Annotated in this window: 53 protein-coding genes and 1 tRNA gene (2 of these 54 cut by a window edge); 26 read left to right on the top strand and 28 right to left on the bottom strand. The window is 68.2% G+C overall.

Annotated features, from left to right (window positions below; all coding sequences use genetic code 11):
- Positions 1-253, bottom strand: partial view of a hypothetical protein gene (locus Q8N19_RS15550; RefSeq protein WP_305592205.1) — the 5' portion only. It extends 308 nt beyond the left edge of the window; only the first 253 of its 561 coding nucleotides appear in the window; its start codon is at positions 251-253; its stop codon lies beyond the left edge, outside the window.
- Between the two features lie 212 nt (positions 254-465).
- Between Q8N19_RS15550 and Q8N19_RS15555 the strand changes: the two genes are divergently transcribed.
- Positions 466-870 (top strand): MAPEG family protein, encoded by a 405-nt coding sequence (locus Q8N19_RS15555; RefSeq protein WP_305592207.1) that lies wholly within the window; start codon positions 466-468, stop codon positions 868-870.
- Positions 871-934: 64 nt separating this feature from the next.
- Here Q8N19_RS15555 and Q8N19_RS15560 read toward each other — a convergent pair whose 3' ends face one another.
- Positions 935-1,705, bottom strand: coding sequence for a sulfite exporter TauE/SafE family protein (locus Q8N19_RS15560; RefSeq protein ID WP_305592209.1), 771 nt, complete (start codon positions 1,703-1,705; stop codon positions 935-937).
- Between the two features lie 318 nt (positions 1,706-2,023).
- Here Q8N19_RS15560 and Q8N19_RS15565 point away from each other — a divergent pair, with 318 nt between their 5' ends.
- A complete protein-coding gene (locus tag Q8N19_RS15565; RefSeq protein WP_305592211.1) occupies positions 2,024-2,599 on the top strand; it encodes a hypothetical protein in 576 nt (191 codons plus the stop codon).
- A 90-nt stretch (positions 2,600-2,689) separates the two neighbouring features.
- Here the strand turns inward: Q8N19_RS15565 and Q8N19_RS15570 are convergent, their stop codons facing one another.
- The 3 genes from Q8N19_RS15570 to Q8N19_RS15580 all read right to left on the bottom strand — a co-directional run bounded on the left by Q8N19_RS15570 (position 2,690) and on the right by Q8N19_RS15580 (position 3,960).
- Positions 2,690-2,887: a hypothetical protein gene (locus tag Q8N19_RS15570; RefSeq protein WP_305592213.1), complete on the bottom strand. Its 198-nt coding sequence runs from the start codon at positions 2,885-2,887 to the stop codon at positions 2,690-2,692.
- A gap of 172 nt (positions 2,888-3,059) precedes the next feature.
- Positions 3,060-3,134, bottom strand: a tRNA-Gly gene (locus Q8N19_RS15575).
- Positions 3,135-3,216: 82 nt separating this feature from the next.
- Positions 3,217-3,960 (bottom strand): DUF6065 family protein, encoded by a 744-nt coding sequence (locus Q8N19_RS15580; RefSeq protein WP_305592214.1) that lies wholly within the window; start codon positions 3,958-3,960, stop codon positions 3,217-3,219.
- A 113-nt stretch (positions 3,961-4,073) separates the two neighbouring features.
- Between Q8N19_RS15580 and Q8N19_RS15585 the strand changes: the two genes are divergently transcribed.
- The 4 genes from Q8N19_RS15585 to Q8N19_RS15600 all read left to right on the top strand — a co-directional run bounded on the left by Q8N19_RS15585 (position 4,074) and on the right by Q8N19_RS15600 (position 6,486).
- Positions 4,074-4,595: a prolyl-tRNA synthetase associated domain-containing protein gene (locus Q8N19_RS15585; protein WP_305592216.1), complete on the top strand. Its 522-nt coding sequence runs from the start codon at positions 4,074-4,076 to the stop codon at positions 4,593-4,595.
- Positions 4,596-4,668: 73 nt separating this feature from the next.
- Positions 4,669-5,568 carry a co-chaperone YbbN gene (locus tag Q8N19_RS15590; protein ID WP_305592217.1) on the top strand — a complete coding sequence of 300 codons (900 nt, stop codon included), beginning with the start codon at positions 4,669-4,671 and terminating at the stop codon, positions 5,566-5,568.
- Between the two features lie 20 nt (positions 5,569-5,588).
- Positions 5,589-6,248, top strand: a complete 660-nt coding sequence (locus tag Q8N19_RS15595) for an LON peptidase substrate-binding domain-containing protein (RefSeq protein ID WP_305592364.1) — start codon at positions 5,589-5,591, stop codon at positions 6,246-6,248.
- A 49-nt stretch (positions 6,249-6,297) separates the two neighbouring features.
- Positions 6,298-6,486: a Trm112 family protein gene (locus Q8N19_RS15600; protein ID WP_371133880.1), complete on the top strand. Its 189-nt coding sequence runs from the start codon at positions 6,298-6,300 to the stop codon at positions 6,484-6,486.
- Here the strand turns inward: Q8N19_RS15600 and Q8N19_RS15605 are convergent.
- Positions 6,483-7,733, bottom strand: coding sequence for a UbiH/UbiF/VisC/COQ6 family ubiquinone biosynthesis hydroxylase (locus Q8N19_RS15605; RefSeq protein WP_305592220.1), 1,251 nt, complete (start codon positions 7,731-7,733; stop codon positions 6,483-6,485). The two genes, Q8N19_RS15600 and Q8N19_RS15605, sit on opposite strands and share 4 nt — an antisense overlap.
- Positions 7,734-7,919: 186 nt before the next feature.
- Between Q8N19_RS15605 and Q8N19_RS15610 the strand changes: the two genes are divergently transcribed.
- The 3 genes from Q8N19_RS15610 to Q8N19_RS15620 are packed head-to-tail and all read left to right on the top strand — an operon-like array spanning position 7,920 to position 11,269.
- Entirely contained in the window at positions 7,920-9,023 is a 1,104-nt protein-coding gene (locus Q8N19_RS15610; RefSeq protein ID WP_305592222.1) for an HlyD family secretion protein, read from the top strand.
- 12 nt (positions 9,024-9,035) lie between these two features.
- Positions 9,036-10,658, top strand: coding sequence for a DHA2 family efflux MFS transporter permease subunit (locus Q8N19_RS15615; RefSeq protein ID WP_371133875.1), 1,623 nt, complete (start codon positions 9,036-9,038; stop codon positions 10,656-10,658).
- On the top strand, positions 10,658-11,269 hold the full coding sequence (locus Q8N19_RS15620) for a TetR/AcrR family transcriptional regulator (RefSeq protein ID WP_305592223.1): 612 nt from the start codon (positions 10,658-10,660) through the stop codon (positions 11,267-11,269). The genes Q8N19_RS15615 and Q8N19_RS15620 overlap by 1 nt, the downstream gene beginning before the upstream one ends.
- An 11-nt stretch (positions 11,270-11,280) precedes the next feature.
- On the opposite strand, the gene Q8N19_RS15625 is transcribed toward Q8N19_RS15620, so the two are convergent.
- The 4 genes from Q8N19_RS15625 to Q8N19_RS15640 all read right to left on the bottom strand — a co-directional run bounded on the left by Q8N19_RS15625 (position 11,281) and on the right by Q8N19_RS15640 (position 14,452).
- Entirely contained in the window at positions 11,281-12,093 is an 813-nt protein-coding gene (locus Q8N19_RS15625) for an enoyl-ACP reductase (protein WP_305592225.1), read from the bottom strand.
- A gap of 40 nt (positions 12,094-12,133) precedes the next feature.
- A complete protein-coding gene (fabB, locus tag Q8N19_RS15630) occupies positions 12,134-13,348 on the bottom strand; it encodes a beta-ketoacyl-ACP synthase I (RefSeq protein WP_305592226.1) in 1,215 nt (404 codons plus the stop codon).
- 28 nt (positions 13,349-13,376) lie between these two features.
- Positions 13,377-13,889 (bottom strand): 3-hydroxyacyl-[acyl-carrier-protein] dehydratase FabA, encoded by a 513-nt coding sequence (gene fabA / locus Q8N19_RS15635; protein WP_305592228.1) that lies wholly within the window; start codon positions 13,887-13,889, stop codon positions 13,377-13,379.
- 68 nt (positions 13,890-13,957) lie between these two features.
- Complete coding sequence (locus Q8N19_RS15640) at positions 13,958-14,452, bottom strand: SH3 domain-containing protein (protein ID WP_305592230.1); 495 nt, start codon at positions 14,450-14,452, stop codon at positions 13,958-13,960.
- Between the two features lie 139 nt (positions 14,453-14,591).
- Here Q8N19_RS15640 and Q8N19_RS15645 point away from each other — a divergent pair, with 139 nt between their 5' ends.
- Complete coding sequence (locus Q8N19_RS15645) at positions 14,592-15,578, top strand: D-glycerate dehydrogenase (protein WP_305592232.1); 987 nt, start codon at positions 14,592-14,594, stop codon at positions 15,576-15,578.
- Between the two features lie 137 nt (positions 15,579-15,715).
- Here the strand turns inward: Q8N19_RS15645 and Q8N19_RS15650 are convergent, their stop codons facing one another.
- A complete protein-coding gene (locus Q8N19_RS15650) occupies positions 15,716-16,411 on the bottom strand; it encodes an HAD family hydrolase (RefSeq protein WP_305592234.1) in 696 nt (231 codons plus the stop codon).
- A gap of 40 nt (positions 16,412-16,451) precedes the next feature.
- Positions 16,452-19,133 (bottom strand): DNA mismatch repair protein MutS, encoded by a 2,682-nt coding sequence (gene mutS, locus Q8N19_RS15655; RefSeq protein ID WP_305592237.1) that lies wholly within the window; start codon positions 19,131-19,133, stop codon positions 16,452-16,454.
- A gap of 196 nt (positions 19,134-19,329) precedes the next feature.
- Here mutS and Q8N19_RS15660 point away from each other — a divergent pair, with 196 nt between their 5' ends.
- Complete coding sequence (locus Q8N19_RS15660; protein WP_305592239.1) at positions 19,330-20,871, top strand: NAD(P)/FAD-dependent oxidoreductase; 1,542 nt, start codon at positions 19,330-19,332, stop codon at positions 20,869-20,871.
- 281 nt (positions 20,872-21,152) lie between these two features.
- On the opposite strand, the gene dnaJ is transcribed toward Q8N19_RS15660, so the two are convergent.
- The 3 genes from dnaJ to Q8N19_RS15675 form a co-directional block, all read right to left on the bottom strand.
- Positions 21,153-22,313, bottom strand: coding sequence for a molecular chaperone DnaJ (gene dnaJ / locus Q8N19_RS15665; protein WP_305592241.1), 1,161 nt, complete (start codon positions 22,311-22,313; stop codon positions 21,153-21,155).
- A 160-nt stretch (positions 22,314-22,473) separates the two neighbouring features.
- Positions 22,474-24,375, bottom strand: a complete 1,902-nt coding sequence (gene dnaK / locus Q8N19_RS15670) for a molecular chaperone DnaK (protein WP_305592243.1) — start codon at positions 24,373-24,375, stop codon at positions 22,474-22,476.
- Positions 24,376-24,551: 176 nt separating this feature from the next.
- Complete coding sequence (locus Q8N19_RS15675) at positions 24,552-25,052, bottom strand: hypothetical protein (RefSeq protein WP_305592245.1); 501 nt, start codon at positions 25,050-25,052, stop codon at positions 24,552-24,554.
- A gap of 20 nt (positions 25,053-25,072) precedes the next feature.
- Here Q8N19_RS15675 and Q8N19_RS15680 point away from each other — a divergent pair, with 20 nt between their 5' ends.
- From Q8N19_RS15680 to Q8N19_RS15690, 3 genes are all read left to right on the top strand, one after another.
- Positions 25,073-25,690, top strand: coding sequence for an alpha-ketoglutarate-dependent dioxygenase AlkB (locus tag Q8N19_RS15680; RefSeq protein ID WP_305592246.1), 618 nt, complete (start codon positions 25,073-25,075; stop codon positions 25,688-25,690).
- A 61-nt stretch (positions 25,691-25,751) separates the two neighbouring features.
- Positions 25,752-26,639, top strand: coding sequence for a dienelactone hydrolase family protein (locus Q8N19_RS15685; protein WP_305592248.1), 888 nt, complete (start codon positions 25,752-25,754; stop codon positions 26,637-26,639).
- 73 nt (positions 26,640-26,712) lie between these two features.
- Positions 26,713-27,414, top strand: a complete 702-nt coding sequence (locus tag Q8N19_RS15690; protein WP_305592250.1) for a DUF502 domain-containing protein — start codon at positions 26,713-26,715, stop codon at positions 27,412-27,414.
- Between the two features lie 10 nt (positions 27,415-27,424).
- Here Q8N19_RS15690 and Q8N19_RS15695 read toward each other — a convergent pair whose 3' ends face one another.
- Entirely contained in the window at positions 27,425-27,865 is a 441-nt protein-coding gene (locus Q8N19_RS15695; protein WP_305592252.1) for a hypothetical protein, read from the bottom strand.
- A gap of 217 nt (positions 27,866-28,082) precedes the next feature.
- Between Q8N19_RS15695 and Q8N19_RS15700 the strand changes: the two genes are divergently transcribed.
- The 3 genes from Q8N19_RS15700 (at position 28,083) to Q8N19_RS15710 (ending at position 33,042) form a co-directional block, all read left to right on the top strand.
- Positions 28,083-30,461 carry a DNA translocase FtsK 4TM domain-containing protein gene (locus Q8N19_RS15700; protein WP_305592254.1) on the top strand — a complete coding sequence of 793 codons (2,379 nt, stop codon included), beginning with the start codon at positions 28,083-28,085 and terminating at the stop codon, positions 30,459-30,461.
- Positions 30,462-30,763: 302 nt separating this feature from the next.
- Complete coding sequence (locus Q8N19_RS15705; RefSeq protein WP_305592256.1) at positions 30,764-31,480, top strand: SDR family NAD(P)-dependent oxidoreductase; 717 nt, start codon at positions 30,764-30,766, stop codon at positions 31,478-31,480.
- Positions 31,474-33,042 carry a cryptochrome/photolyase family protein gene (locus Q8N19_RS15710; RefSeq protein ID WP_305592257.1) on the top strand — a complete coding sequence of 523 codons (1,569 nt, stop codon included), beginning with the start codon at positions 31,474-31,476 and terminating at the stop codon, positions 33,040-33,042. Before Q8N19_RS15705 ends, Q8N19_RS15710 begins: the two co-directional genes overlap by 7 nt.
- Here Q8N19_RS15710 and Q8N19_RS15715 read toward each other — a convergent pair.
- Positions 33,015-33,440 (bottom strand): YbaN family protein, encoded by a 426-nt coding sequence (locus Q8N19_RS15715; RefSeq protein ID WP_305592259.1) that lies wholly within the window; start codon positions 33,438-33,440, stop codon positions 33,015-33,017. The two genes, Q8N19_RS15710 and Q8N19_RS15715, sit on opposite strands and share 28 nt — an antisense overlap.
- Positions 33,441-33,492: 52 nt before the next feature.
- The gene (locus tag Q8N19_RS15720) at positions 33,493-34,023 is read right to left on the bottom strand and encodes a MarR family winged helix-turn-helix transcriptional regulator (RefSeq protein ID WP_305592261.1); all 531 of its coding nucleotides are present in this window, start codon (positions 34,021-34,023) and stop codon (positions 33,493-33,495) included.
- 210 nt (positions 34,024-34,233) lie between these two features.
- On the opposite strand from Q8N19_RS15720, the gene Q8N19_RS15725 reads away from it, so the two are divergent.
- A complete protein-coding gene (locus tag Q8N19_RS15725) occupies positions 34,234-34,575 on the top strand; it encodes a hypothetical protein (protein ID WP_305592262.1) in 342 nt (113 codons plus the stop codon).
- 7 nt (positions 34,576-34,582) lie between these two features.
- Here the strand turns inward: Q8N19_RS15725 and Q8N19_RS15730 are convergent, their stop codons facing one another.
- From Q8N19_RS15730 to Q8N19_RS15745, 4 genes are all read right to left on the bottom strand, one after another.
- Positions 34,583-34,990: a response regulator gene (locus tag Q8N19_RS15730; RefSeq protein ID WP_305592264.1), complete on the bottom strand. Its 408-nt coding sequence runs from the start codon at positions 34,988-34,990 to the stop codon at positions 34,583-34,585.
- Between the two features lie 204 nt (positions 34,991-35,194).
- The gene (locus Q8N19_RS15735; protein ID WP_305592266.1) at positions 35,195-36,355 is read right to left on the bottom strand and encodes a tetratricopeptide repeat protein; all 1,161 of its coding nucleotides are present in this window, start codon (positions 36,353-36,355) and stop codon (positions 35,195-35,197) included.
- Positions 36,356-36,508: 153 nt separating this feature from the next.
- A complete protein-coding gene (locus Q8N19_RS15740; RefSeq protein WP_305592268.1) occupies positions 36,509-37,099 on the bottom strand; it encodes a helix-turn-helix domain-containing protein in 591 nt (196 codons plus the stop codon).
- A gap of 61 nt (positions 37,100-37,160) precedes the next feature.
- Entirely contained in the window at positions 37,161-38,141 is a 981-nt protein-coding gene (locus Q8N19_RS15745) for a YafY family protein (protein ID WP_305592270.1), read from the bottom strand.
- Positions 38,142-38,216: 75 nt separating this feature from the next.
- Here Q8N19_RS15745 and Q8N19_RS15750 point away from each other — a divergent pair, with 75 nt between their 5' ends.
- From Q8N19_RS15750 to Q8N19_RS15775, 6 genes are all read left to right on the top strand, one after another.
- Positions 38,217-38,633, top strand: a complete 417-nt coding sequence (locus tag Q8N19_RS15750) for a hypothetical protein (RefSeq protein ID WP_305592272.1) — start codon at positions 38,217-38,219, stop codon at positions 38,631-38,633.
- Positions 38,634-38,750: 117 nt separating this feature from the next.
- Positions 38,751-39,221: a Cys-tRNA(Pro) deacylase gene (ybaK, locus tag Q8N19_RS15755; protein ID WP_305592274.1), complete on the top strand. Its 471-nt coding sequence runs from the start codon at positions 38,751-38,753 to the stop codon at positions 39,219-39,221.
- An 85-nt stretch (positions 39,222-39,306) separates the two neighbouring features.
- The gene (locus tag Q8N19_RS15760; protein ID WP_305592276.1) at positions 39,307-39,921 is read left to right on the top strand and encodes a TetR/AcrR family transcriptional regulator; all 615 of its coding nucleotides are present in this window, start codon (positions 39,307-39,309) and stop codon (positions 39,919-39,921) included.
- Between the two features lie 135 nt (positions 39,922-40,056).
- A complete protein-coding gene (locus tag Q8N19_RS15765; RefSeq protein ID WP_305592278.1) occupies positions 40,057-42,597 on the top strand; it encodes a TonB-dependent receptor in 2,541 nt (846 codons plus the stop codon).
- Positions 42,598-42,795: 198 nt separating this feature from the next.
- On the top strand, positions 42,796-44,286 hold the full coding sequence (locus Q8N19_RS15770; RefSeq protein ID WP_305592280.1) for an autotransporter outer membrane beta-barrel domain-containing protein: 1,491 nt from the start codon (positions 42,796-42,798) through the stop codon (positions 44,284-44,286).
- Between the two features lie 6 nt (positions 44,287-44,292).
- Complete coding sequence (locus Q8N19_RS15775; RefSeq protein WP_305592282.1) at positions 44,293-45,081, top strand: alpha/beta fold hydrolase; 789 nt, start codon at positions 44,293-44,295, stop codon at positions 45,079-45,081.
- A 3-nt stretch (positions 45,082-45,084) separates the two neighbouring features.
- Here the strand turns inward: Q8N19_RS15775 and Q8N19_RS15780 are convergent, their stop codons facing one another.
- From Q8N19_RS15780 to Q8N19_RS15795, 4 genes are all read right to left on the bottom strand, one after another.
- The gene (locus Q8N19_RS15780) at positions 45,085-45,564 is read right to left on the bottom strand and encodes a Dps family protein (protein WP_305592284.1); all 480 of its coding nucleotides are present in this window, start codon (positions 45,562-45,564) and stop codon (positions 45,085-45,087) included.
- 28 nt (positions 45,565-45,592) lie between these two features.
- The gene (locus Q8N19_RS15785; RefSeq protein WP_305592286.1) at positions 45,593-45,832 is read right to left on the bottom strand and encodes a DUF2061 domain-containing protein; all 240 of its coding nucleotides are present in this window, start codon (positions 45,830-45,832) and stop codon (positions 45,593-45,595) included.
- Positions 45,833-46,012: 180 nt separating this feature from the next.
- A complete protein-coding gene (locus Q8N19_RS15790; RefSeq protein ID WP_305592288.1) occupies positions 46,013-47,215 on the bottom strand; it encodes an acetyl-CoA C-acyltransferase in 1,203 nt (400 codons plus the stop codon).
- 39 nt (positions 47,216-47,254) lie between these two features.
- On the bottom strand, positions 47,255-49,333 hold the full coding sequence (locus Q8N19_RS15795) for a 3-hydroxyacyl-CoA dehydrogenase NAD-binding domain-containing protein (protein ID WP_305592290.1): 2,079 nt from the start codon (positions 49,331-49,333) through the stop codon (positions 47,255-47,257).
- Positions 49,334-49,514: 181 nt separating this feature from the next.
- On the opposite strand from Q8N19_RS15795, the gene Q8N19_RS15800 reads away from it, so the two are divergent.
- Together Q8N19_RS15800 and Q8N19_RS15805 are read left to right on the top strand one after the other, a co-directional pair.
- Positions 49,515-50,303, top strand: coding sequence for an SDR family oxidoreductase (locus Q8N19_RS15800; RefSeq protein WP_293322402.1), 789 nt, complete (start codon positions 49,515-49,517; stop codon positions 50,301-50,303).
- Positions 50,304-50,425: 122 nt separating this feature from the next.
- On the top strand, positions 50,426-51,655 hold the full coding sequence (locus Q8N19_RS15805) for a TetR/AcrR family transcriptional regulator (RefSeq protein WP_305592293.1): 1,230 nt from the start codon (positions 50,426-50,428) through the stop codon (positions 51,653-51,655).
- A gap of 11 nt (positions 51,656-51,666) precedes the next feature.
- On the opposite strand, the gene Q8N19_RS15810 is transcribed toward Q8N19_RS15805, so the two are convergent.
- Entirely contained in the window at positions 51,667-53,133 is a 1,467-nt protein-coding gene (locus Q8N19_RS15810) for an MFS transporter (RefSeq protein ID WP_305592295.1), read from the bottom strand.
- A gap of 149 nt (positions 53,134-53,282) precedes the next feature.
- Positions 53,283-54,125, bottom strand: the 3' portion of a protein-coding gene (locus Q8N19_RS15815) for an MFS transporter (RefSeq protein WP_305592297.1). It continues 675 nt past the right edge of the window; only the last 843 of its 1,518 coding nucleotides appear in the window; its start codon lies beyond the right edge, outside the window; the stop codon is at positions 53,283-53,285.

The following is a 54,125-nucleotide window of genomic DNA, read 5'->3' on the forward strand; positions in this document are numbered from 1 at the left end:
GACCCCAGAGGCCAAGGCCGATGGCGTTCTGGCCAAGCATGAACGAGACCTGCGGGGAGAGGGCAGGCTTGGCGCGCACGCGGTCGGTGCTCAGGCGCATGCGGCCGCCGCCTGGCAGGGGGAGGGCGGTGCTGGGGGCTGTCTCACGGGGTGCGCCGGCCGCCCAGCTGCGGGCTTCTTTCAACGCGCCTGCGGCCTCGCCTGCGCGGCGGCGCCAAGGGGTGTCGGTTTCTGAGGTGTGGACTGAGGACACGGGCCGGCTCCTGTATCGGCTGACCCGCCTAAAACTCGCATCAGAGCGCCAATCGTTCCCCGCAGATCCTCAGTTTTTCAGTCAGGGGCCCGCGAGTTGACGGCTCCTGGCCCTCGCGGGCGACTGGCGAAGGTTCCGGTGGCGCTTGGCCCGTGCCACTGTGGCGCAAAGGCGCGAGGCTGCGCCATCATTATCCTGAGGGGGAATTCGCCATGAGTCCGCACAGCTGGGTTGCGCTGGTCACAATCGCCGCGCTGCTGGTCTATTTCTGGATGGGGCTCCGCGTTGGCGTGGCCCGGGGGAAAAGCGGTATCGCCGCCCCGGCCATGGTGGGAGATCCGGTTCTCGAGCGGCACATCCGGGTGCAGGCCAACACGCTGGAATGGCTGCCGATCTTCCTGACCGGCCTGTGGCTGTTCGCCATCTACTGGAACGACCTGATCGCGGCTGGCCTGGGCGTGGTCTGGATCGTCGGGCGGCTGCTCTACGCCTTCGGCTATGTGGCCGATCCCGGCAAGCGGGAGCTGGGCTTCATCATCCAGTTCGTGGCCGCCGCCGCCCTGCTGCTGGGCGCCGCAGGCCGGATCATCTGGATCCTGGTGACGGTGGGCGCCTGAGCCCTGGGCGCCGTGGCCCCTGGCCACGATCTGATCGCCTTGGTCAGGTCGGGGCTACAGGGGGCTACAGGAAGAGCACCACCGCCTGCCAGATCGCCAGGCCCGTGACCAGAACACCCACGAACCAGGTCAGGGCGCGGATCGGCAGGACCTTGGTCATCCATCCGGCCAGGGGGGCCGCAACCACCCCGCCGGCGATCAGGCCCAGGACCGAAGACAGGTGGTCGCGTAGGCCCTCGGTCTCCCAATGGCCCGACAGCAGGGCCGAGAGGAAGGCCGCCGAGACCGCGGTGGCGACGAAGAATTCGGCGGCGTTTGTGGTGCCGATCGCCTTGCGCGGATCGGCTCCGGAGCCGAGGAGGGTGGAGGTGACCACCGGTCCCCATCCGCCACCGCCCACCGCATCGAAGAAGCCCCCGAGCACGCCGAGCGGCATGGGGCTCTTCCAGGAAAAGGGCTTGGGTCGAACGCCCTTCCAGGCCCGGTAGAGGATCACCAGCCCCATGAGGCCGAGCCAGCCGACCACATAGGGCTTGATCGTGTCCCCATCGATCGAGGTCAGCAGGTAGGTGCCGGCGACGCCGCCGACCACGCCGCCGGTGGCGAGCAAGGCCAGCAGGCGCCAGTTGATGTTCTTATGGAGGGCGTGGGACACCGCCGAGGCCGCGCCGGTGAAGACCTTGGCGGCGTGCACGCTGGCCGAGGCGTTGGCCGGCGACACCCCCATGGCCAGCAGAGTCGTGGTGGAGACGACGCCATAGGCCATGCCCAGGGCGCCATCCACCAGCTGGGCGGCGAAGCCCACCGCCGCAAACAGCATGAAGTCCGATTCCATCGCCCGCCCCTGACTTCTCAGACCCTGGGATACTATCCTAGTGTCTCAATAGGAATTAAGTGAAATCTACAGCGCCTTGGTCTGCACGTCCCACGCCATGTGGCGCTCGGGGTCGCCTAAGACCGTGAAGAGGCTCCCGTTTTGGGCGAAGGCGGTCCCTGACGCCCACCGGTCGCGCACACGAAAATGTCATCGGCCGGTTGGGGCCAAGAGCCTGGGCCGGGCGGCGGGAGTGGCCGGGCAACCAAAATTGCGCCACGGTGTTGGCCTAGTCTGCCGCAGAGCGTTCGGGGGACGTTCTCAAGGAACGAGACGAACATGAAAAGCCTATCGGGTCCCGTTGTCGCCCTCGCCCTTCTTGCCGGGCTGAGCGCGTGCGCGACGGCCACGCCCTACCAACCCAACCTGCCGGGCGCTGCGGTCTCCGGCGGCTATTCCGAAATGCGGGTAGAGCCGGACCGCTGGCGTGTCAGCTTCGCCGGCAACAGCCTGACGGGACGGGAGACCGTCGAGGGCTATCTGCTCTACCGAGCGGCCGAGCTGACCGTGCAGCAGGGCTATGACGGCTTTTCCATCGTCACACGGGCGACCGACCGGGATGCGCGCACCTATGTGCAGCCCGACCCCTTCTACAATCCGTGGTATGGCCCCCGTTATTCCTACTGGCGGCCCCACTGGCGCTACTATTCGGCCTATAGCTGGCGCACCTGGGATCCCTATTGGGGCGACCCCTTCTGGGCCGACCGGGTGGATGTGCGCACCGTTGAGCGGTTCGAGGCTACGGCTGAGGTCGTGATGTATCGCGGCGCGAAGCCGGCCGGCGATCCCAACGCCTTCGACGCCCGGGCGGTGCTTGAAAACCTTGGTCCGAGGATCATGCGCCCCGCGCCGTAACTGGTGCCCCAACTGGCGCGTCGTCAGCATGACAAAGGGGGCGGACCGCAAGGTCCGCCCCCTCTTTCATATCAGGTCAGCAGGCGCTTCTCAGGTGATGTGCTTAGGCGCGATCGGGTCGCTGGCGGGAAAGGTTTCCTCCACCGCCTCATCCACCAGGGCTTCCTGGCGGGTTTCAGCCTTGCGACCTTCGCGGTCCAGCTGGTCGTGCTTCTGGCCCTCCGGAAGGGGGGCGGCCGGGCGCGAGCTCGGGGCGTTGGCGTCGTCGTCTTTGCGCTGCTCGGTCATGGGGACCTCCGTCTCTCAACCCCGCCAAAACGGCGGGACGTGTCGCGAAGGAAAATGCTGGAGACGCCCCGTTGGTTGCAGGCCCAGCCTCTCGTTTCGCTCAGGCCCGAAACAAAAAGGGCGGCCCGCCAGGGGCCGCCTTCTTGGATCGCCACATGTCCCCTGGGGGAAATGGAGCGGGCGAAGAGATTCGAACTCTCGACCCCAACCTTGGCAAGGTTGTGCTCTACCACTGAGCTACGCCCGCGCTTTTCGATGCCGACCCCTAGTGGCCGCCCCGAAAATCGAGAGCGGGCTTATGGCAGAGGAGTTGGGCCTTGGCAAGCGGCCTAGCCCCCGAATTTCGGGGCCTTCAGCCTGCGCTTGTTCACATGGTCCTTGGGCGGCTCAGCCACCGCGTCCGGGTACTCCCCGCGGAAGTAGAAACGCTGCCAGGCCTCCTTGGTGGCGTCAGGGTCTCTGCGGCTGATCTTGGCGTTGAACTCGGTCCGGTGCTTCTCCCAGGCGGTGTACTGACCCAGAAGGTCGGCGTTGCGGGCGAGCGGCCGGATCACCGGCTGGAACTCCGCCAGGGGTTTGTCCTGCACCAGGGTGATGAAGCAGAAGGGCTCGCCCTTGCGGAAGCTCACGCGGCCCGGGCGGGTGAAGATCCAGTTCATGGTGAAGGGGAAGGGCAGCCACTCGGTCTCCACCAGGCCGGCCAGGGGCTGAATCCCGTCCTTGACGTGGTTGGGCGGACCCTGGGCCATCATCGACCAGCCCGGCGGGGTGCGGAACAGGTAGCCGGGGTGGAAGGTGATCACCCCATGGCTGAAGTGCGACTTGGCGAAGTTATGGAAATCCGGGTGGGGATTGTCCGGGATGAGGGTGATGTCCTCCTGGAACTTGCCGCCATTCCATTCGGCGCTGAAACCCATGGGGCACAGGATTTCCCAGCCGGTGGTGTTGGCCATGGTGAGCGGCAGGCACCGATAGGGGTGCCGATCGGCGAAGCTCTCCATCCAGGCCCGCTGCGGGCGGCCGGGCACGATTTCCGGCGGGCGATCAGCGGTGGGGTAGCACTCAAGCTCCATGGGGCGTCCAACCTCTCGACACACGGCCGCGGACCGGCCGGACTCAAGCTCTAGCCAGCCCTCGCGGGCGCCGTCCAGTTCCACGATCGTCTGAGCCGGCCTATGAGGAGCCCATGAAGACCCGCGCCGACCTGCTCGCCTTTCTGGACGCCCACGCCATCGCCCACCGGACCGTGGACCATCCGGCCGTCTTCCGGGTCGGCGAGGGCGAGGAGATCAAGGCCGGCCTGCCCGGCGCCCACACCAAGAACCTGTTCCTGAAGGACGCCAAGGACCGGCTGTGGCTGATCTCGGCCGCCGACCGGACGGTGATCGACCTCAAGCGCCTGCCGCCGGTGATCGGGTCCGCGCGCCTGTCCTTCGGGCGCGAGGACCTGATGGTCGAGACCCTGGGGGTGACGCCGGGCTCGGTCACCGCCCTGGGTCTGCTCAACGATGTGGCCCGGCGGGTGACCTTCGTCCTCGACCATGCGCTGGCCAAGGCGCCGATCGTGAACTTCCATCCCCTGACCAACACCGCCACCACCGCCCTCGACCAAAGCGGCTTCCAGGCCTTCCTCGCGGCCCTGGGCGTCGTTCCCCTTGTGGTGGATTTCGAGACCCTGCAGGTGGTCGAAGCGCAAACCATCCGTTGAAGCGCGCCGGTCATGGGACCATCTTAGGGCCTGCCGCGTTGCCCCAGTCAGTCCAAGCAAGACGAGTTCGCCCATGAGCCTCATCGGAGAGACCGCCGCCCCCGCCGCCGGAGGGGCCCTGGTCAAGGACGCCACCGACGCCAGCTTCATGGCTGATGTCGTCGAGGCCAGCCAGGAGACGCCGGTCATCGTCGACTTCTGGGCGCCCTGGTGCGGCCCCTGCCGCCAGCTCGGACCGGCCCTGGAAAAGGCGGTCAACGCCGCCAAGGGCAAGGTCAAGATGGTCAAGATCGACATCGACCAGAATCCCGCCTTCGCCGGCCAGCTCCGGGTGCAGTCGATCCCGGCGGTGTTCGCCTTCTTCGGCGGCCGGCCGGTGGACGGCTTCATGGGCGCCCTGCCCGAGAGCCAGGTTAAGGCCTTCGTCGACAAGCTGGCGGCCATGGCCCCGGCGGACGGGGTCGATGAACTGCTGGACATGGCCAAGGCGGCCCTGGAGGCCGGGGACATCGCGCTCGCCGCCCAGGGCTTCGCCCAAGTGCTGCAGGCCGAGCCTGACCATGTGAAGGCGCTCGGGGGGCTCGCCCGCTGCTACCTCGCTGGCGGCGAGGCCGACCGGGCGAAGGAGATTCTCGACATGGCGCCTGAGGGGGCCAAGGATCCCGACCTGGACAGCGTGCGCGCGGCCCTGAACCTCGCCGCCGAAGCGCCCTCGGAAACCCAGGAATTCGAGGCCCGACTCGCCGCCGATGCGGATGACCATGAGGCCCGCCTGGCCCTGGCCAAGGCCCTGGCCGGCCGCGGGCGGATGGAAGCCGCCGCCGACCATCTGCTGCACATCATCGAACGGGACCGGACCTGGAACGACGAGGCCGCCCGCAAGCAGCTCCTGACCATCTTCGAAGCCGCCGGTCCCGCGTCGGAGGTGGCCCGCAATGGCCGCCGCCGGCTTTCCGCCATCCTGTTCTCGTAAGAAGCCCAGAGGTGACGCCCATGCCGGGCTACCGGCGCACGAGTGACCTGCCGCAGATCATCCCGATCTTTCCCCTGGACGGGGCCGTGCTGCTGCCTGGCGGGGATCTGCCGCTGCAGATCTTCGAGCCGCGCTATCTGAACATGGTGGACGACGCCATGGCCGGGGACCGGGTCATCGGCATGATCCAGACCCGCGCCGGCGGCGAGCGGGCGCGGCCCAACCTCACCAGCGTCGGCTGCCTCGGCCGGATCACCAGCTTCGCCGAGACCTCGGACGGGCGCTATCTGATCACCCTGACCGGAATTTGCCGGTTCGTGGCCGGCGAGGAGCTCTCGGCCCGGACCCCCTATCGCCAGCTGCGGGTGGCCTATGGCGACTTCGAGGCTGATCTCTCACCCGAGGATGAGGGCCCGCCGGACATGGACCGGGAACGGTTCGCCCGGGCCCTGAAGCGCTATCTGAACCGGCGAGAGCTGGATGTGGACGACGAGACGGCGATGACCGCGCCCATCGCCCCCCTGGTGACCAGCCTGGCCATGGGGCTGCCGTTCGAGCCGTCGGAAAAGCAGGCCCTGCTGGAAGCGCTGACGCTCACCGAGCGGGTCCGCAGTCTCACCGCGCTGCTGGAGATCGACGCGCTTGAGGACGATGACGGCGCGCCCCATAGCGTCCAGTAGCGCGCTGGTTTAAGGACGATCCATGACTGAAGACGCGCCTGCCGAGCCCATGCTCGCCCTCACTGCCGAGATCGATCCCCGTCTGCTGGAGATCCTGGTCTGCCCCGTCACCCACGGGCCGCTGGACTATGATCGCGAGCGGGCCGAGCTGATCAGCCGCGGCGCCAAGCTCGCCTATCCGGTCCGCGACGGCGTGCCGATCATGCTGCCCGAAGAAGCCCGCGAACTCGCCGACTAAAGGGCTTCGCCGCGCAGGAGCCGGGGCAGGTCGCCAAAGGCGCCGCCGGCCTGCTGCATGAACATCCGCCGGGCGACCGGAATCCGGTTCACCGCCGACATGCCCGCCCCGCGCACTAGGCGCAGGACAGGATTGTCGTTGGAGAACAGGTGGACGAAGGCGTCCATGCCGGCGCTGAGCAGGGCGGTGTCGAACCGCCGCCAGCGGCCATAGCGCTCCAGCACCACCTCTGAGCCCAGATCTTCTCCCAGGCGGGCGGCGTCCACCAGCACCTCGGCCAGCGCCGCGGCGCCCTTGAGCCCCAGGTTCAGCCCCTGGCCGGCGATGGGGTGCACGCCATGAGCGGCGTCCCCCAGCAGCGCCAGGCGCGGGGCGGTGAACCGTTCGGCGAGCTGCAGCGACAGGGGATAGGAGAAGACCGGCCCGTCCAGCCGCGCATCACCCAGGAAGGCGCCGAAGCGGCGCATCAGGTGGGCGTGGAAGACCTCGGGCCTGGCCGATTTCAACGCAGCGCCCCGGGCCGTGCTCTCGGTCCAGACCAGGCTCGCGCGGTTGTCGGTCAGCGGCAGGATGGCGAAGGGGCCGCTCGGCAGGAAGTACTCGTGCGCCACGCCCTCGTGGGGGCGCTCCAGGCGCACCGTGGCGACCACGCCGGTCTGCCGGTAATCCCAGCCCAGAGCGCCGATGCCGGCGGCCTTGCGCAGGACCGAACCGCGCCCTTCCGCCCCGATCGCCAGTGGGGCGGTGATCACCCGCCCGTCCTCGAGGGTCACCACCGCGCCGCCCTTCTCGAAGGTCGCGCTGGCCACCTTGGCCGGCGCCAGGACGGGGATGCCCGCCTCGATCACCGCCTGCGACAGCACGGCGCGGATCTGGCGGTTTTCCAGCAGGTAACCGAGGGGCTCGCCGTCGGATCGGTCGGCGATCTCGGCGGAATCAAAACGCAGGTGGAAAGGCAGGGCGGCCGGCGTCGCCGCCCCGGGCGCGCGGCCGTCGGTGACCAGGATCTGCTCGATCCGCTGGGCGTGCGGGGCCAGGGCGTCGCCCAGGCCCAGGGCCCGCCACTGGCGGAAGGCGGCATAGGCTATGGCCGAGGCGCGGCCGTCGAAGGTCGGCGCCAGCTGGGTCTCGAAGGGGGCCGGGTCCACCAGGAGCGGCTTCAGGCCGGCCCGCGCGAGCGATAGGGCGAGCGTGGCGCCCGCCATGCCGGCGCCGGCGATGATCACGTCGGGATCGGTGATGTCCATGCCGCGATATGGGGGTCTGGGGGGTCTCGCGTCCAGTGTGTCGCGGCGGGAAAACCGCCTGGACTGGTGAGTCCAGTTTTCCGTTGCCGAGGGTCGGAAGCGGGCCTAGAAAAATAAATGGACCCCGTGGTCCAGTTTTGAGGTTCGCCCCGGGTCATTGCGCCTCGGGCCGGTGAAGTCAGCGCCATGGCCGTTCGTGATCTCGTCGCGTCCCTGAAGCCCGTTCATATGATCGCTGCGGCGGTCCTGCTCGCCGTCGGCGTCGGCGGGACCCTCTGGTGGCTGGAGCGTCAACGGTTCGAAACCACTGACAACGCCTTCGCCCAGGCCGACACGGTCTCGGTGGCGCCGCAGATCGACGGCTATGTCACCGAGGTCCTGGTGGCGGATAACGCGGTGGTCCGGCAAGGCCAGGTGCTGGCGAAGATCGACGCGGACACCATCACCGCAAGCCTCGCCCAGGCGGTCGCCCGGGCCCAGGCCCTGGAGGCCGCCGTGCGCGGGGTCGACGACCGGGCGCGGCTGGAGGAGGCGATGATCGCCCAGAAGGCCGCGGCCCTGGCCAGCGCCCGGGCGCAGGCGCAGCTGGCCCAGGCCGAGCTTGATCGCTATGACCGCCTGTCGGAGCAGGGTTGGGTCTCCGCCCAGCGGGTGCAGACGGTCAAGGCCGGCGCCCGGCAGGCTCAAGCCGCGCTCTCCGAGGCCGAGGCGACCCTGGAGGCCGAGCGTCGAACCGCCCAGTCCCTGGGCTCGGCCAAGGCCCAGACCGTGGCGGAGGCGGCTGCGGCGGCAGCGGCGGTGGAGCAGGCCAGGATCAACCTGACCCGTACCGAAATCCGCGCCCCGGTGGCCGGCGTGGTCGGCGCCCGGGCCGTGCGGCCGGGCCAGTATGTCCGCCCCGGCGCCAGCCTGATGACCATTGTGCCGGTCGGCCAGGCCTATGTGGTGGCCAACTTCAAGGAGACCCAGGTGGCCCGGCTGAGCATCGGCCAACGGGTGGAGATCAAGGCCGACGCCTTCGGCGGCCAGGCCCTGGAGGGGCGGATCGACAGCTTCGCCCCGGCCACTGGGTCGGAATTCGCCCTCATCCCCGTGGAAAATGCGGTGGGCAACTTCACCAAGATCGCCCAGCGCTTGCCGGTGCGCATCGCCATCGATCCGGGTCATCCCCTAGCCGGCGCCCTGCGGCCGGGCCTCTCGGTCAAGGTCAAGGTCGATGTCCGCGAAACCCCTGGCGCCACCTTCGCCGACGCCATGGCCGGCCCGATCAGCCAGGCCCAGGCCCGCTAGGGCCGCCTTGGCATGAGCGACAAGACCCCAGGCCCCGCGCGCGCTGGCCCGGCGGTGATGACCGCCCCGGTTCCAGCCAGCGTGCAGACGCCTGAGGGCGAGGTGGACTGGACCCGCCTGTTCCTGGGCTTTGGCGGCATGGTGGTCGGCTATTTCATGGCCGTGCTCGACATCCAGATCGTCGCGGCATCCCTGACCCAGATCCAGGCCGGCATCGGCGCCAACGCCGACCAGATCAGCTGGGTGCAGACCATCTACCTCCTGGCCGAGGTGGTGATCATCCCGCTGACCGCTTACCTGACCCGCATGTTCGGGACCCGGCCGGTCTATGTGGTGGCCGCCGGCGCCTTCATCGTCACCTCGGTTCTGGTGGGCCTGACCACCAGCGTCGAGGCGATGATCGTCATGCGCGCCTTCCAGGGCCTGGCGGCCGGGGCCATGATCCCATCGGTCTTCGCCACGGCCATGACGGTATTTCCGCCGGACAAGCGAGTGACGGCCAATGTGATCGTTGGCCTGATCGTGACGCTCGCTCCCACCATCGGCCCGACCCTGGGGGGCCACCTGACCGATGCGCTGGGCTGGCGGTGGCTGTTCTTCATCAATGTGCCCGCCGGCCTGCTGGTGATCTTCCTGGTTGGCCGCTATGCCGATTTCGACAAGGGCGACCCGGCCCTCGGCAAGGGGGTGGACTGGTGGGGCGTGGGCCTGATGACGGTCTTCCTCCTGTCCATGCAGTTCGTCATCGAGGAAGGCGCCAAGGAGGGCTGGTTCGACGAGCCCCTGATCCTCTGGCTGACCGTGCTCGCTGGCCTCACCGGCGCGGCCTTCATCTGGCGACAGCTGACCTACCGCCAGCCCATCGTCTCCCTGCAGCCATTCCGGGACCGAAACTTCACCCTGGGGATGGTGATGAATTTTGTCGCCGGGGCGAGCCTGTTTGGCGGCACCTTCATCCTGCCCCTGTTTCTCGGACAGATCCGTCAGTATTCGGCTGCTGAGGTGGGCACGACCATGCTGATCTCAGGTCTGGTGATGTTCGTGTCCGCGCCCCTGGCCGGCCGGCTGGTGCGCGCCATGGACGCGCGCATTCCCATGGTCATCGGCTTTGGTCTGGCGGCCTATGGGGTAGGGCTGGGCTCGCACGTGACCGCCGACTGGGGCTTCTGGGAGTTCGCTGGCCTGCAGGCCTGGCGGGGCATGGGGGTGATGATGGCGATGATCGCCGCCCAGCAGATGAGCGTCTCGACCCTGCCCCCCTCAATGATGAAGGACGCCTCGGCCCTGGTGAATCTGATCCGCAACATTGGCGGGGCCGTGGGCCTGGCGGTCCTGACCACGGTGCTGAGCCACCAGACGGCGGTCCACTATGGGGACCTGACCGCCGGCATGAGCCTGGGCAGCTTGCAGGCCCAGACCCTGCTGGAGGGCCTGAGGGGCATGATGGAGGCCCGGGGCGGGCTGGACGCCGACGGGGCGGCCCGCAAGGCCCTGGCGGGCCTGCTGCAGCGCGAGGCCGCGGTCCTGGCCTTTGGCGACGCCTTCTTCGTCCTTGCCGCCGGATGCGCGGCGGCCGCGGTGCTCGCCCTGTTCGCGGCCCCGGCCCGGGCGCCTGCGCCCCCAGGCGCCCGCTGATGCCGCGGACCGTCGGTCAGATCGACCAGGCCAAGAGCCAGGCCATACTGGACGCCGCCGCCGAGGTGCTGGGGACCGGCGGCCTGTCGGCCCCCATGGATGAGATCGCCCGCCGGGCCGGCGTCTCCAAGCAGACCATCTACAACCACTATGGATCCAAGGCCGAGCTGATCCGGGCCATTGTCGACCGCCGGGTCGAGGAGATCGCCGCCCCCCTGCTGGCTCCCGGCGCGCAGGATCATCCGCAGGAAGCCCTGGCCGGTTTTGGTCGGGTGATGCTGGAGCTGGTGCTCCGGCCCCTGGGCCGCTCGATGCTGAAGATGACGGTGCAGGCGGCTGACGACATGCCCGACCTCGCCCGGGCCTTCTATGAGGCGGGGCCGAAAACCTCACGGCGGCGGCTGGCGGAGTTCCTGCGGGCGGAGACCCTGGCCGGGCGGCTGGCGGTGGACGATCCCGACCAGGCTGCCGACTTCTTCGCCGGCATGGTGATCGGGGTGCGCCAGATCGCAGGCCTGCTTGGCGTCGAGCAGGCCGCCGAACCTGAGGTCATCGAGCAGGTGGCGCAGGAGGCCGCGCGGCGGTTCCTGCGGGCCTATGGGGTCGACTGAGCCGGGGCGCTTCAGCCCTCGGCGTCGTCGGCCAGGCCCATGATGTGGAAGCCGGCGTCCACATGCACCACCTCGCCGGTGGTGGAGCGCCCTAGATCGGACATCAGCCACAGCGCCGCGCCGGCGACGCCCTCCATGGAGGTGTCCTCCTTCATGGCCGACATGGCCCGGCCCTGGGCCAGCATGCCGCGGCCGCCGGAAATACCGGCCAGCGACAGGGTGCGCATGGCGCCGGCCGAGATGGCGTTGACCCGGATGCCCTTGGGGCCGAGGTCGCGGGCAGCGTAGCGGGTGGCCGCCTCCAGGCCAGCCTTGGCCACGCCCATGGTGTTGTAGTTGGGAATGGCCCGCTCGGCGCCCAGATAGGTCATGCAGACGATCGAGCCGCCATTGGGCATCAGGGCCGCAGCGCGCCTTGCGCAGTCCACGAACGAGAAGACCGAGATGTCCATGGCCCGCAGAAAGCCCTCGCGGGTGGTGTTCTCGACGAACGAGCCCTTCAGCTCGTCCTTGTTGGCGAACGCGATGGAGTGGACGAAGAAGTCGATCTCGCCGAGCGAGTCGGCCACCACCTTGAAGGCGGCGTCCATGGCCGCGTCATCGGTGACGTCCACCGGGGCGATGGTCTTGACCCCAAGCTGGTCGGCCAGGGGCTGTACCCGGCGCTCCATGCCCGGCAGGTGCAGGAAGGCCATCTCCGCACCCTGGGCGGCCAGTTGCGAGGCGATGCCAAAGGCGATGGACTGGTGGTTGGCGACCCCGGTCACCACCCCCTTCTTGCCCTTCATCAGTTCGCCCTTGGGCATGTCGTAGTCGTCAGCCATGGCTTCCTCGCCGTTCTGTCGCGTCTCTGGTCGTTGGAGCCTAGCCGGCCTTGGCCATGACCAGGCAGCCATTGGTGCCGCCGAAGCCGAAGCTGTTGGACATCACCGTCTCGAAGGCCCCGTCCCGGCGATCCATCAGGATCGGCATGTCGGAAAACGCCGGGTCGAGGTTTTCGATATGGGCGCTCTTGGCCATGAAGTCGTTGTTGAGCATCAGCAGCGAATAGATCGCCTCCTGGGCGCCGGCGGCCCCCAGGCTGTGGCCGGTCAGGGACTTGGTGGACGAGATGAAGGGCGCATTGGCGCCGAACACGTCGCGGACCGCCTGCATCTCCTTGGTGTCGCCCACCGGCGTCGAGGTGCCGTGCGGGTTCAGATAGTCGATCTTGCGGCCGCCCAGACCTTCCATGGCCAGGTTCATGCAGCGCACTGCGCCCTCGCCGGACGGGGCGACCATGTCGAAGCCGTCGGAATTGGCGGCGTAGCCGATGATTTCGCCATAGATCTTGGCGCCCCGGGCCTTGGCCCGGTTCCACTCTTCCAGCACGACGATCCCGGCGCCGCCGGCGATCACGAAGCCGTCGCGGGCCTCGTCATAGGCCCGGCTGGCGGTGGACGGCCGATCGTTGAAGTTGGAGCTCATGGCGCCCATGGCGTCGAACAGGCACGACAGGCTCCAGTCCAGCTCCTCGGTTCCGCCGGCGAACATGACGTCCTGCTTGCCCAGCTGGATCTGCTCGTAGGCCGAGCCGATGCAGTGGGTGGAGGTGGCGCAGGCCGAGGAGATGGAGAAGTTCAGGCCGCGGATCTTGAACCAGGTGGCCAGGGTCGCAGACGCGCCCGAGCTCATGGCCTTGGGCACGGCGAAGGGGCCGATGCGCTTCGGCCCGCGGGTGCGCGCGGTTTCAGCCGCCTCGATGATGACCTTGGTGGACGGGCCGCCCGAGCCGACGATCAGGCCCGTCTTCTCGTGGCTCACCTCATCGGGCGTCAGGCCCGAATCGGCGATGGCCTGCTCCATGGCGATGTGGCCATAGGCGGTGCCTGGCGCCAGGAAGCGCGCTGCGCGGCGGTCGACCAGGGATTCCCAGTCGATGGCGGGGTCCCCGTGGACCTGGCTGCGGAAGCCGAACTCGGCATATTCCGGCGCCGCCGTAATGCCTGAACGGGCGTCCCGCAGGGAGGCGAGAACCTCCTCGGCGGTATTGCCGATGGATGAAACGATACCGATTCCGGTAATGGCGACCCGGCGCATGCTCGCTCCCGTTCCGTTCCTGGCGTGTTTAGCGCTGATAGAGTCCGACGCGGAGATCCTGCGCCGTGTAGATCACATTGCCGTCCGCCTCGAGCACGGCGTCGCCGATGCCCATGACCAAGCGGCGGTTGATGACCCGCTTCATCTCGACCTTGTAGGTCACGACCTTGATGTCGGGGGTGACTTCACCGGCGAACTTCACTTCGCCGCAGCCCAGGGCCCGGCCGCGGCCCTTGCCGCCGATCCAGCCGAGATAGAAGCCGACCAGCTGCCACATGGCGTCCAGGCCCAGGCTGCCGGGCATGACCGGGTCGTTGATGAAGTGGCAGTCAAAGAACCAGAGGCCCGGATTGATGTCGAATTCGGCCTCAATATAGCCCTTCCCGTGGGCGCCGCCGTCATTGTTGATCGTCGTGATGCGATCGAACAGCAGCATGGGCGGCGCGGGCAGCTGGGCGTTGCCGGGACCGAACATCTCGCCGCGGGCGCAGGCCAGCAGGTCGTCCAGCTCGTATCGGCTCTTGGGCTCGTGAATGGTCATGCGCCGCCTTTTCAGCTCGGACGATAACAAAAGAAGGGTCAGGCCCTAGCACGAGGCCAAGGCGGGGCTCAACGACATTGGACAGGGGCGGCCACGCCCCAGAGCACGGTTTCCGGCGTCCAACCCCTGACGCCCTCAAGGCTCAGGCGGCACCAGCCCTTTTCGCATTTGTCCAGGCTGGCGATGGACCGGGGGTTCACATAGGCAGTGATCTGCGCCTCGGCCCTCGGCCGGCGGCGCAGGGCGACAGGCTCGGGCCCCAGCGTCATCACCGTCTGTTTGCCGTCGATGACCCGACGATGCACCCAGGCCACCCCGCCTTCGGGATCGCAGATCCGCCGCCATTCCCGGGTCTCGGCGATGATCTGCACGGGCAGGCCCCGGGCGCGATAGACCCAGAGGACCTGGTGGTCGTCCCCGGGTCCCGCCCGTGCGTTGACCTTGTCGAACTTGAGGGAGAGGTAGCGGGGGACAGGGAATCCCGAGGGCGTGTCCTCCGGATCGCGCGGGGCCGCCACCGCGGAGGCGGGGAGCGCCAGCGCGGCCAGGGCAAGCCAGAGCATCGCCCATCGCCAGGGCGCCGGGGCGCAAGAAAGCGTCAGCTTCGAAGGCTCGCCTTGGCCCTGCAAGGTCCCTTTGCTACAGGTTGCAGCTCGCGCGCCCACGGCGCCCCGCCGCAAGGTTCCCGTCTCAGACTCGGTCATGGTCGCCCGTAAGCCCAAAGTCATCGTCACCCGCAAGCTCCCCGACCAGGTGGAGACCCGGATGAGAGAATTGTTCGACGCCGAGCTCAACCTGTCGGATGAGCCGATGAGTCGTGACGCCCTCTTGGACGCGGTCAAACGCGCCGATGTGCTGGCGCCCACCATCACCGATCGAATCGATGCTGATCTCATCGCCCAGGCTGGGCCGCAGCTCAAGCTGATCGCCTCCTTCGGCGCCGGCGTCGACCATATCGATGTGGCCGCCGCCTCGGCGCGCAATATCAGCGTCACCAATACGCCCGGCGTGCTCACCGAAGACACCGCCGACATGACGCTCGCCCTGATCATGGTGGTCGCCCGGCGGATCGTCGAGGGCGCCAATGTGGTGCAGTCCGGCGGCTTCACCGGCTGGTCGCCCACCTGGATGCTGGGCCGCCGGGTCACCGGCAAGCGGCTGGGCATCGTCGGCATGGGCCGCATCGGACAGGCTGTCGCCCGCAGGGCCAAGGCGTTCGGCCTGCAGATCCACTATCACAACCGAAAGCCGGTCAGCCCCCGCATCGAGGAAGAGCTGGGCGCCACCTATTGGGACAGCCTCGATCAGATGATGGCGCGGATGGATCTGGTCTCCATCCACTGTCCGCACACCCCGGCCACCTTCCACCTGCTGTCGGCCCGGCGCCTCAAGCTGCTGCAGCCCCACGCCATCCTGATCAACACCGCCCGGGGCGAGATCGTCGATGAGGACGCCCTGATCGACATCCTGGCCAAGGGCGAGATCGCCGGCGCGGGCCTCGACGTGTTCGAGCACGAGCCGGCGGTGAACCCCAAGCTGCTGAAGCTGCCCAATGTGGTCCTGCTGCCGCATATGAGCTCGGCCACGGTGGAGAGCCGCGTGGACATGGGCGAGAAGGTGATCATCAACATCCGCACCTGGATGGACGGCCACCGCCCGCCGGACCGGGTCATCCCGGCGATGCTGTAGGGGCTCAGACCCAGCCCGGAACCCCCACCGGCGTCATCCTGGGCCTTGTGCCCAGGATCCCTCTCGACGCTTGCGCCCGCCCTCGACAGGGATGCTCGGCAAAAGGCCGAGCATGACGTTTGGGAGGGGCTATGGCCTCAGCGCCCTAGCGCCTCTGCGATCACATCGGCCACCGTCCGCGTGCCGTCCCAAAGACCCGCCCGCCAGCCACAGGCCCGCGCGGCCTCCACGTTGCGGGGCGAGTCATCGATCAGCAGCAGCTCGTGCGGTCCATGGCCAGTACGCGCCGCCACCGCGTCGAAGAAGGCCGGATCGGGTTTTCCGCAGCCATAGGCGGCCGCATAGTGGATTTCGGCGAACCGGTCCTTCAGGCCGAGCTCATTCCAGAGATAGGCCGCCCGCAGGTGCTCCTGCACCGTGGCCAGGTGCAGGGCGTAGCGGCCGTTTAGGGCGGCGAGCTGGTCCAGGAAACCCTGGTCCAGGTGGGCGTCCTTGGAAAACCAATAGTCGGTCAGGGCCTCGGGGGTCAGGTGGGGCGCGAAGTCCGGCAGGGCGATGGCCAGCCGCTCGTGCAGGTCGGCGCGGCCGTTCACCACATCGGTCCAATGGTCGGCGAAGAAGGCGCTCTGAAACTCCGCCGGGTCGACCCCCAGATCGGCCTCGATCGCATGGTCCCAGCGCAGGCCGTCCGGATGGCGGATCACCACCCCGTCCACATCGATCATCAAGGTGCGGACGGTCACGAGCGGCTTTCCCATATGCTTCAGTTTTCGCCCGTCATGGCCGGACTTGACCCGACCATCCACGAACACCGCGCCGGCGCAAGTGTGCATGGCCCCTCGGATCAAGTCCGAGGGTGACGGCGGTGGGGCGCTATGACAGCTGGCCCTTGAGCCGGTAGAGGGCGTCCATGGCCTCCCGCGGGCTCATGCCGTCCAGATCCAGGGCGCGCAGGGCTTCTTCCACAGCGCTGGAGCCCTGGCTCTCCGGCTCGGCCATGCCCACGGCGAACAGCGGCAGGTCCTCCAGATGGGCCGGCGCGCCCTGTTCACGTTCCAGTCGGTCGAGCACCTGGCGGGCGCGGGCGACCACGGGCGCCGGCACGCCGGCGAGCTTGGCCACCTGCACGCCGTAGGAGCGGTCGGCAGGCCCAGGACCAGCCTCATGCAGGAAGATCAGGTCGCCCTTCCACTCCTTGGCCCGCATGGAGAGGTTGGCCACGTGGGGCAGCCGGTCCTCCAGCACCGCTAGCTCGTGATAGTGGGTGGCGAAGAGCGCGCGACAGCGATTGGTCTCGTGCAGGGCCTCGGCGCAGGCCCAGGCGATGGCCAGGCCGTCATAGGTGGCCGTGCCCCGGCCGATCTCATCGAGGATGACGAAGGACCGGGGTGTGGCCTGGGTCAGGATGGCGGCGGTCTCGACCATCTCGGCCATGAAGGTCGAGCGGCCCCGGGCCAGATCATCGCCCGCGCCGACCCGGCTGAACAGGCGGTCCACCACGCCCAGCCGCAGGGCCTGGGCGGGCACGAAGGACCCGGCCTGGGCGAGCACGCAGAGCAGCGCGTTCTGGCGCAGGAAGGTCGACTTACCGGCCATGTTCGGCCCGGTGACGATGGAGAGGCGCGCCGCGCCCGCGCCGGCCCCGTCCAGGCGGCAGTCATTGGGGGTGAAGGGTTCGCCCGTGCGGCGCACGGCGGCCTCGACCACCGGGTGGCGGGCGGCGACAGCCTCGAAGACGCAGGAGCGGTCCACGACGGGCCGCGTCGCCCCGGCCTCATCGGCCCATTCGGCCAGGCCTGAGGCCACGTCCAGACTGGCGGCGGCGAAGGCGGCGGCCTGGATGGCGTGGGACACATGGCAGGCGGCCTCTCGCCAGGCTTCGAAAGCGGCGACCTCCATGGCGAGCGCCCGCTCGGCGGCCTGGGCGATCTTCGCATCCAATTCCGCCAGTTCGACGGTGGTGAAGCGGACCTGGTTGGCCAGCGTCTGGCGGTGGATGAAGGTGGCGTTCAGGGGCGCGCGCATCAGCGGTTCGGCGGCCTTGGCGCTGGCTTCGACGAAATAGCCCAGCACGGCGTTGTGGCGGATCTTCAGGGCCACGCCGCTCTCGCCCGCCAGCTGCGCCTCGAGGCCCGCGATCACCTTGCGGCTGTCATCGCGAAGCGCCCGGGCCTGGTCGAGTTCGGGCCGGACGCCCGGCGCCACGAAGCCGCCGTCCCGGGCCTGGGCGGGCAGGTCATCGCCAAGACCTGAGGCTAGCAGGTCGCGCAGGTCCGACAGGGCGGTCTGACGGGCGAGGTCCAGGGCCTCAAGCGCCTGGGCGGTCTCCGGTGGCGGGGCGGGGTCGAGGGGCTCAGGGGCGGCGAACAGGCGGGTGATCGCATCGCCTGCGGCCAGACCGTCCCGCAGGCAGCCCAGGTCCCTTGGCCCGCCGCGCCCGAGCGCCAGCCGTGACAGGGCGCGGGCCATGTCGCCCATGGACTTCAGCTGAGCGCGCAGATCCTGGCGCAGGGTGCGGCGCGCGCAGAAATAGGCCACCGCGTCCAGCCGCGCATCGATGGCCGCGGGCTCCACCAGGGGCCGGGCCAGGCGGGTGGCCAGCAGCCGGGCGCCGGGCGCCGTCACGGTGCGGTCGATGGCGGCCAGCAGGCTGCCCTCGCGGCCGCCGGACAGGCTGCGCTCGATCTCCAGGCTTGTGCGGGTGGCCGGGTCGATGGCCATGACCTCCCGCTCGCCGATCCGCCGCGGGGCTGACAGGGCCGGCAGGCGGCCCGCCTGGGTGGTCTCCAGATGGGCGGCGATCAGGCCGAGCGCCGAAATCTCCGCGCCGCTGAGCGCCCCGAAGCCGTCCAGGGTCTCGACCCCATAGAGCCGCTTGAGCCTGGCCTCCGAGGCCGAGGGTTCGGCGAGCGCCTGAGGCATGGGCTGGACGAAGCCGCCGACGCTGCGCAGGGCCTCGGAAGCGGCGGGGTCAGCGAACAGACGGTCCGGGACCAGGATTTCCGAGGGCGAGAGCGCCGCCAGCGCCGAGCCGAGGCCGGCGGCGTCGAGGGCCAGGCATTCCACCTCGCCGGTGGAGAGCTCCACCGAGGCGATGGCCGCCTGGCCGGCCCGCACGGCCACGGCGGCCAGGCGATTGGCGCCGCGGGCGTCCAGCAGGCCATCCTCGGTGAGCGTGCCCGGCGTCACCACCCGCACGATCTCGCGCCGGACGATGGATTTCGACCCGCGCTTCTTCGCCTCGGCCGGGTCTTCCATCTGGTCGCAGACGGCGACCTTGAACCCCGCCCGGATCAGCTTGGCCAGATAGGCCTCGGCCGCATGGGCCGGCACGCCCGCCATGGGAATGGGCTGGCCCCCGTGATTGCCCCGAGCCGTCAGGCTGATCCCGAGCGCCGCGGCCGCCCTCTGGGCGTCCTCGAAGAACAGCTCGTAGAAGTCGCCCATGCGGAAGAAGATCAGCGCGTCGGGCTGGGCGGCCTTGGCCTCGAAGAACTGGGCCATGACCGGCGTGGCGCCGGCCGCATCCGGCAGGGTGGGGGAGGGGGCGTTCATCAGGCCGGCAAGCTAGCGGCCCAGGGGGATTCGGTCATCCCTTCGCCGCGCCTGGACGCCTGCGAGGCGCGATGGCCGCCCCCCCATTCCCCTCTCGCCAAGTGATCGGCGATCACCTAACTTGATTTCCATCAGGGATCGCAGATCGTCAGACGCAGATACTGACGACAGGGAACGACAAGGAAGAGGGTACCCCATGACCAGCGTGGATGTGGCGCGCAAGGCGCAGGCGGCGTCGGACATTCAGCACTTTGACGTGCTGGTGGTGGGCGCGGGCATTTCCGGGGTCGGGGCGGCTTGGCACCTGACGCACCAGTCGCCCGGTACGAGCTTCGTGGTGCTGGAGGCCAAGGACACCTTTGGCGGCACCTGGGTCACCCACCGCTATCCGGGCGTCCGTTCAGACAGCGACCTCTACACCTTCGGCTACCGGTTCAAGCCGTGGCTCGGGGCGCCGATCGCCACCTCCCAGGAAATCCTCACCTATATGGGCGAGGTGATCGAAGAGAACGATCTGGCCCGCCATATCCGCTACGGCCACAAGATCACCAATGCGGCCTGGTCCAGCGAGAAGAGGGTCTGGACCGTTGACGCGGTGAAGACCGCCACCGGCGAGGCGCTCACCTTCACCTGCGGCTTCCTATGGATGTGCCAGGGCTACTACCACCACGACGAGGGCTACACGCCGGAATGGCCGGGCATGACCGACTTCAAGGGCCCGATCATCCATCCGCAGACCTGGCCCGACGACCTGGACTATCTCGGCAAGAAGGTGGTGGTGATCGGCTCGGGCGCCACGGCTGCGACCCTGGTGCCGGCCCTGGCCGAAAAGGCCGGGCATGTGACCATGCTGCAGCGCTCGCCCACCTATTTCGCCACGGGCCGCAACGCCAACGAGCTGGCCGATACGCTGCGCGACCTGGAGGTCCCCGAGGAGTGGACCCACGAGATCGTGCGGCGCCGCATCCTCAAGGACCAGGGCATGTTCGCCCACATGGCCCGGGAGTATCCCGAGGCCGTGAAGGAGGAGATTCTCAAGGCCGTCGCCGCCGTCCTGCCGGAGGGCTACGACATGAAGCACTTCACCCCCAGCTATCGTCCCTGGCAGCAGCGCCTGGCCTTCGTGCCGGACGCCGACCTGTTCAAGGGCATCAGCGCGGGCAAGGCCTCGGTGGTCACCGACCAGATCGAGCGCTTTACCGAAAAGGGGATCCTGCTGAAGTCCGGCGAGGAGCTGGAGGCCGACATTATCATCACCGCCACGGGCTTCCGCCTGTCGGTCATGGGGGAGATCCCCTTCCAGGTGGATGGCGAACCGGTGAACTTCGGCGACACCCTGACCTATCGCGGCATGATGTTCACCGGCGTGCCGAACCTCGTCTGGGTGTTCGGCTATTTCCGCGCCAGCTGGACCCTGCGGGTGGACCTGATGGGGGATTTCGTGGCCCGGCTGCTGGCCCACATGAAGGCCCGCGGCGCCAAGAAGGTGATGGTCGATCCCGGCGAGGCCGGCGCGACCATGCCCCGCGGCCCCTGGATCGATCCGGACAACTTCAATCCGGGCTATCTGATGCGCGACATGGACAAGATGCCCAAGTGCGGCGACACCGCCGAATGGCGCCACACCCAGGACTATTGGGCCGAGCGCGCCGACATCCCGACCATCGACCTGGACGGCCCGGTCTTCCGCTATGACGACCAGCCGGCCACGGCCCGGGCGGTGGAGGCCGCGGAGTAGGGGGCGGCCGGCCCTACCTGTATCTCCGCCGTCATGGTCGGGCTTGACCCGACCATCCATGAACACCGGCATGGATCAGTGCGCATGGGCCCTCGGATCAGTCCGAGGGTGACGAGGTAGGGGAAAACAGGGTCACAAAGGACACGAAGACAGCCAAGGACACGAAGGGGCCGGCGGCCTCGCCTTGGTGTCCTTCGCGCCCCCTTTGTGTCCTTCGTGTCCCCACTTGAGGCGCGTGAGGCGCGCTAGGCAGGGTGCGCGTCTCGCGTCTGCCCGCGGCCTCAGCCGCCGGTCATCTCTTCCCAGAAGCGCTTGGCCTTGCCGACGAACGACGAGGATTTGGGATGGGTCTGTTCGCCGCTTAGCTCGGCGAATTCTGCCATCAGCTCCTTCTGGCGGGGGCTGAGCCGGGTCGGCGTCTCGACGAAGATTTCCACCACCAGATCGCCCCGTTCGCGCGAGCGCAGGGAGGGCATGCCCCGGCCCTTGAGCCGCAGGGTCTTGCCGGTCTGGGCGCCTTCGGGGACGTCCACCGGGATCTTGCAGTTTCCGTCGCAATTCTCGCCGCCCATCAGGCAGGGCGCCTCGATCTCGCCGCCCAGCACGGCCACGGCCATGGGCACGGGCACGGTGCAGAGGAGATCAAGGCCATCGCGCTCGAACAACTCGTGCGGGGTCACCGACAGGAAGATGTAGAGGTCGCCACGGGGGCCGCCCCGGCCGCCGGCGTCGCCTTCGCCCGCCAGGCGGATGCGGGCGCCGTCGTCCACCCCGGCTGGAATGCGGACCTGCAGGGTGCGCTCCTTGCGCACCTGGCCGTGGCCGTGACAGGTCGTACAGGGATCAAGGATCAGCCGGCCGGCGCCGCCGCAGCGGGGGCAGGTGCGCTCGACGGAGAAGAAGCCCTGGCTGGCGCGGACGCGACCTGCGCCGCCGCAGCCCCCGCAGACCGTCGGGCTGGTCCCGGGCTTGGCGCCTGTGCCGTCGCAGGCCTCACAGGTGATGGCGGCCGGCACCACGATCTCGACCTCAGCGCCAGCGAAGGCCTGCTCCAGGGTGATTTCAAGGTCATAGCGCAGGTCCTGGCCCCGGGCCGGTCCGCTGCGCCGGCCGCGGCCGCCTTGCGCGAACATGTCGCCGAAGACGTCGCCGAACACCTCGTTGAAGATGTCGTGCACATCGGTGAAGCCCGCCCCGCCGGGGCCGCCTCCGCCGCCTGCGCCATTGACGCCGGCATGGCCGAACCGGTCATAGGCCGCGCGCTTCTGGGCATCGGACAGGACCGAATAGGCCTCGTTGATCTCCTTGAAGCGGGTGGCGGAGTCCTCGCAGCCGCCATTGCGGTCGGGATGATGCTCCATCGCCAGCTTGCGATAGGCGGCCTTGAGCGCGGCGTCATCGCTGCCGCGGCTCACGCCCAGGATCTCGTAATAGTCCCGCATGCGCGTCAGGTGTCTGAATGATTGTGAGAATTGAGGTGGGCACGCCCCAGGTCCGGCGCAAGATGCGGGCCAGACCCGGGGCGCTCAACACCACCGGCGGGCGGCGCCGCCGGCCCCGCCATCAGGCGAAGAGGGAGGCGCCGCGCCGCGGGGCTCATGGTCACGCCGACTTCTTGTCGTCGCCGTCGACTTCTTCGAACTCGGCGTCGACCACGTCGTCGCCGCCAGCCTCAGGCTGAGCCTCGCCCGAGGCGCCCTGCTGGGCCGCATACATGGCCTCGCCAAGCTTCATGGAGGCCTGGATCAGGGTCTGGGTCTTGGTCGAGATGGCCTCGGCGTCATCCCCTTCCAGGGCCGACTTCAGATCCGCAAGGGCGGTCTCGATGGCGGTCTTGTCGTCGCCCGAGACCTTGTCCCCGTGCTCGGCCATGGCCTTCTCGGTGGAGTGGACCACCGCCTCGCCCTGGTTCTTGGCCTCGACGACGGCCTTGCGCTTCTCGTCCTCAGCCCGGTTGGACTCGGCTTCCTTGACCATGGCCTCGATGTCGGCGTCCGACAGGCCGCCATTGGCCTGGATGCGGATCGACTGCTCCTTGGCCGTGGCCTTGTCGCGGGCCTGGACGTTGACGATGCCGTTGGCGTCGATGTCGAAGGTGACCTCGACCTGCGGCACGCCGCGGGGCGCGGGCGGGATGCCCACCAGGTCGAACTGACCCAGCAGCTTGTTGTCCGCCGCCATCGGGCGTTCGCCCTGGAAGACCCGGATGGTCACCGCCGACTGGTTGTCGTCGGCCGTGGAGAAGGTCTGCGAGCGCTTGGTCGGGATGGTGGTGTTGCGCTCGATCAGCGGGGTGAACACCCCGCCCAGGGTCTCGATGCCCAGCGTCAGGGGGGTGACGTCCAGTAGCAGGACGTCCTTGACGTCGCCCTGCAGCACGCCGGCCTGGACCGCGGCGCCGAGCGCCACGACCTCGTCGGGGTTCACGCCCTTATGGGGCTCACGGCCAAAGAACTCCTTCACCGCTTCCACGACCTTGGGCATGCGGGTCATGCCGCCGACCAGGATCACTTCGTCGATGTCGGACTTCTTGAGGCCCGCATCCTTCAGCGCCTGGTCGCAGGGGCCGATGGTGCGCGCCACCAGGTCTTCCACCAGGGCTTCCAGCTTGGCGCGGGAGAGCTTGATGTTCAGGTGCAGCGGGCCCGACGCATTCATCGAGATGAAGGGCAGGTTGACCTCGTACTGGGCGGTCGAGGACAGCTCCTTCTTGGCCTTTTCGGCCTCTTCCTTCAGGCGCTGCAGGGCCAGCTTGTCCTTACGCAGATCGACCGAGTTCTCTTTTTTGAACTCGTCGGCCAGGTAGTCGACGATCCGCAGGTCGAAGTCTTCGCCGCCCAGGAAGGTGTCGCCATTGGTGGCCTTCACCTCGAAGACGCCGTCGCCGATCTCCAGGATCGAGACGTCGAAGGTGCCGCCGCCCAGGTCGTAGACGGCGATCTTCTTGCCGTCGTTCTTCTCAAGGCCATAGGCGAGCGCCGCAGCGGTGGGCTCGTTGATGATCCGCAGGACTTCCAGGCCGGCGATCTTGCCGGCGTCCTTGGTCGCCTGACGCTGGGCGTCATTGAAATAGGCCGGGACGGTGATGACCGCCTTTTCGACCTTCTCGCCCAGGTGCTGCTCGGCGGCTTCCTTCATCTTCTGAAGGATGAAGGCCGAGATCTGCTGGGGGGAATAATCCTTGTCGTGGGCGCGGACCCAGGCGTCGCCGCTGGGACCCTTGACGATGTCGTAGGGCACCATGCCCTTGTCCTTCTCCACCGTCGGATCGCTGTACTGGCGGCCAATCAGGCGCTTGATGGCGAAGAGGGTGTTGGAGGGGTTGGTCACCGCCTGGCGCTTGGCCGGCTGGCCGACGAGGCGTTCGCCGTCCTCGAGGATGGCGACCACTGACGGGGTGGTCCGGGCGCCTTCGGCGTTCTCGATCACTTTCGGCGTCTTGCCGTCCATGATGGCCACGCACGAATTGGTGGTGCCGAGGTCGATGCCGATAATCTTGCTCATATCGAGTCCTGCTCGCTCCTTGTTGGCGGACGGCGCGTGGTGGGCCTTCTAGTGAAGCGCCCTGGTTCTTGTCACCGCCCCCGGTCGAAAAAGGGTCTCGGGCGGTTAGCCCAAACAGGGCGCCGCCGTCGAGTCGCGATATGGGGCTCCTGATAGCCGCTACAAGTCCAATGCCCCTAAACTTTCCGGGGTTTATCGGCGTCGAATGTGCTGAATCCCGCCAGAAATGCGCCATAGGCGAGGGCCGGATAGGGGGCGCTGGCGCGGCGGCTCGCCAGGAAGGCGTGCTGCACAACCATGGCCTGTTGCTCGATATTGAGGTCGCCGAAGCTGTGGCCCGACCGCAGGTCATAGGCGTAGGCCTCGGGCCCGTCGCCGCAGCGCAGCTTGGCCCACAACAGGCCGACGCCCTGCTGGGCCTGCCACACATGGGTCAGTTCGTGGACGAAGAGCGCCTGCAGGCCGAGCGCCGCCTGGGAAAAGTCCAGGGCCGCAGCCTTCTGCGGAAAGACCATCAGCCGCGAACCGGCCGCGAAGGCCCGGGGCCAGAGGGGCTGGGACAGAATCCGGATTCGCTGGGGCTCCAGGCGCTCGCCGAACACCTCGCGCCCAAGGGCGGTCTCGCCCTCGGTGAGGGGGCGCAGGCTGAGCGGCTTCATGCGGGCGGGCGGGATCATGATCCCCTATATGGGGCCTGATGGCGCCGCTCTCGCAAACCGGATTTCGACTTTTTCCCGCGGCCCTTGGGCCTGAGGCCCAGGCCGCCCTGCTGGCCGAGGTGATGGCTCGGGCGGTGCGGGCGCCCTTCTACCGGCCGGTCACGCCGGGCGGAAAACCGATGAGCGTGGAGATGACCAATTTCGGGCCCCTCGGCTGGGTCACCGACGCCCGGGGCTATCGCTATCAGCCGACCCATCCGCAGACGGGCGAACCCTGGCCCGACATCCCGCAGGCGCTTCTCGACCTGTGGGGGGAGATGACAGGGGCCAGCGCGCCGCCCGACGCCTGTCTGGTCAATCTCTACGGCGAGGGCGCCCGCATGGGCCTGCACCAGGACAAGGACGAGGCCGACTTCGCCTTTCCGGTGCTGTCGGTCTCCCTGGGCGACACCGCGGTCTTCCGCCTGGGGGGCGCAAGCCGCCGAGATCCGACCGCCTCGGTGCGCCTGGCCTCAGGCGATGTGTGCGTGCTGGCTGGCCCGGCGCGCCTGGCCCATCATGGGATCGACCGGGTGCTGAGCGGCTCCTCGCGTCTGATTCCTGGCGGCGGGCGTATCAACCTCACCCTGCGGCGGGCGGGGCCAGGGCCGGGCTGAAGCCTGGACTCCCCGCAGGCAGACCCGCAGGATCGCGGCAAACCTATAGTGGAGGACGTCCATGACCACGCTCACCCGCCCCGAGGGCACCAAGCCGTCGGACCTCAACCTGTCGCGCCGGGGCCTCGCGGTCGCCGCCCTCGGCGGTTACGCGGTTTTCGCCTTGTCAGCCCAGGCCGAACCCATCAGCACGCCGGAGACCGGCCTGATCACCGAGACGGTTCAGCTTTCGCCAGCCGACGCGCAGATCCCTGCCTACCTCGCCAGGCCTGCGGCTGACGGGACCTATCCGGTGGTGATCGTGGTCTCCGAGATTTTCGGCATTCACGAGTACATCCGCGATGTCTGCCGCCGCCTGGCGCAGCTGGGCTATGTGGCCATGGCGCCAGACTTCTTCGCCCGGGCCGGAGATCCGTCGGGCATGAGCGACTATGCCGAGATCCGCAAGATCGTCGCCACGGCCACCGATCCGCAGGTCATGGGAGACCTCTCGGCCGCCATGGCCTTCCTCAAGGCGCAGACCTATGCCGACGCCGACGCGGCAGCCATCACCGGCTTCTGCTGGGGGGGCAATATCACGTGGCAGGCCTGCCAGCGGCTGAACCTCTTCAAGGCCGGCGTGGCCTGGTACGGCCGCCTGGCCCGGCCCGCCGACGCCCCGGCTGACGAACGCCAGTGGCCCGTGGACATGGCCGCCGATCTTTCGGCCCCGGTGCTGGGCCTCTATGCCGGCAAGGATCAGGGCATTCCGCTGGAACATGTGGATCAGATGCGCGCGGCCCTGACAGCGGCCGGCAAGACCGACAGTGAGATCATCGTCTACCCTGAGTCCCAGCACGGCTTCCATGCCGACTACCGCTCGGCCTATGACGCTGCGGCAGCCAAGGATGGATGGGCTCGCATGCTCGCCCATTTCGCCGCTCACGGCGTCGCGCCCAAGGCGGCATAAAGCCCTTATGGTTCCGCAGGGCTGCGGCTGCGTTTAGGTAAGCCAGACGCATCTGATACGAGAGTCGCAGCCCATGGATCCCGCCCTTCGACAGTTCCTGATCCGGTGGCCCCAGACCCTGGCGGTCGGCGCGATCACGCTCGCGCCGCTCGCCCTGACTGTCTGGGCGCTGTGGCTGCTGGCCAAGCTGGCGGCCCTGCTGGGCGCCCTGGTCATCCGGCCGCTCACCAGCCTGGGCGGCAATGGCGATGAGGGCGGGGTCTTCATCACCATCCTGGAGATCCTCACGGCGCTTGTGATCCTCACGATCGTCGGCGTCCTGGCCCGGGGCGCAGCGGGGCGCGCCTTTGGCAAGGCGGTGGATGATCTGGTGGGGCGCATCCCTGTCGGCCGCACCATCTATTCCTCGGCCCAGAAGCTCATCGCCAGCTTCCAGTCGCCGATGGAAAAGGCCCAGAAGGTGGTGCTGATCGAGTTTCCGTCCGAGGAGATGAAGACGGTCGGCCTGGTCACCCAGATCTTCCGGGCCGCAGATTCCGGCGAGGAGCTGGCGGCGGTCTATGTGCCCACGACGCCCAATCCGACCTCCGGCTATGTGGAGATCGTGCCGGTGGACCGGCTGATCTGGCTGGACTGGACGCTGAACGAAGCCATCCAGTTCATCGTCTCGGCCGGCGTCACCGCGCCTGAGGCGATCAAGTACCGGGAAAAAGGCCGTCCGCCCCTGGCTGATATCCCTGCGCCGCTCGATGCGGACACGCCGCCAGGACCTTGAGGGTCGGAAGTCAGAAGGGCGGCAGGTCGCTCAGCCCGTCGACCAGATCGCCGATGGCGTCCCCGTTCTGGGGCGTGGCCGGGGCCTTAGGCGCGGGGGCCTTGGCCGGTGGCGCCGGGGGCGCCGGGGGGCGGGCGGCCGGGGCCGGCTCGTCGGGGACCTGCAAAGCAGGGACCTGAGGATCGGCCTGGGCGGTCTCCGCCGGGGCGGCGGGCGCCGCAGCCGTCTCGGCGGCAGGTTCCACGGGGGCCTCGGCTGGGCCCTCGGCCGTCAGGGCCTGGGCCTCGGTGGCGGCGACCGGCGCTGCGCCCTCGCCCTCGACCAGGGCTTCACCAGGCAGGCGCCCACCCCGCGGCTCCGCCCCCAGGATGCCCAGGGCGAAGGCGCCGACGGCGCAGGCGAGCAGCACGAGCGCGACGACGCGCAAGACGGGTTGGGGCACGGTCCACATAGGCCGAAACCTAGAGCGCGTTTCTGAAAAGTGGAAACCGGTTTTGCGGTCAGAAGGCGCGCCGTGCGCCCCAGCGCCGCGCGTACAATCATCCTGCGTGCGCCTGACCCGGGCGGTGCTCGGCTGATGGGGTCTGTCGCCTTGAGCGACGGGACCCGGGTAAACGCCTCTTAACCCTCCGCGGCCATAGATGGGCGCCAGTAGTTTTGGAGGCCCCATGGCGCGGGCGGCGCGAAAATCCGGTCTTGAGCTTGGGCTGCATATCGCCCGGCTCGCATGGACCCATCCCCTCGCCGCACGTCTGCGGGGCGGCCTGCTGGCGGCCGCTGGCGTGGCCGTGGCCCTGGCCCTGGCGACCTATAACGCCGCCGATCCGAGCCTGAACGCCGCCACGGGTCATGCGCCGCTCAATGTGCTGGGCGGCCCGGGCGCGGTGATCGCCGATATCGCCATCCAGTCCCTGGGGCTGACGGCGGCCCTGACCGCCCTGATGATGGTGCTGCTGGGCCTTTCGCGCGCCCTGTCGCCTGACCCGGACGCCAATCGAACAGACCTGCGCCTGCGCGCCGCCGTCGGCCTGGCGGGCGTCCTCGCCCTGGCCGCCCTGTTGGCCTGGCCGGCGCCGCCGGCCGTCTGGCCCCTGGCCAAGGGCTTGGGCGGCTTCTGGGGTCATGGGGTCCTGGCTGGCCTGGCCGGCCTGCTGGAGTTCGCCCGTATTCCCGCCCCTCGTCCCCTGGCGGCCCTGAGCCTGGGCCTGGTCGGGGCCGGCGCCCTGGCTTTCGCGCTGGGAGTCCGGCGCCTGAACCTCTCGGCCCTGGCCGAAGGCCTCACCCACGCCCTGACCCCGCGCCCCAGGGTCGAGATCGAGCCTCCGCCTGCCCCGGCCCCGGCCCGGGCCCGCCGTGCGGCCAAGGCCGCTGAGATTGCGCCCCAGGCCCTGGGCCCAGCCCCAGGCGTCGCCCCGCCGGTGATGACCGCCGCCGAACCGGAGCCCGTTGAGCCTGCGTCGGGCCTCAGCATCCGCGCGCCCAAGACCCCGCCGCGGGATTCTTCCCGCGAGAGCCGCGAGAACCAGGGGGTGTTCGACTTTGTCCGTCCCGACGGCTTCTCGCTGCCCGAGTTGTCCATGCTGGCCAAGCCCAAGCCGCGGGCGGCGGCCTTCGACGAGGGCGCCCTGCGCCAGAACGCCCAGCTTCTGGAGGGCGTGCTGGCCGAGTTCGGCGTCCGCGGTCAGATCGATCAGATCCGGCCGGGTCCCGTGGTCACCCTCTATGAGCTGGTGCCTGCGCCTGGCGTGAAGTCCGCCCGCGTTGTGGCGCTGTCGGACGACATCGCCCGCTCCATGTCGGTCGCCGCCTGCCGCGTCGCCGTGGTGCCGGGCCGCAACGCCATCGGCATCGAACTGCCCAATCAGAAGCGCGAGACGGTCTATCTGCGCGACCTGCTGGCCAGCCCCGAATACGAACGCTCGACTCTGGCCCTGCCCATGGCGCTCGGGGAGAACATCGGCGGCGAGCCCTATATCGCCGACCTGTCGAAGATGCCCCACCTGCTGATCGCCGGCACCACCGGCTCGGGCAAGTCGGTGGGGGTCAACGCCATGATCCTGTCGATCCTCTACCGATTGGCGCCGGATCAGTGCCGCTTCATCATGATCGACCCGAAGATGCTGGAGCTGTCGGTCTATGATGGCATTCCGCACCTCTTGGCGCCCGTCGTCACCGATCCGAAGAAGGCCATCGTCGCGCTGAAATGGACCGTGCGCGAGATGGAGGACCGCTACCGCCTGATGTCCAAGATCGGCGTGCGCAATGTCGCCTCCTATAACGAGCGCGCCAAGGAGGCCGCGGCCAAGGGCGAGCACTTTGAGCGCACCGTCCAGACCGGCTTCGATGAGAGCGGCCGGCCGGTCTATGAGAGCGAGCGGATCGATCCCAAGCCCATGCCCTATCTGGTGGTGGTCATCGACGAGGTGGCCGACCTGATGCTGGTGGCCGGCAAGGATGTGGAAGGCGCTGTCCAACGCCTGGCCCAGATGGCCCGGGCCGCCGGCATCCACCTGATCATGGCCACGCAACGGCCGTCGGTGGACGTGATCACCGGCACCATCAAGGCCAACTTCCCGACGCGGATCTCCTTCCAGGTCACCTCCAAGATCGACAGCCGCACCATCCTCGGCGAACAGGGCGGCGAGCAGCTGCTCGGTCAGGGGGACATGCTCTACATGGCCGGGGGTGGGCGCATCACCCGCCTGCACGGCCCCTTCGTCTCCGACGAGGAGGTGGAGGCCGTGGCCAAGTTCCTGCGCGCCCAGGGCGAGCCGCAATATGTGGAGGACGTCACCGCCGGCGGCGATGACGAGGATGGCGGCGGCGATGATTTCGGGGCCGGCGGCGGCTCAGGCGATGATCTCTATGACCGCGCCGTGGCCGTGGTCACCCGCGACGGCAAGGCCTCCACCAGCTATGTGCAGCGCCGCCTGCAGATCGGCTATAACCGCGCGGCCTCGCTCATCGAGCGGATGGAGCAGGAAGGCGTGGTCAGCCCCGCCAACCATGCCGGCAAGCGGGAGATTCTGGTGGGCGCCCCGCCCTGATCGGGGCCTGGCTGCGGCATGATGGAGGGTGGGCGCGCCCGACGAAGTCCGGACGGGGCTTGGGGGGAGAGAAGCGTCTCAGTCTCACGCCCGGCGCGCCCTTGCGCAGGTCCGGCTGAGGTCTTTCGACCGTCGTGGGGGGACGCCGTCCTGCGCCCTCAACAGATTGGATTGCCGGGCGAAAATTCAAGCGCCTGCGACTTTTTGGCGCCCCGGCGGGGGGGAGCCGTCCCTGACCGCATCAATCGCTCGCGCGCGACCGTAGATGAGGTCGAACCCTCTGCCTCCAGGAGCTGACACCCATGGGCGTGAGCATCGTCATCGGCGCAAGCGGCGGCATCGGCGCAGCCCTGGTCGAGCGGCTGGCCGCACGCGCCGAGGCCGCCCCCATTCTGGCCCTGTCGCGCCGCCGCCCAGAAACCCTGCCCCAAGGCGTCAGCTGGGGGCCGATCGACCTGGACGATGAGGCCTCGATCCTTATGGCCGCCGAGGCCCTAGATCCTCATGTGGTCATTGATCGGGTGCTGGTGGCCACCGGGCGGCTGCAGGCGCTCGGCCGGGCGCCGGAGAAGACCTGGCGCCATCTCGACCGGCAAGGACTGCTGGCGGCCTTCGCCGACAATGCGGTGGGGCCAGCGCTGGTGGCCAAACACTTCCTGCCGCGCCTGCCCCGGGATCAGAGGAGCGTCTTTGCCGCCCTCTCGGCCAAGGTGGGCAGCATCGGGGATAATCGCCTGGGGGGCTGGTACGGCTATCGCGCCTCCAAGGCCGCGCTCAACCAGCTGATCCACACCCTGGCCATCGAGTTGGCCCGCCAGCGGCCCCAGGCCATCTGCGTGGCCCTGCATCCGGGCACAGTGGATACGGGCCTGTCGGCGCCGTTCCAGGGGGGCGTCAGCGCCGAGAAGCTCTTCAGCCGCGAGCTGGCGGCCACACAGCTTCTGTCCGTCATCGACGGGCTGAACCCGGCCGACAGCGGCGGTTTCTTCGCCTGGGACGGCGCGGCCATCCCGTGGTGAGGCGTCTGATCCTCGTGCTCGGCGACCAGCTGTCGCCGCCGCACAGGCTGTCCAGCCTCCGTGACGCTGAGCCTGGCCAGGACGTGGTTCTGATGGCCGAGGTGGGTGACGAGATCACCTATGCGCCGCACCATCGTCAGAAGCTGGTCATGGTCTTCTCCGCCATGCGCCAGCACGCCGAGGTCCTGCGGGGCCTGGGCTTCGAGGTGCGCTACGTCCGCCACGACGCGCTGGGCAACAGCGGCACTCTGACGGGTGAACTGCGCCGCGCGGCTGATGACCTGCGGCCCGGAGAGATCTGGCTCACTCGCTCCGGGGAGTGGCGCCTGGAGCGGGCCTTCGATGACCTGGAGGTGAGCCTGCCCGCGCCGCTCCGCCGGCTGGCCGATGATCGCTACCTCTGCGACGCCGAGACCTTCGAACGCTGGGCCAGGGGGCGGCGGGAGCTCCGCATGGAGTTCTTCTATCGCGACATGCGCCGTCGGTACGGGATCCTCATGGACGGCGATCAGCCGGCCGGCGGGCGCTGGAACTTCGACGCTGAAAACCGCCGACGGCTGCCCAAGGGGGTCCGGCCGCCGGAGCGGCTGATCATCTCACCCAATGGGGTGACGCAAGAGCTGATCGCCGAGATCGCGGCGCTGTGGCCGGACGGGTTTGGCGAGCTCGAGGCCTTCGGCTGGGCGACCAATGGGCAGGAGGCCGAACGCCTGGCCGACCACTTCTTCGCCGACATTCTTCCGGGCTTCGGTGATCACCAGGACGCCATGGCCCGGGGGGAGCCCTGGCTCTGGCATGGCCGGCTCTCAGCGGCCCTGAACCTTGGCCTGCTCGATCCGCTGGATCTGTGCCGCCGGGCCGAGGCGCAATGGCGGGCGGGGCGGGCGCCGCTGAACGCGGTGGAGGGGTTCATCCGCCAGATCCTCGGCTGGCGGGAGTTCGTGCGCGGAATCTACTGGCTGAAGATGCCGGACTATCTGGAGACCAATGCGCTGGGCGCCGCCAACCGCCTGCCGGACTTCTACTGGACCGGCGAGACCGACATGGCCTGCGTGGCCGCGGTGGTGGCCGAGACGAGGGCCCACGCCTACGCCCACCATATCCAGAGGCTGATGGTCACCGGCAATCTCGCCATGCTGCTGGGGGTCGCGCCGACCGAGATCAACGCCTGGTATCTGGGGGTCTATGCCGACGCCTATGAGTGGGTGGAGGCGCCCAACACCCACGGCATGGCCACCTATGCCGATGGCGGGCTGATGGGCTCCAAGCCCTATGCGGCCAGCGGGGCCTATATCAACCGGATGAGCGATTACTGCGCCACCTGCGCCTATGAGGTGAAGGACCGCCTGGGCGAGCGGGCCTGTCCCTTCAACAGCCTCTATTGGGACTTCCTCGATCGGAACGCCCCTCGGCTGGACGCCAATCCACGCATGGCGCTGCCCTACAAGACTCTGGCCCGCCTGGACGCGGCCGAACGGGAAGCGATCGCCGCCCGTGCCGCTCAGCTACGCCTGGCGTTTGGTGCGACGCCGGTTCAGGCCGAGGGGCGCGTCAGCACATAGAGGGCGCAGAAGGTCAGGACGACGCCAACCCCCATCGGGACCCAAGGATTGGCGGCGGTGAGCATCACCACCACCAGGCTCAGCCCCATGCCGATCACCGCCGCCAGCTTGGCCCGGGGCGGGATCGCCCCATGCCGGTCCCAGGCCCGCAGGGTGGGGCCGAACCGCTTGTGGGCGTAGAGTCGGGCGCGCAGCTTGGGCGCGCTCTTGCCGAACGCCCAGGCGGCGATGATCAGGAAGATGGTGGTGGGCAGGAGCGGCAGGAAGGCCCCGACTATGCCAAGCCCCAGCGCTGCGAACCCGAGGGCCCGGTAGAAGAGGGCGGATACAGGCGCGATCGCAGGCGGCGCCTGCGACTCATCCTCGGGTGCTGCTGCGGGATCGCTCGGCGCCGACATGGGGCGAGCATGCCACAGGTCTTGCGAAAGGGTCGCAGAAAAGAGGCGAGCCTCAGCCGCGCATCAGGGTCGGTTCGAATCGGATCAGCGCCTCGGCCACCTGGGCGTCGGGCGCCAGGTTGCGGATCACGGCGGCCAGTCCGCGGCTGATCTCCCGCTGACGGACGCTATCGACGCCCTCGAGCGCCTGGCGATTGAAGGCGAGCAGCTGATCCACGGCCTGATCGTATATGGCCTGGCCGTGGGATGTCAGGGAGAGGTGGACCTGCCGACGATCGGCCGCAGGCGTGGTGCGCGTCATCAGATCGCGGCGCACAAGCTGATCGACGCTGCGGGTCAGGGTGGTGCGATCCACGGCCGTAAAGGCCGCCAGATCCGACATTGAGCAGACGCCGAACCGGCGGACCGTGGAGATGGCGCGCCATTGCCCCAGGGTGAGTTCCAGCGGGGCCAGGGCCCGCTCGAACGCCGCGTCACGGCGTCGCACCGCCTGAAACAGCAGATAGAAAAAGTACTCCGGCACATCGAGGCCGAACTCCGCCTCAGCGTCGACGGATCGAAGTGCAGCTACGGTTTCAGTCATATAACGAAGATCTCCGCGGCGCAGAGAGCACAGGTTCGCGCACAAGCACAAGTCGTGTCTGCAACTAGTGCAAACGCACGTACATGTTGACAGTCCATCTGCCCGCCCCTAGTCAGCGCCCACAGTCACACGACGCCGTTATGCGGTCGCAGCGCGATGGGCCTCCCCGCCGCGCGCGATCGGCGGCCGCCAGCATTATCAGAGGTTTCCATGGGTGGACCGCCAGAGGCGGGCCTCGACGACCTTCGTCGTCAGCTTGTCGAACTGCAGAGCGACGTAAAGCGGCTCACCGCCTATGGGCGCGCCGTCGCCACCGCCGTGGCGACCCTGTCTCCTGCCGCCCAGTCCGCCCTGGTCCAGGCCCTGGGGCGCGATGAGCTGCCTTTTGGCGATGATGCCCAAGGCGATCTTTTCGAGTCCTCGGGTCGTGTTCAGGCGCTCGGTCGCTCCGAGGCGGCCCTGGCGCGGGACCTGGAGCGGGCCCTCGTGGCCCATGCGGCGGAGCTGGATGAAGATCAGGCTGGAGAACAGGGCCGTTGGGCCCGGGGCTGACGCGCCTTCAGATATTCAGACGCCAGAGAGCCTCGATCAGCTCGGCCGGTTCGAAGGGTTTGACGATCCATCCGGCGACGCCTGCGGCCCGTCCACGGGCCATTTTGGACTCTGCATCCTCACTCGACACGATCATCACCGGAACCTCGGCGAAGGCTGGCCGCGAGCGAATTTCGGTCAGGAGCGCAAAGCCGTCCATCCGGGGCATGTTGAGGTCGGTCAGGACGACGTCGGGCCGGCGGCTGGCCATGATCGCCAGGGCGCTCGCCCCATCCTCGGCCACCCATACTTCATAACCCACCGCGCTCAGGACATCCTCCAGCAGGAGCCGGATGACCGGGGAGTCATCGACCACCAGCACCCGGGTGGGTCCGCGCACCTGTTGGGGCGCCCGTCGCGCCTCAGGACCGGACATGCGCATCGCCTGAAGTGCATGAGCGGCCTGCATGGTCGGCTAAGGTTCCACAGAGTGACAGGAGGAGAGCCCCTCGCATCCATCCCATTCGCAGAAGCGACGAAAGATACGGTTAAAGACGAGAAAATTCTCCATTAAGAGAATTTGCGGGCGCGAGCAAGGTGCTGCGCTGCAGCAAACTTGGCCGCCGAACGGCCCTGGCCCCTAGCTTAGACCGGCCAGGACGTCGCAGGCGTTGCTGGAAAAGTCCTTATCATCGCACTCGGCCCGCAGAACCTGCCGGGCGCGGGCAAGGTCAGGCGCGCCCCCCACGCCTTTTATCAGCATGTCGGCATAGGCGACGCAGCCCCAGCCTGAGTCGCAGACGAACCGCTCCAGGGCCCTCGCCAGGGGCAGGTCAGCGGTGATATCGCCCCGCCGATGCATGCCCGCCAGCGATCGGCAGCCCGGCGGATAGGCCACCTGGCAGGCGAGGCTGTAGGCGTCCGCGGCATCCGCCACGTTCTTGGTGATGGCCGATCCCGAACGCAGGGCGTCGCCAACCTCATCGCATCCCGCGCCGTCCCCCAGGACGCAGGCGCGAAGATAGAGATCGAGCGCCCTTTGAGGATCGACCGGCATATTCTGGAACCCGTGCTTCCATTCCCAGGCGGCGCGCGCGCAGGCCCTGGCCACCCCGCCATCGCAGGCCTCGGTCAGCATCGCCTTCTTCCGGCTCAGCGGCGTGCCCGCCGGCAGCCGATGCGCCTCCTTGAAGGTCTGCAGGGCCACCCGGTAGGCGGAGGCCAGAGCGTAGTCGACCGCGCCGATTTCGTAGAGCTCTTCGCAATAGTCGAACTCATTGGTCAGGCAGGTGCGGCCCGCGATGATCAGCAACATTTCATCGGTGTTCAGTGGGATCAGGTCTTCCTGCATCATCATCATCGCCAAGGCGTCGCAGGCCTCGCCGTCTCCGATGTCGCAGGCCCGGGCGTAAAGATAGGCCGCGCGGGCTGGCTTTTGCGGACCGCCCTCTCCCTCCGCGTACATGTCGCCCAACATCAGGCACGCGCTGGCTTCGGAGGCTGCGCTCCAGGAGATGTTGACGACGCAGGCCTTGGCGAAGAGTTGGCGCGCGCGTCGACGATCGGCCGGCCCGCCCACGCCGTCAGCGACCATGGTGGCGAGCATCGTGCAGCCGCTCAGATGGCCGCCCTCGCAGGCGCGCTCAAACTCCCGCCGCGCCGTCACATTATCTGACCGCATCACGGCCTGCTGTCCGGCGCGGAAGTTGGCCTCGGCCTGCGGGGTGGCGGCGGAGGCGGGATGCGCCAGGAGCAGGCTCAGGGCGAGCGCGGCTACGGCCAATAGAGCAGACAGTGGCATGCGCCCTCCCCAGGGAATTGAGCCCACTGCCGAAGTTCCTTTGGGAACAGGCGTTTGGCAAGTCCGGAGGACCAGCTTCGCAACGCGAATCGTCTGCCAAGAGCAGGTGCAACGTCAGGTATTGGGCGGCCCTCTGCTCGCCCGGGATCGCAGCTAATATTGAGCGATGTCCTCGCCCTGATGGACCAGAAGCGCCCTGGCCGGCCCGTCGCCTCCAGTGGTCAGGCCAAACCCCATCTGGCCATCAAAATAGACACTGTCGCCCTGGCCGAGCGACAGGGGAGCGTAGGCATCGGAATGCATGACGATCTGACCCGAAAGCACCATCAGATAGGCTTCCCCCGATGCGCGGAGCAGCCCGCCGACAGGCTGGTTGTTGACCACTTCGAAGACCACCGGCGTAAAGGTCCGGCGAAGCAGGTCGGTGGCGCCGGCCAGACCGGTCAGTCCTCCGAAGTCACGGGGCTCGCCCTCGCCCGCACGGATCACAGCGCGTCGCGCGGCCTGGGCTGGGGCCGGCTCGCTGAGCGGATCTGGCCGAAGGAGGTGGTCGATCTCCACATCGAGCGCGCGGCAGAGGCGGATCAACACCTCGTAGCCGAGAGAGGTCTGCCCCAGCTCCACCTTGGACAGGCTCGACAGGGGCACGCCCGACCGAATGCTGAGGTCGGCCAGGGTCCAGCCCCGGTCCCGACGCAACCGTCGGATCGCGGCGCCGGCCGCCGCAGACAGGCGGTGGGTCATCAGGCGATCTTGCACGGCCAAAGGACGGACAAACGGCGGCTCCCCAGCGAGGCGGCCATGCTTAAGCCTGATGAACCGCCAAGGCCAAGCGCAGTTGCTCGGCCATCATGGTTTTCAGCCGTTGAGGGCCCAGAATCTCCACCTTGTCGCCCCAGCTGAACAGATGCCAGGCGAGCTCCCGCATCCCGCTGGCGCGGAAGGTGATCAGCACCGAACCATCGGGCTGGGGGGTGATCTCCTGGGTGGAGTGGAACCGCCAGCCCAGGGCCTCTTCCGCCCCATGGGGCCTGACGCGCAGCCGCACGTCCTCCACCTCGTCCTGGTAGATGCCGAAGCTACGGTCCACGAAGGCGGCGAGGGAAAAATCGGCCGGCGGCGCAGCGGGCCGGTCGAGCAGCTCCACCTCCGCCAGCCTGTCCAACCGCCAGGTGCGCGGCGCGCCGGCCTCGCCTTCAGCAGCCAGCAGGTAGTTGCTGCGCCCGAACAGCAGGCCAAGCGGCGTCACTTCCCGGCGGCGTCCCGGCGTGCTGCCGCCCAGATAGACGAAGGCCAGCTGGCGCAGGCTGAGCAGCGCCTCACGCACCTGACGCAGGACGGTTTCATCCTCGAAGGGGCGGGGGCCGGGCGCCAGGGCGATGGCCTCGGCCTGCAGCATCGCCTCGAGGTCCGGGGCCAGGCGCCGGCGCGCCGGGGCCCGCATGGCCGACAGCACCTTGGTTTCGAGCCGGGCCAGGGCCGCGGCCCGCCCCCGGGCGCCTGAGGCCCGAAACTGCTCGGCGGCGGCGCGCAGGGCGCCCAGCTCCTCGGCGTCGGGGGTTTGGAACAGGGCGTCGAGGCCTGCGGGAATGCGGAACCGACGGGTGGGCGGGTCCTCGATCTCCTCGAACTGTGGGAAGAGGTCGCGCAAGGCGTCGCGCATCCGCTCGGCGGTGCGTCGACCGACGCCGATCTCCTGCGCCATCTCATCCAGGGTCAGACCCTCGGCCGTACTGGCCAGGGCGCGGGCGAGCTCGAGCAGCAGGGCGGCCTTCTCGTGGCGCATCGGATTCTCCTGCGTCCGATTCTGACGCATCCCCCCTCTAGGGTCCAGGGTGTCGAGAGGAAACGGAGACACCCCATGCGCGCCGCCCGCACCCCATCCCGCCGTCGGTCCAGCGCCGCCGCCCCGCTGCTGGACCTCGCCCCCCGTCCCGAGGCGCCGGGCGCCGACCTGATCGCCGCGGTCCTGACCCATGCTGACCTGGAGACTCGCCTGACACCCCGCCGGGTGCGCCGGTCCCTGTCGCCCTATCGCGCCGCCGAGCTGCGCGAGGCCGGGCGGCTAAACGCCGCCGAGGCCGCCCGCAGCCTCGACCTGGCCGTCATCTGGGATGAGGCCGAAGCCGAGGTGGTGCGGGTGATCGACGACGCGCCGCTTCGCCACAAGGCTCAGTCAGGTCCCGACTGGTGGGAGGACGCCTGGGACGATGAAGACCTCTGGCAGGCGCCGGCCGCCCGGCCGGTTCTGCGGACCGTTCAGGGGGGGCGTCGATGAGCCCGTCGCGCTGGATGTTCCCGCCCACCCTGTTCCAGGCCCGGATGCCGGGCGCGGCCCCGGCTCAGTTTCGCCGCCGCCTTGACCCGCCCCCCGCGGCGGTTCAAGGGGCCGGCCATGTCGAAAGCCACCCCCGCCACCCGCGCCCTTGACCGCGCCGGCGTCGCCTACGCCCTGCATGTCTACGACTATGCCCCGGCGCCGGGGAAGATTGGCCTGCAGGCCGCCACGGCCCTTGGGGTTGATCCGGGGCAGGTGCTCAAGACCCTGATGGTGCTTGTGGATGGCCAGGCCCTGTGCGCCGTGGTGCCATCCGACCGGGACGCGTCCTTGAAGCGGCTCGCCCAGGCGGTCGGCGGCAAGGCCGCCCAGATGATGCCGCCTGACGCCGCCGAACGCGCCACCGGCTACAGGGTCGGCGGCATCAGCCCCCTGGGCCAGCGCCACCCCGCGCCCGTGCTGGTGGAAGCCTGCGCCCTCGACCTCGCCCAGGTGTTCGTCAACGGCGGCCAGCGGGGCCTGCAGATCCGCCTGGCGCCGCGCGACCTGATCACGGCGTCGGACGCCCGGACCGCCTCTTTCACCTGACGCAACGGCGCCGAAGCAAAGGCTTTGGCGACGTAGCGTCAACGGGCGTAGGTTACCGATGTTCACTCGTCATCCCGGAGGGCAGATGGGTACGACGGCGACCACCTCGGCGGTGCTGGCGCGGCGACGCAGCTATCATGTGGGCAATGTCCGCTCGCAGCTGTCGTCTGCGGCCAGCGCGCTCCTGGAGACAGAAGGCGCCTCGGCGCTCAGCCTGCGGGCGATCGCCCGGCGGACCGGCGTCGCCCTGGGCACGGTCTATTACCACTATGCCGACAAGCACGCCCTCCTGGCCGGTCTGGCGGCTGAAGGGTTCCGCGATCTCGCCGCGCAACTGCGGGCCGCCACCGACGGCCGGGGTGAGGTCAGCGGAATTCGAGCCGCCGGTATGGCCTATCTCGGCTTCGTCCGGGCGCGCCCGGCCCTCTATGGACTGATGTACGAAATGCGCGATGTCGGCCGCAGGGAAGAGGTGGAAGAGGCGGAGACCGCCGCCTTCGCCGAGATGATCCGCGCCGCGGGAGAAGACTTCAAATCCACCGCCCAGCCGGAGGCGATCCGGCAGGTCGCCCAGGCGATCTGGGCCTGCGCCCGGGGAATCGCCGCCCTGGCCCTGGCCCGCGGCGGCCCTGGTCGGCTGGACAGCGAGACGGTCCGCGAGGCGGTTCTTGGCCTGGAAACCCTGGTCTCCCGACCCTGAATTCGCCTGTAACGGGCGCTGGCGCCCCCTAATGAATTTTCGCCTATCCGAACAGTGTTCGACTGTTCCAGCTTGATCCTTATCAACTTCGCACGACGGGCCAATCAAGAGCCTGCGGCGGCTGGGAGGAAAACAATGACCAACATCCTGCGCTTGCGCAGCCTATTCATCATGGGCGCCTCTACCGCGGCGATCGCCGCAGCGACGCCAGCCTTGGCCCAGCAGGCCACCATGCTTGAGGAGCTCGTCGTCACCGCCGAGCGCCGCGATCAGAGCCTGCAGGATGTGCCCGTCGCCGTGACGGCCTACACCAGCGAGCGGCGCGACCTTCTAGGGATCGCCACGGTCGAGGACCTGGCCCGCAACTCGCCTAGCGTGGCCTACACCAACAATGACCGTCTCTCGATCCGGGGCTTCGGTCGCCTGACCAACGCCATCGGCACCGACCCGTCGGTGGCCCTCTATTCCGACGGCATCTTCTCCAACTCGATGGCGGACTCCTCGACCCCGTCCCTGTTCATCGAGCGGACCGAAATCCTGCGCGGCCCCCAGGGCACCCTGTATGGCCGTAACTCTGTCGGCGGCGCCCTGAACATCATCGGCAAGCGGCCCGCCTATGAGTTCGAAGGCGAGTTCCGCGGCGCGGTGGGCAACTACGGCACCTGGCAGACCGACCTGCTGATGAGCGGCCCGGTGACCGAGGGCCTCCGTTTCCTGGTCGGCGGCTCCCTGCAGCGTCGGGAAGAGGGCTTCATCGAGAACGTCGGCCCGGCCGGCGACACCAGCGCGGTGAAGCGCTGGATGTTCGAGGCGCAGGTCGAGGCCGACCTGGGCGAGAACATCGTGGCGCGCCTGCGCTACACCAAGTTCGACTGGGACGACTCCTACGGCGTCGGCAACGTGCATGAGGCGGTGATCTCGCCCTACGACACCACCTCGATCACCGGTCTGGGCAACTCGGCCCTCTACTACAACCCGACCTTCGGCTTCGCCGGGATCAATCCGAGCACGGCCGATGAGTACCGGATCAACACCAACCAGACCAACGAGGGCAAGCTCAGCGACCACAATCGCCTGCACTTCGACCTGACCTGGGATCTCGGCGGCGCGACCCTGAAGTACCTCGCCGGCTATCAGGAGTATGTCTACAACACCAACGGCGACGAGGACCGCTCGGCCCGGACCGGCAACTACAGCATCCCGGCCGCGACGCCGTTTGGCGCCTATACGGCGACCAATGTCTCACCGAACCAGCGCTTCTTCTACGAAGAGGATCAGAAGTGGTGGTCGAACGAGATCAACCTGTCGTCCAATTCCGACGGCCCGCTGCAGTGGATCACCGGCCTCTACCAGTATCACCAGAACTACTCGCAGCCCCAGGGCCTGCGGGTCCTCGGCGATCCGGCGATGCTGTCCCCGCTGAACCTGGCGACGGGCGGCGCGGCTCCCCCGAACCCGAATGGCAATTATCTGTTTGTGGACGGGACGCTTGAGGTCGATTCCTACGCCGTGTTCGGTCAGGTCGACTACGATTTGAACGAGCAGTGGACCCTGACGGCTGGCCTGCGCTGGTCCAAGGACGAGAAGACCGGCACTGACTTCGCCCGCTACGTCTCACGGACCAACACCACCACCACGGTTCTGGCGGCTGGCGGCGTCCCCGCCGCCGTGGGTCAGGGCCTGGCGGTCGACTTCACCACCTTCGTGGTCTGTGGCGGGCCGACCATCGCCACCTGCCTGGCCAATCCGCTCTACAGCAACCTGCGGGCGGCGCCCGGCGGCGGGCTTGTGCGGGACCTGAACGCCGAATACGACGCCTTCACCGGCACCCTCGGCGTGCAGTGGCAGCCCGACGTCGACACCAACGCCTACCTTCGCTACAGCCGCGGCTACAAGTCGGGCGGGTGGCTGGCCTCCAACGGCCTGACGCCCTTCCCCTATGCTGACGCTGAGTATGTGGACAACTACGAGCTGGGTCTGAAGAAGACCTGGGGCGGGGTGTTCCAGCTCAACACGGCCCTGTTCTACGCCGACTATCAGGGCTTCCAGGCCCCGCTCACCGTGGTTCTGAACTCTACCACAGGGTCCACGGGCACCCAGTTCCTCAATCTGGAGGCCCGCAACTGGGGTCTCGAGGTCGAAGGTCAGTGGGCCCCGGTCCAGGGCCTGCAGCTGTTCGGCAGCTATGCCTATATCAACGCCGAGATCACCGAAGGCTGCTGCTACGTGGACACCAATGATCCGCGGGCGCTCCAGGCCAACTCCCGCCCGGTGGGCGCGCCGCTGGCCAATGGCAGCCGTAATCAGAGCCTGGTGGGCAGCCGTCTTCCCATGACCCCGGAACACAAGGTCAATTTGGGCGGCAACTACACCATGGACTTCACGCCCGGCAGCCTGACGCTGGGGGTGACCTACACCTATACCGATGACATGCAGACCGGCGTGTTCGGCTCGCCGCGCTACACCGCGCCGTCGAACGAAAATATCGACCTGCGGGCCCTCTGGAAGGATGTCGAGGATCGCTTCACGATCATCGGCTATGTGAAGAACGCCACCGATGAGGTTGCCTATCAGAGCTCGACTCCGTCGGCTGTCACCGGAATTGGCACCTTCCGTCAGACGGTGAAGCTCAACTTCCCCCGCACCTTCGGGGTGGAGCTGCAGTACCGCTTCTAAGCCCGATCAGGCTTGGATCAGCATTGAGGGCGGCGCGGGATTTCCGCGCCGCCCTTTTCTGTCTGCCCACGGTGGTCTGCTGGCCTCAGGCTTCGCTCGACACACGCGCATAGTCCACTTGGATCATGCGCCCCCCGACCAACCCGTGGTGGAGCAGGTGCGACAGTTTCGCACACGCTTTCACAGGGGTTCTTCATCATGCGATTGATCGCAGCCGGTCTCTTTACCTCCATCGTTCTGGCGGTCTCGGCGCCGGCGAGCGTCGCGCTCGCCCAGGCGGCCAACAGCACCGTCACACTGACGGACGGCACGCAGGTCGTGACGACCATTCGCGGCCTCAATGACATCACCATCCAGATCAGCGGCGGTCCCGATTTCGGGAACAACCCGGCGACGGTGAACTTCACCAGCGTCGCGCCGGGCGCAGGCGTGATCGATTACCGTGGCACCATCAGCCAGGGCGGAACCACCACGCCGTTCACCTGTCAGGTGAACACCGTGACCCAGGCGGTGACCGGCACCGGCGCCTGCGCGGTGGCCTTCGGGCAACCCTCGACGACGCCGGCCCCGCCGGTCACGCCGCCGACCACCCCCACCCCTCCGACGACGCCGCCAACGACGCCCACCACCCCCACGACGCCGACGACGCCGCCGACCACGCCTACGACCCCCACGACCCCGACCACGCCGCCGGTCATCAATGACGGATCCATCACCGTGACCAATCCGGACGGCTCGGTGGTGCGCCTCTCTGTGCCTGAGCAGGCCCTGATCAGCTTCGCTGAAGCCGACCAGCTGTTCATGGCCCTGATCGGCGACCGCATCGGGGTCGGCAGCCTGGACGGGTTCGTGAACGGTCGCCTTCGCGCCATCGGCATGGCCGCCCTCCAGGCGCAGGCGCCCATGCAGCGCACCGAGCGTGAGGGCTATCGCGGCGCCTCGGCCGGGGCTGGCGCGCCCACCGCCGGCGTCTGGATCAACGCCACCGGGACCTATGTGGAGGACAGCCGGCCGGGCTCGGGCCAGGACGGCTATGGCGGCGCCGTGGCGCTGGGCCTCGATGTCAGCACCGGCGACGTGATCCTCGGCGGCTTCGTCGCCCACAACCAGATCGACCTGGAGGGGACCAACGCCAGCTACAAGTCCGACGGCTGGACCGGCGGCCTCTACGCCAGCTGGTCGCAGGATCCCGCCCTGCGCCTGACCGCCTCGGTGGCCTATGGCGCCTCAGAGGTGGAGTATGGCCGTGTGGCCGGGGCCTTGCGCAGCTTCGGGACCACCGACCGCACCCAGCTGGTGGGCTCGATCTCGGCGGAGTCGCAGTTCGCCCTGGGCGACAACTGGGTTCTGACCCCCGGCGTCGGGGTGTCGGTCTCCTCCTCGGAAACCGACGCCTATCAGGACAACGCCAACCGGCCGATCGCCGGCAATGATGTGGACATGACCGTCCTGTCGGGCGGCGCGTCGCTCTTCTACACCGGCGGGGCCTGGCTGCCCTATGTCTCGGCCAGCCTGAACCACGAGACCGAGGGCGCGCCTGGGGTCGACACCGACTACGGCCTGATCGGGGCGGGCGTGGCCATTCCGGTCTCGGACATGTTCAGCCTGGCCTTCACCGGACAGGTGCTGGTGGGCAAGTCCAACGAGTCCCAGTCGACCTTCGGCGTGACCCTGCGCCGGGCCTTCTGATCTCCCATGTGGCGGCGCCTGACACCCCTGTTCCTGGCGCCGCTGCTGATCGCATCCCCCGTCGCCGCCCGACACGCCGACCCCCTGGGTGATGGATGGATGCGGTTCGAAGTGGCGGCGGCGGGGCGAACCCTCGCCGCCGCCATGCCGTCTGTGGACGAGCCAGCCTCCACCTTGACCATTGTGATCGAGGGCGATGGCCGGGCCCATGACCGTCATGGTCGGGCGAGCGCCGATCCTACGCCCACAAGGGCCGTGGGGCTGGAGCTCGCCAAGGTCTGGCCAGGTCCCGCGGCCTGGCTGGGACGTCCCTGCCAGTATGTGAAGGACGCCGCCTGCGAGGCCGCCCATTGGACCACCCACCGGTTCTCGGAAGAGGCCGTGGCCATGACTGACGCTGCGGTCAGCGCGCTGATGGCCCGGGCCGGGGCGGAGAAGTTGGTGCTGGTGGGCTGGTCGGGGGGCGGGGTGATGGCCGCCCTGGTCGGCGCCCGGCGGGACGATCTCGCTGGTCTCGTGACCCTCGCCGCGCCGCTGGATGTCGAGGCCTGGACGGCCAGCCGGGGCCTGAGCCCCTTGGAGGGCCTCGACCCTGCCGACTTGCAGCCCATTCCGGCGCCGCAAGTCCATCTGTCCGGCGCCTTTGATCCGATGGTTCGTCCGGCGGTCGTAAAGCAAACGGCCCGGCGCTTGGCCGGGCCGCAGGGCCAGGTGGAGACCTGGCCGGAGCGTCATGACTGCTGCTGGGCAGCCCGCGTCGATGAGATCGCCGCGCGCCTCAAGCTCCAGCCTTGAGGCCTACTTGCCGCCGAGCGTCGCGCGCAGCATCCAGGCGTGCTTCTCGTGGGCTTCCAGGCGGTCGGTGATGATGCCGGCGCTGGCCTCGTCGTCCGCCTTCTGGGCCAGGGTCAGGGCCTCGCGGCACGTGGCGATCACCGTTTCATGGTCGCTGGTCAGGGCCTGGAGCATCGATTGGGAGTCGCCCTCGGGGTCGCCGTCCTTGATCGAGCTGAGATTGCCAAACGCGCCATAGCCCTGCGGCGCCAGTTCGCCGAGCGCACGGATGCGCTCAGCCACGGTGTCGATGGCCTGCCACATCTCGGTGTACTGCTCCATGAAGAGCGCGTGCAGGGACGAGAAGTTCGGACCGCGGACGTTCCAATGGAAGCCGTGGGTCTTGAGATAGACCGCATAGGTGTCGGCCAGCATCCGCGAAAGGGCCTGGGCGACGGCCTTGCGGTCCTCGGCGTCCAGTCCGGTCTTGATCTTCTCGGCCATGAAATCAGCTCCTTTGGTGTCTTACGGCTCAGCTTGCTATCGAACGGCTGGCCACGGCTAGGGTTCCGCCATTCGCGGCGGCGGCGCGGGCCTCAGCCTTTGACCAGGCGCGCTCATGCAGGGCGAAGGCGATGGTCTGGAATATGGGCTCCACCATGCCGATCGCCAGGGCCGCCCGCCAATCTCGGGTCAGTACGTAGGCCACGGTGAAGGCCACGATCAGGTGCATGACGCTGTAGGTCAGGGTCTTGGCGGCGGTCTTCTTCATCGTCTCAGCCTTTCGTGGCGACGATTTGCATATAGCGTATCAATGGCGCCGCGGAAGGGTTAGTTGCAAATAATTCGCAGAAAAATATCTGCATCAAAGGAACGACGGCTCTGCGGACACGAAAAAGGGGCCGCCCCGGATGGAGCAGCCCCTGATCGGCGTGTTGTGAAGGGTCGAGACTTAGAAGATCTCGAACAGGCCCGCCGCGCCCATGCCGCCGCCGACGCACATGGTGACGACGCCGTATTTCGCGCCGCGACGCTTGCCTTCGTACATGATGTGGGCCGTGCAGCGGGCGCCGGTCATGCCGTAGGGGTGGCCGATGGAGATGGCGCCGCCCGAGACGTTGAGCTTGTCGTTGTCGATGCCGAGCGTGTCACGGCAATAGAGCAGCTGCGAGGCGAAGGCTTCGTTCAGCTCCCAGATGTCGATATCCTCGACCTTCAGGCCGTTGCGGGCCAGCAGCTTGGGAATGGCGAAGACCGGGCCGATGCCCATTTCTTCCGGACCGCAGCCGGCCACAGCCATGCCGCGATAGGCGCCCAGGGGCTCCAGGCCACGCTTCTCGGCTTCCTTGGCTTCCATCAGCACCAGGGCAGCCGCGCCGTCTGACAGCTGGCTGGCGTTGCCGGCGGTGACGAACTTGCCTTCCTGGACATAGCGGCCGCCCTTGAAGACCGGCTGCAGCTTCTGCAGGTCAGCCAGCGTCGTCTGGGGACGGTTGCCCTCGTCCTGGGCGATGGTGACTTCCTTTTCCGAGGCCTGGCCGGTGGCCTTGTCGAAGACCATCATGGTGGTGGTCATCGGCACGATTTCCATGGCGAACCGGCCTTCGGCCTGGGCCTGGGCGGTGCGCTGCTGGGACTGCAGGGCGTATTCGTCCTGGGCCTCGCGGCTGATCTTGTAGCGGTCGGCGACGATCTCGGCGGTCTCGATCATCGAGGTCTGCAGTTCCGGCACATGCTCGGCCAGCCATTCGTCCCGGGCGCGGAACAGGTTCATCTTGTCGTTCTGCACGAGCGAGATGGATTCTAGGCCAGCCCCGATGGCCATCGGCGCGCCGTCTTGGGTGATGTACTTGGCGGCCGTCGCCACCGCCATCAGGCCCGACGAGCACTGGCGGTCCATGGACATGCCCGAGACGGTGTTGGGCAGGCCGGCCCGCAGGGCGGCGTTGCGGCCGATGTTCTGCGAGGTCGTGCCCTGTTGGAGGGCGGCGCCCATGACCACGTCGTCGATCTCGGCCGGGTCGATCTTGGCCCGGGCGACGGCCGCGGCGATGGCGTGGCCGCCCAGGGTGGGGGCGGTGGTGTTGTTGAAGGCGCCGCGATAGGCCTTGCCGATGGGGGTCCGCGCGGCGGAGACGATGACTGCTTCACGCATGGAAATGATCCTGCTTCTCTTAGGTGTTCGGGGAGGGGCTTAGAGGTCCTTGAAGGACTTGCCTTCGGCGACGAGCTTTTCCAGCAGGGGCGAGGGCTTGAACTGGTCGCCCATCTTGGCGTGGAATTCCTGCATCTTGGCCAGCACCTTGGGCAGGCCGACATGGTCGCCATACCACATGGGTCCACCGCGATAGACCGGCCAGCCATAGCCGTTCTGCCAGACCACATCGATGTCTGAGGGTCGGATGGCCTTGCCCTCTTCGAGGATCTTCGCGCCCTCATTGATCATCGGATAGATGCAGCGTTCCAGGATCTCCTCGTCGGAAACGTCCCGGGGATTGGCGCCGGTCTTGACGATGAAGTCCTTGATGACCTGCTCGGTCACAGGCGAGGGCTTGGCGTTGCGGGCTTCGTCATAGTCGTAGTAGCCCGCGCCGGTCTTCTGGCCGCGGCGGTCCATCTCGCACAGCACGTCGCGGATGCTTTCGCCCTTGGAGCGTTCCTTGACCCAGCCGATGTCGAGGCCCGCCAAGTCGCTCATGGCGAAGGGGCCCATGGGGAAGCCGAAGTCGTAGAGGACCCGGTCGATATCCCAGGGCATGGCGCCTTCCATGACCAGCTTCTGCGCCTCGCGCTGACGCTGGCCGAGGATGCGGTTGCCCACAAAGCCCGGGCAGACGCCCACCAGGACGGCGACCTTGCCGATCTTCTTGGCCAGCTTCATGGAGGTGGCGATGACCTCCTTGCTGGTGTGGTCGGCGCGGACAATCTCCAGCAGCTTCATGACATTGGCCGGCGAGAAGAAGTGCAGGCCGATGACGCTTTCCGGACGCTTGGTGACCGCGGCGATCTCGTCGATGTCCAGGCCCGAGGTGTTGGTGGCCAGGATCGCGCCGGGTTTGCAGATGGCGTCCAGCTTGGTGAAGATGTCCTTCTTGATGTCCATGCGCTCGAACACCGCCTCGATGACGAGGTCGACGTCGGACAGCGATTCCATCTGGAGCGAGCCGGTGATCAGGGCGCAGCGCTCCTCGACCTGCTCAGGCGTGATGCCGCCGCGGGAGGCGGTGCGCTCATAGTTCTTGCGGATGGTGGCCAGGCCGCGATCGAGGGCGTCCTGCTTGACCTCGATCAGCACCACCGGGATGCCGACATTGGCGAAGTTCATGGCGATGCCGCCGCCCATGGTGCCGGCGCCGATGATGCCCACCTTGTTCACCGGGATGACCGGGGTGTCGTCGGCCACGTCGGGGATCTTCTGGGCCTGGCGCTCGGCGAAGAAGGCGTAGCGCTGGGCCGCCGACTGCGAGCCGCTCATCAGTTCCAGGAACAGCTTGCGCTCGACCTCCAGCCCCTCCTCGAAGGGCAGGTTCACCGCGGCCTCGATGCAGCGGATATTGTATTCCGGGGCCAGGAAGCCGCGGAACTTGCGCGCATTGGCCTTGCGGAAGGCGGCGAAGATCTCGGGCTTGCCCTTGGCGGCCTCAAGCTTCTCGTTCTGGTCGCGGATCTTGGCGAGGGGGCGGCCCTCGGCGACCACCTTGCGGGCGAAGGCCAGGGCGGCCTCGCGAAGCTGGCCTTCCTCGACCAGCTCGTCCACCAGGCCGAGCGCCTTGGCTTCCTTGGCCGGCACATGGCGGCCAGAGGTCATCATGGCCAGAGCGGTCTCGACGCCGACCACCCGGGGCAGGCGCTGGGTGCCGCCAGCGCCAGGCAGCAGGCCGAGATTGACCTCGGGCAGACCCAGGCGGGCCGAGGGCACGGCCACGCGGTAATGGGCGCAAAGCGCCACTTCCAGACCGCCGCCCAGCGCCGTGCCATGGATGGCGGCGACGACCGGCTTGGAGGAGCCTTCGATGGCCTCCTGCACCTGCGGCAGGGAGGCGCCGGCCATGGCGCCGCCGAATTCGGTGATGTCGGCGCCGGCGATGAAGGTGCGGCCATCGCAGATCAGCACGATCGACTTGGCGGCGGCCTCGGCATTGGCCTGGGTGAAGGCGTCGAACAGACCCTGGCGGACGGCCGCCGACAGGGCGTTCACCGGCGGCGAGTTCAGGGTGATGACGGCGACGTCGCCGTCGAGGGTCAGGTCGGTGACCGGATTGATCTGGCTCATGCGCGTCCTCAAGACATTTCCATGGGGCCGCTTCTCGGACGGGCGACCTGGCTGATTCAAACGCGTGTTATAGGCCTGACCGGAAGGGGGCGAGTCAATCGGGCTCGCCGCCGATCACCGCGTCCCTCGTCCCGTCCAGGGGCGGTGGCGCAAGGGAAACGCAAGGCACAGGAGGCGCATCATGGCGCTCGATCTCTTCACCCTCCAGGGGCGTACCGCCCTCGTCACCGGCGGCTCGCGCGGCATCGGCAAGATGATCGCCGCCGGCTTCCTGGCCCAGGGGGCCAAGGTCTATATTTCGTCGCGCAAGGCCGACGCCTGCGATGCGGCCGCCGAGGAGCTGTCGCAAGGGGGCGGGACCTGCATCTCCCTGCCGCAGGACGTCTCGTCTGTGGCTGGCTGCCAGGCGCTCGCCAAGGCGCTTGAGGAGCGGGAAGACAAGCTCGACATCCTGGTGAACAACGCCGGCGCCGCCTGGGGCGCGCCCTTCGAGGAGTTCCCCGAGCACGGCTGGGACAAGGTGATGGACCTGAACCTCAAGTCCCCCTTCTTCCTGACCCAGGCCCTGCACGTGGCCCTGAAGAAGGCCGGGACCCACGATCAGCCAGCCAAGGTGATCAACATCGCCTCGATCGACGGCATCCGCCTGAACCCTCAGGACACCTATTCCTATCACGCGTCCAAGTCGGGGCTGATCTATCTGACCCGCCGGCTGGCCGCCCGGCTGATCGCCGACAACATCGTCGTCAGCGCCATTGCGCCCGGCGCCTTCGCCTCTGAGATGAACCGCACCGCCCGCGACCATGGGGACGCTGTGGCCAAGGCCATTCCCGCCCGCCGCATCGGCCGCGACGAGGATATGGCCGGCGCGGCCATCTACCTGGCCAGCCGGGCCGGCAACTATGTGGTGGGCGAAACCATCGCCGTCGACGGCGGCGTGGCCCTGGCCACGGTCGGCGCCATCGGCTGAGACGAATGACCTCGCGATCCGGCGTGCGGGCGCTTTGCGCCGGCCGCCGGGTTTCGATAGATGGAACGACCCCTTCCCCTGCGTCTCCCGGCGCAGGCGCGGGATATGGAGCCGCCATTTCCATGGCTGAACGCAACGCCGCCCGGGCGACGGATCGATACGAGCGCAAGCGCGAGGACATTCTCGACGCCGCGACCCTGATCCTGAACCAGAAGGGGGTGAAGGGCCTGACCCTGAGCCTGGCGGCGGGCGCGGTGGGCCTGTCCACCACCAGCGTGACCTACTATTTCAAGCGCAAGGACGACCTGGCCGCAGCCTGCCTGATGCGCGGGGTCGACTGGCTGATCCATCTGGCCGCCAGCGCCGAAGCCGGCGACGCGCCGGCTGTGCGACTGGAGCGGATCTTCGAACTGCATCTGGAGCGCCTGCGGCTGACGGCGCAGGGCCTGGCGCCGCCCCTTCCGGCGCTCTCGGACATCCGCGCGCTGAGCCAGCCCCGCAGGAGCGAGGTGTTCGCCGCCTATATGAAGGCCTTCCGCCGGATGCGGCAGATCTTCGAGGCTCCGGAGCTGGCCTCCCTGACGAGGGGCCGGCGGACGGCCCGGACCCACATGCTGCTGGAACAGATCTCCTGGGCGGCCTTCTGGCTGCCCAAGTACGATCCGGAGGACTACCCCCGGATCCAGCTGCGGATGGTCGACATCCTGCTCAATGGCCTGGCGGTGGAGGGGGCGAGCTGGGAGCCCCGCCTGCCGCCCATGGCCGAACTGGCGCCCGGCGAGGGACCTGAAATGAGCCGGGACGCCTTCCTGCGGGCGGCGACGCGGCTGATCAACACCCACGGCTATCGCGGCGCCTCGGTGGACCGGATCTCGGCCGAGCTCAATGTCACCAAGGGATCGTTTTATCACCACATCGACGCCAAGGATGACCTGGTCGTGGCCTGTTTCGAGCGCAGCTACGAGGTCATGCGGCGGGTCCAGCGTCTGGTCATGTCCAAGGACGGCGACCAGTGGACGAAGCTGGCCAGCGCTGGGGCGGCCCTGGCCGAATACCAGCTGTCGGATTACGGCCCCCTGCTGCGCTCCTCGGCCCTGTCGGCCCTGCCCGAGGCCATCCGCGAGGAGATGGTGCAGCACTCCAACCGGATCTCCGACCGTTTCGCCTCGATGATCTCCGACGGCATCGCCGAGGGCTCCATCCGCCCGGTGGATCCCTTCATCGCCGCCCAGATGCTCAACGCCACCCTGAACGCCGGCGCCGAGCTGGCCTTCTGGGTGCCGGGCGTCCGCCAGAAGGCGGCGCCGGCGGTCTTCGTGCGGCCCATGCTGATGGGCATCTTCCGCAGCTGAGATTTGGCCCGTTACTGCGGGCCGGGTGTCTCGATCCCGTCGGCGCCAGCCTCGGCCGCCAGCTTGCGGACCGAGGCCTCATGCTTGTCGCGGGTGATGCTGTAGAAGGCGACGAAGCCGACCGCGGCGGCCAGCAGGGCGCCCAGCAGGGGCACATAGAGCATCCCAAGATTGCGGATCACCTCCTCGGGCACCTCGCCGGGGCGGGCGTTCTGCGGGAAGGCGATGGCCAGCAGGATCATGCTGGAGGCGAAGATGCCGATGCCGGAGACCGACTTGTTGACGAAGCTGGCGGCGGCGAAGAACAGCCCTTCCGAGCGCCGGCCGGTCTTCAGCTCGGAGTCCTCCACCACATCGGCGATCATCGAGGAGATCAGGATCGAGGCGGTGATCGAAAGCCCGGTGGACAGCATGGTCTGGACGAACAGGATCGGAATGATCACCGGGTTGTCGTTCTCGGGAAAGACCCCCAGCAGCCGCAGGGTGATCGGCGCCGAGCCCACGAAGAAGGACAGCACCTTGGCCAGCTGGGCGGCGTTCTTCTTGCCCATGCGCAGCGAGAGCGGCGCGGCCAGGCCGAAGGCGATCGCTGCGGAGATGAAGTTGGCCACGGCAAACAGCGAGATTTCGACCGCCGACAGCTCCCAGAAATAGGTGTTGAAATAGAGGTTCAGCGACAGGACGAGGCCGCCCGCCATGGCGTTGAACAGGCCCGCCATGATCAGGACCAGGAAGGAGCGGTTGGACAGGGTGCCCGCCATCTCCTTGATCACCTGGACCACGGTCAGCTTGCGCTTGGGCGGGGTGACCAGTTCAGGGATATGCCGGTGGGTGCCGATGGCTGAGACCAGGATGGCCAGCAGCATGACTGCGGCTGCGGTGGTCCCATAGGCCACATAGCCATCGGGATTCAGCTGGCCCACCGGATGCTCGGCGCTGGGCCGCAGGAAGACCTGGAAGGCCAGCAGGGTCATGGTCAGCCCGCCCCACCAGGCGAAGAAATAGCGGTAGCTGAGCACCTTGGTCCGCTCGTCATAGTCCGAGGTCAGCTCGGCGGCCAGCGCGGTGGAGGGGATCTCATAGAGGGTGATGAAGGTGCGGATCATCACCGCCACCACCAGCAGATAGACAAACAGGCCCGTCTGGGAGAGCTCGGGCGGGTTCCACAGCAGGCCATAGGTGATCGCCACCGGAATGGCCGAGGCGTACATGAACGGGTGTCGGCGGCCCCAGCGGGAACGCCAATTGTCCGAGACCTGGCCGATCAGCGGGTCGGAAATGGCGTCGAAGATCATGGCGATCATGATCACCAGACCCACCATGTGGGCCGGCATGCCGATGACCTGATTGTAGAAGATCAGCAGCAGGTAGGAGAAGCCCTGGTCCTTCACCCCGAAGGCGACGGTGCCGAAGCCGTAGAACAGCTTGGTGGGCAGGCTGAGCTTCTTGGGCGTGGGGCGGACGGCGCTTTCGGTCACGGAGCATCCTTGCGGCCGGGCGCGACCGGGAGCGGGCCGCGGGGGAACTGCGGCCTCGAGGCCAGGCTGCATCTAGGTCCGTGCCGGGTCCGCGGGCAAGGCCGCGGACCCGGATTTTGTGGCCTAGACGACCAGCCTGTCGGCCCAGATCAGGCGCCGGTGACCGGCGGGGCGTTGGGGCCGGCCGGGGTCGTGCCGCCGGCGGCCTGGGCGCGCAGAGCGGTCTCCTCCAGCTTGCGCAGGTTCTCCTCGTGGGTCGCCTTGTCGATCTTGAACATGAACAGGCAGCCGATGGCGATGGCGTAGAAGAACAGCAGGGTCGGCAGATAGATCAGCGCCATGTTGCGCAGCACCTCGTCGTCCACCCCGCCGCGGACGGCGTTCTGCGGGAAGGCGACGAAGGCCAGGACCGCGCCCGACACGAAGACGCCGACCCCGGAGACCACCTTCTTGAACAGGTTGTCGAAGGAGAACAGCAGCCCCTCGGAGCGCCGGCCGGTCTTGACCTCGGAGTCCTCGACCACGTCGGCGATCATCGAGGCCAGCATGACCCCGGTCATCATGGCCATGGCGCCATTGGCGATGACATCGACGAACAGGATCCAGAACAGCAGGTCGGTGCCGTTGGCCGGCATCCAGCCGAGCAGCCGCAGGGCGATGGGGCCAAGCAGGGCCACCACGGCGCCTGCGAACATGGTGATGGCGCCGTTCCGCTTGCCCATCTTGGCCGCCACCTTGGGGGCGAGAGACACGCCCATGACGCTGGCGATCACCCCGGCCACGGTCAGCAGGGACAGCTGGGTCTGGGTCAGCTCCCAGAAGTAGAGGAAGAAGTAGAGCTCGAGCCCGCCCTTCACCCCCAGCGACATGGACATGAACATGCCCGAGATGGTCAGCACCACGAAGGAGCGGTTGTTCAGGGTGTGGGCGACCTCGCGGGCCATGCCGACGAAGGTGATCTTGCGGGTCGGCGGCTTGCGCAGCTCGGGGAT

Origin of the sequence: Phenylobacterium sp., assembly GCF_030693405.1 — a bacterium.
Taxonomy (GTDB): Bacteria; Pseudomonadota; Alphaproteobacteria; order Caulobacterales; family Caulobacteraceae; genus Phenylobacterium.

What these genes read in the sequence shown, in the direction of transcription:
- Q8N19_RS15555 (WP_305592207.1), top strand. Translation starts at nt 466, where the DNA reads ATGAGTCCGCACAGCTGGGTTGCGCTGGTCACAATCGCCGCGCTGCTG.
- Q8N19_RS15560 (WP_305592209.1), bottom strand. Translation starts at nt 1,705, where the DNA reads ATGGAATCGGACTTCATGCTGTTTGCGGCGGTGGGCTTCGCCGCCCAG.
- Q8N19_RS15565 (WP_305592211.1), top strand. Translation starts at nt 2,024, where the DNA reads ATGAAAAGCCTATCGGGTCCCGTTGTCGCCCTCGCCCTTCTTGCCGGG.
- Q8N19_RS15570 (WP_305592213.1), bottom strand. Translation starts at nt 2,887, where the DNA reads ATGACCGAGCAGCGCAAAGACGACGACGCCAACGCCCCGAGCTCGCGC.
- Q8N19_RS15580 (WP_305592214.1), bottom strand. Translation starts at nt 3,960, where the DNA reads ATGGAGCTTGAGTGCTACCCCACCGCTGATCGCCCGCCGGAAATCGTG.
- Q8N19_RS15585 (WP_305592216.1), top strand. Translation starts at nt 4,074, where the DNA reads ATGAAGACCCGCGCCGACCTGCTCGCCTTTCTGGACGCCCACGCCATC.
- Q8N19_RS15590 (WP_305592217.1), top strand. Translation starts at nt 4,669, where the DNA reads ATGAGCCTCATCGGAGAGACCGCCGCCCCCGCCGCCGGAGGGGCCCTG.
- Q8N19_RS15595 (WP_305592364.1), top strand. Translation starts at nt 5,589, where the DNA reads ATGCCGGGCTACCGGCGCACGAGTGACCTGCCGCAGATCATCCCGATC.
- Q8N19_RS15600 (WP_371133880.1), top strand. Translation starts at nt 6,298, where the DNA reads ATGCTCGCCCTCACTGCCGAGATCGATCCCCGTCTGCTGGAGATCCTG.
- Q8N19_RS15605 (WP_305592220.1), bottom strand. Translation starts at nt 7,733, where the DNA reads ATGGACATCACCGATCCCGACGTGATCATCGCCGGCGCCGGCATGGCG.
- Q8N19_RS15610 (WP_305592222.1), top strand. Translation starts at nt 7,920, where the DNA reads ATGGCCGTTCGTGATCTCGTCGCGTCCCTGAAGCCCGTTCATATGATC.
- Q8N19_RS15615 (WP_371133875.1), top strand. Translation starts at nt 9,036, where the DNA reads ATGAGCGACAAGACCCCAGGCCCCGCGCGCGCTGGCCCGGCGGTGATG.
- Q8N19_RS15620 (WP_305592223.1), top strand. Translation starts at nt 10,658, where the DNA reads ATGCCGCGGACCGTCGGTCAGATCGACCAGGCCAAGAGCCAGGCCATA.
- Q8N19_RS15625 (WP_305592225.1), bottom strand. Translation starts at nt 12,093, where the DNA reads ATGGCTGACGACTACGACATGCCCAAGGGCGAACTGATGAAGGGCAAG.
- fabB (WP_305592226.1), bottom strand. Translation starts at nt 13,348, where the DNA reads ATGCGCCGGGTCGCCATTACCGGAATCGGTATCGTTTCATCCATCGGC.
- fabA (WP_305592228.1), bottom strand. Translation starts at nt 13,889, where the DNA reads ATGACCATTCACGAGCCCAAGAGCCGATACGAGCTGGACGACCTGCTG.
- Q8N19_RS15640 (WP_305592230.1), bottom strand. Translation starts at nt 14,452, where the DNA reads ATGCTCTGGCTTGCCCTGGCCGCGCTGGCGCTCCCCGCCTCCGCGGTG.
- Q8N19_RS15645 (WP_305592232.1), top strand. Translation starts at nt 14,592, where the DNA reads ATGGTCGCCCGTAAGCCCAAAGTCATCGTCACCCGCAAGCTCCCCGAC.
- Q8N19_RS15650 (WP_305592234.1), bottom strand. Translation starts at nt 16,411, where the DNA reads ATGCACACTTGCGCCGGCGCGGTGTTCGTGGATGGTCGGGTCAAGTCC.
- mutS (WP_305592237.1), bottom strand. Translation starts at nt 19,133, where the DNA reads ATGAACGCCCCCTCCCCCACCCTGCCGGATGCGGCCGGCGCCACGCCG.
- Q8N19_RS15660 (WP_305592239.1), top strand. Translation starts at nt 19,330, where the DNA reads ATGACCAGCGTGGATGTGGCGCGCAAGGCGCAGGCGGCGTCGGACATT.
- dnaJ (WP_305592241.1), bottom strand. Translation starts at nt 22,313, where the DNA reads ATGCGGGACTATTACGAGATCCTGGGCGTGAGCCGCGGCAGCGATGAC.
- dnaK (WP_305592243.1), bottom strand. Translation starts at nt 24,375, where the DNA reads ATGAGCAAGATTATCGGCATCGACCTCGGCACCACCAATTCGTGCGTG.
- Q8N19_RS15675 (WP_305592245.1), bottom strand. Translation starts at nt 25,052, where the DNA reads ATGATCCCGCCCGCCCGCATGAAGCCGCTCAGCCTGCGCCCCCTCACC.
- Q8N19_RS15680 (WP_305592246.1), top strand. Translation starts at nt 25,073, where the DNA reads ATGGCGCCGCTCTCGCAAACCGGATTTCGACTTTTTCCCGCGGCCCTT.
- Q8N19_RS15685 (WP_305592248.1), top strand. Translation starts at nt 25,752, where the DNA reads ATGACCACGCTCACCCGCCCCGAGGGCACCAAGCCGTCGGACCTCAAC.
- Q8N19_RS15690 (WP_305592250.1), top strand. Translation starts at nt 26,713, where the DNA reads ATGGATCCCGCCCTTCGACAGTTCCTGATCCGGTGGCCCCAGACCCTG.
- Q8N19_RS15695 (WP_305592252.1), bottom strand. Translation starts at nt 27,865, where the DNA reads ATGTGGACCGTGCCCCAACCCGTCTTGCGCGTCGTCGCGCTCGTGCTG.
- Q8N19_RS15700 (WP_305592254.1), top strand. Translation starts at nt 28,083, where the DNA reads ATGGCGCGGGCGGCGCGAAAATCCGGTCTTGAGCTTGGGCTGCATATC.
- Q8N19_RS15705 (WP_305592256.1), top strand. Translation starts at nt 30,764, where the DNA reads ATGGGCGTGAGCATCGTCATCGGCGCAAGCGGCGGCATCGGCGCAGCC.
- Q8N19_RS15715 (WP_305592259.1), bottom strand. Translation starts at nt 33,440, where the DNA reads ATGTCGGCGCCGAGCGATCCCGCAGCAGCACCCGAGGATGAGTCGCAG.
- Q8N19_RS15720 (WP_305592261.1), bottom strand. Translation starts at nt 34,023, where the DNA reads ATGACTGAAACCGTAGCTGCACTTCGATCCGTCGACGCTGAGGCGGAG.
- Q8N19_RS15725 (WP_305592262.1), top strand. Translation starts at nt 34,234, where the DNA reads ATGGGTGGACCGCCAGAGGCGGGCCTCGACGACCTTCGTCGTCAGCTT.
- Q8N19_RS15730 (WP_305592264.1), bottom strand. Translation starts at nt 34,990, where the DNA reads ATGTCCGGTCCTGAGGCGCGACGGGCGCCCCAACAGGTGCGCGGACCC.
- Q8N19_RS15735 (WP_305592266.1), bottom strand. Translation starts at nt 36,355, where the DNA reads ATGCCACTGTCTGCTCTATTGGCCGTAGCCGCGCTCGCCCTGAGCCTG.
- Q8N19_RS15740 (WP_305592268.1), bottom strand. Translation starts at nt 37,099, where the DNA reads ATGACCCACCGCCTGTCTGCGGCGGCCGGCGCCGCGATCCGACGGTTG.
- Q8N19_RS15745 (WP_305592270.1), bottom strand. Translation starts at nt 38,141, where the DNA reads ATGCGCCACGAGAAGGCCGCCCTGCTGCTCGAGCTCGCCCGCGCCCTG.
- Q8N19_RS15750 (WP_305592272.1), top strand. Translation starts at nt 38,217, where the DNA reads ATGCGCGCCGCCCGCACCCCATCCCGCCGTCGGTCCAGCGCCGCCGCC.
- ybaK (WP_305592274.1), top strand. Translation starts at nt 38,751, where the DNA reads ATGTCGAAAGCCACCCCCGCCACCCGCGCCCTTGACCGCGCCGGCGTC.
- Q8N19_RS15760 (WP_305592276.1), top strand. Translation starts at nt 39,307, where the DNA reads ATGGGTACGACGGCGACCACCTCGGCGGTGCTGGCGCGGCGACGCAGC.
- Q8N19_RS15765 (WP_305592278.1), top strand. Translation starts at nt 40,057, where the DNA reads ATGACCAACATCCTGCGCTTGCGCAGCCTATTCATCATGGGCGCCTCT.
- Q8N19_RS15770 (WP_305592280.1), top strand. Translation starts at nt 42,796, where the DNA reads ATGCGATTGATCGCAGCCGGTCTCTTTACCTCCATCGTTCTGGCGGTC.
- Q8N19_RS15775 (WP_305592282.1), top strand. Translation starts at nt 44,293, where the DNA reads ATGTGGCGGCGCCTGACACCCCTGTTCCTGGCGCCGCTGCTGATCGCA.
- Q8N19_RS15780 (WP_305592284.1), bottom strand. Translation starts at nt 45,564, where the DNA reads ATGGCCGAGAAGATCAAGACCGGACTGGACGCCGAGGACCGCAAGGCC.
- Q8N19_RS15785 (WP_305592286.1), bottom strand. Translation starts at nt 45,832, where the DNA reads ATGAAGAAGACCGCCGCCAAGACCCTGACCTACAGCGTCATGCACCTG.
- Q8N19_RS15790 (WP_305592288.1), bottom strand. Translation starts at nt 47,215, where the DNA reads ATGCGTGAAGCAGTCATCGTCTCCGCCGCGCGGACCCCCATCGGCAAG.
- Q8N19_RS15795 (WP_305592290.1), bottom strand. Translation starts at nt 49,333, where the DNA reads ATGAGCCAGATCAATCCGGTCACCGACCTGACCCTCGACGGCGACGTC.
- Q8N19_RS15800 (WP_293322402.1), top strand. Translation starts at nt 49,515, where the DNA reads ATGGCGCTCGATCTCTTCACCCTCCAGGGGCGTACCGCCCTCGTCACC.
- Q8N19_RS15805 (WP_305592293.1), top strand. Translation starts at nt 50,426, where the DNA reads ATGGCTGAACGCAACGCCGCCCGGGCGACGGATCGATACGAGCGCAAG.